We start from the raw sequence: 43,667 nt of genomic DNA, 5'->3' as shown, positions 1-43,667 counted from the left end.
CCCGCCCCCCACGGCGCCGGCCCGCCGTCACGCGCCCGGGCCCCCTCGCCCCGTTCGACGCGCGATGCGCGACGCACGCGCGCCACCGCTCGGCCCATACCACCAGTCGAGATGATCGAGATGCCGCAGCAGTCTCGCCCGGCGCCATTCGCGCCAATGGTGCATGACTGCCATCGGCAGCGCGAGCGCGAAACCGCCTATCGCGAAGCCCATCCATGATTCGCCCATGTCTCCCCCGAAATGTGAGGCAATGGCGCTGCATTCGCATCGCGATGGCAAGGGAACCGCAGGTCCGGCCACGCCGTTTCCGGCGCCAACGTGCGCCGGAGAGCGAAGCCCGATCGACATTCCCGCCATGCGTGGCGCGTGCAGCCGACGCATGAAACAGCGTGAGCGCATGCCCGGACGTCACGTTCGACGCCCGGGCCGCGATGCGTTACTGCATGTGCTGGCCACCGTTGATGGCGATGTTGGAGCCGGTCACGAAACCCGCCTCTTCCGAGCACAGATAGGCGACGAGTGCCGCCACTTCCTCGGGCCGGCCGAGGCGGCCAGCCGGAATCTGCGGCAGGATCTTCGTGTCGAGGATCTCCTGCGGAATGGCCGTCACCATCTTCGTCGCGAGATAGCCCGGCGAAATCGTGTTCACCGTCACGCCCTTGCGAGCCACCTCCAGCGCGAGCGACTTGGTGAAGCCGTGCATGCCGGCCTTGGCCGCCGCGTAGTTGGTCTGCCCGATCGAGCCCTTCGAGCCGTTGACGGACGAGATGTTGATGATTCGCCCCCAGCCGCGTTCGGCCATGCCCTCGCACACCGGCTTCGTCATGTTGAAGACGGAATCCAGGTTGGTGCGGATGACCGCATCCCAGTTGACCTTGTCGAGTTTCTTGAGCGTCAGGTCGCGCGTGATGCCGGCGTTGTTCACCAGAATGTCGACCGGCCCGACTTCACGCACGATCGTCGACACGCATTGCTGGCACGAGTCATAGTCGGCGACGTCGACCGGATAGGCGCGAAATGCCTTGCCCGCGGCGTCCATCGCGGCGAGCCATGCGTCGACGCCGCTGTTGTTCGGCGAGTGGGTGACGACCACCTTGTAGCCCGCTTCGTGTAGCTTGACGCTGATGGCCTCGCCGAGGCCGCCCATTCCACCGGTAACGACTGCAATTCTGTTAGTCATCCTGTTTATCACCCTGAATCTGCATGATGATTGAAGATGCGACGCGGCTGCCTGGCACTGGCCGCCGCGTGCACTGTCGCGATGTGCGATCGCGCCGGGCCGGCCGCGATGAACGCATCGGTGAAATCGCGCGCATTGTTGTAAGCGACTTGTAGTGCGCGAATGGAAGGCGCCGCATCCATCGGGATGGCTCGCGCCGTGCACCTGGACGACGTTGCACGACGTCCGGGGGCAATGCGCGAGCAGCCGACGAACACGCCGCTCCGTGTCGTGCCGCACCACGGCACGACACGGGGTTATGCGGTTTCTTCGGGTACCGCCGGTTCGCGGCGCGTGTTGCCGGCCCGCGGCGCCGCCGTCCCGGCCGGAGCCGACGCGGCAACGGCGCCGAGGCTGTGTTGCGCCGACTCGATCACGCGCCCGGTGACGGCGTGCACCGTTTCGGCCGCCGCAGCAGCCGTGGACAACGCCGAATTCACCACGGCGACGACCGCGGCCGAGCCGGCCGGCGCGTTCTTCGTCAGTTGGCCCAGCGTGTCCTTCACGCGTTTGTCGGTCTGCGCGTGTTGCGCTTGCGCGACCTTCATCCACTCGGCCTGCGTGGCGGCAGCGATGTCGAACAACTGACGCCCGTACGACGCCGCCTTGCCGGCGACCTGCTGCGACGCGCCCAGTTGTCGGGTCAGATACTCGCCCGGATTGCCGCCGCCGAATGCGCCCTTCAGGTTGTCTTCGCATTCCGCGAACGTCGCCCTGGCCGTCTGCACATTGAGATCGACCACTGCCTCGACACCCTTGAATGCGGGATTTGCCCACGCAAACCATGCGTCGACGCCGGACTTGAGATCGGCCATCAGTTGTTCTGCTGCGAAAACGGTCATCAGACAAGCTCCTTTGTCAGCAATGCGAAAAAAGTTCCAGATACCCGAAATGGAGGGGGATTGATCAGCGTCCCAATTTACCGCGTCAAAATTATTATGTTTCCAGAAATTAGGTAGCCTATTCTCCGGGCGGAAATTGTCAATTAAATGTCACCAATGCCTAGGAAAAACCCTGAGCGCGCAAATTTTAGATTCCGGCTCGATTAATCGTGAAATGTCGCACCGGTGTGACGCTCATGTGCCGCGGCGCGCGGCGTTCCGGCGCGGCACGCCACAGCGCGGCGCCGCACGGCAGAATAAGACAAGGCACGAATATCGTGATGCCGCTGGCCTCATGACGCCGGATGGCGGCTCACTACGGATCGACACATTAAAGTACCGCATCGCCTGGAAATAATTACTCGACAATGACTGCCAAGACAGCTACCGGTAAATTATTCGCACTGCCGGCCGGCATCGGAGATGCGCATCTCTTTAATACGCCCCCGACCATGAGCTTTTAGTCGTTAATACCGGAAACGGCAAGTATTTTTCGGACGATTGGCGTTTTATGATTATATTTATCCGGCCAATTCCTGGTGCAGCGCCCGAAACTCCTGCGCCAGCTTGTGCGCCGGCTCGAGGTGAATCACCGGCGTGGCCGCCTGATGCGATTCGCGGATCTTCACCGACGACGACAGCCGCGAAGCCAGCACCGGCAAGCCCTCGCCGATGAGTTCCTCGACGAGTTTCTGCGGCAGGCTCGCGCGCGGCTGGAACTGGTTGATGACGATCCCCTCCACCTCCAGCGCCGCGTTGTGATCCTGCTGGATCTCCTTGACGTTCTCCAGCAGCGTGTAAAGCGCGCGACGCGAGAAGTCGTCGCAGTCGAACGGGATCAGGCAGCGCTCGACCGCGATCAGCGCGGAGCGGGTGTAGAAGTTGAGCGCGGGCGGCGTGTCGATGTAGACGGCGTCATAGACGTCGGCAAGTTCGTTCAGCGCGTCGCGCAGCTTGTAGATCTTGTAGCGGGATTCGAGCTTGCCGTGCAGCGTGTCGAGATCCGGGTGCGCCGGCATCACGTCGAGGTTCTCGAACGGTGTCGGATGGATGAAGGACTGGACGTCGACCGGCCGGAAATTGAAGGTCAGCGCGGTCTCGAAGAAGTCGGCGACGGTGGGGCTGGCGTCGGCCGCGCGCGCGCCGAGCAGATACTGGCTGGAATTCGCCTGCGCGTCGAGATCGATCACGAGCGTGCGCAGCCCCTCGCTCGCGCTGATCGCCGCGAGGTTGCAGACGATCGTTGATTTGCCTACGCCACCCTTCTGATTGAATACGACGCGCCGCATGGTCCCCTCTCGCTCGAAGCCGGACGAAACGGCCATCATACCCGAGCCGGACGGCGATTCCCGTGAGTGCGCGGCAGGTCATTTTGACCGGGTCGGGCAGCCGGGGACTTCTTCAGCGTGAGAATGCCATCGTCCGCAGCGGCCTCGGACGGCCTGCCCGCTGCTTCACATCACGAAATCCTGACTCGATATGCTCCACCTCGCGTCAGGGGACGATCCGGAAGCGCGGTCGAGCGGCTTGGCGCGGATCGTTTCCGCTCTTGCCGACGATCGTCGGAATTTCCCTGAATACCTTGTGCGACAAGGCACTCGGGCAAACTGCCGGACTTCGCACGAAAAGTGCGAATGCCCGCCGCGACCATCATTACCCCTGTTTTTTGCAACTCTTATATAAGATATAAGATCTTTGACGTTGCATGATATTGAGACTAGAATCGCGATCGAAGCAATGCCCGGAACAGCCTCGGAGTGCCTGAAAAGCCTCCCCCTGAAACGTCATATCAGCAGGTCCCCCCATGCTTGAAAACTTTCGTGCTCACGTGGCCGCCCGCGCCGCGCTCGGTATTCCTCCCCTGCCGCTGACGGCTCAGCAAACCGCCGAACTGGTGGAACTGCTGACGAACCCGCCCGCCGGCGAAGAGCAGACCCTGCTCGACCTGATCACCCACCGTGTGCCCGCCGGCGTCGACGAAGCCGCCCGCGTGAAGGCTGGCTTCCTGGCCGCCGTGGCCAAAGGCCAGACCGCCTGCGCGCTGATCTCGCGCGAGCGCGCCACCGAACTGCTCGGCACGATGCTGGGCGGCTACAACATCCAGCCGCTGATCGAGCTGCTGTCCGACGAAGCCGTGGCCGCCGTAGCCGCCAACGCGCTGAAGAAGACCCTCCTGATGTTCGACCAGTTCCATGACGTCCAGGAACTGGCCGAGAAGGGCAACGTTCACGCCAAGGCCGTGCTGCAAAGCTGGGCCGACGCCGAATGGTTCACCAGCCGTCCGGAAGTGCCGCAAAGCCTGACCATCACCGTCTTCAAGGTGACGGGCGAAACCAACACCGACGACCTGTCGCCGGCCCCGGACGCCACCACCCGCCCGGACATCCCGATGCACGCGCTGGCGATGCTGAAGAACGCCCGTCCCGGCATCACCCCGGAAGAAGACGGCAAGCGCGGCCCGGTCAAGTTCATCGAGTCGCTGAAGGAAAAGGGTCACCTGGTCGCGTACGTGGGCGACGTGGTCGGCACCGGCTCCTCGCGCAAGTCGGCCACCAACTCGGTGCTGTGGTTCACGGGTGAAGACATCCCGTTCGTCCCGAACAAGCGCTTCGGCGGCGTGTGCCTGGGCGGCAAGATCGCCCCGATCTTCTACAACACGATGGAAGACGCCGGCGCACTGCCGATCGAACTCGACGTGTCGCAGATGGAAATGGGCGACGTGGTCGAACTGCGCCCGTACGAAGGCAAGGCCCTGAAGAACGGCCAGGTGATCGCCGAGTTCCAGGTCAAGTCCGACGTGCTGTTCGACGAAGTGCGCGCCGGCGGCCGCATTCCGCTGATCATCGGCCGCGGCCTGACCGCCAAGGCGCGCGAAGCGCTGGGCCTGGCCCCGTCGACCCAGTTCCGCCACCCGCATCAGCCGGTCGACACCGGCAAGGGCTTCTCGCTGGCCCAGAAGATGGTCGGCCGCGCGTGCGGCCTGCCGGCAGGCCAGGGCATCCGCCCGGGCACGTACTGCGAACCGAAGATGACCTCGGTGGGCTCGCAGGACACCACGGGCCCGATGACCCGCGACGAACTGAAGGACCTGGCGTGCCTGGGCTTCTCGGCCGACCTCGTGATGCAGTCGTTCTGCCACACCGCCGCTTATCCGAAGCCGGTGGACGTGAAGACGCACCACACGCTGCCGAACTTCATCAGCACCCGTGGCGGCATCGCGCTGCGCCCGGGCGACGGCGTGATCCACTCGTGGCTGAACCGCATGCTGCTGCCCGACACCGTGGGCACCGGCGGCGACTCGCACACCCGCTTCCCGATCGGCATCAGCTTCCCGGCCGGTTCGGGCCTGGTCGCCTTTGCCGCTGCCACCGGCACGATGCCGCTGGACATGCCGGAATCGGTGCTGGTCCGCTTCAAGGGCAAGATGCAGCCGGGCGTGACCCTGCGTGACCTGGTCAACGCGATTCCGCTGTACGCGATCAAGCAGGGCATGCTGACGGTTGCCAAGCAAGGCAAGAAGAACATCTTCTCGGGCCGCATTCTCGAAATCGAAGGCCTGCCCGACCTGAAGGTCGAGCAAGCGTTCGAACTGTCGGATGCGTCCGCCGAGCGCTCGGCCGCCGGTTGCACGGTCCACCTGAACAAGGAACCGATCATCGAATACCTCAACAGCAACATCACGCTGCTGAAGTGGATGATCGCCGAGGGCTACCAGGACCCGCGCAGCCTGCAGCGCCGCATCAAGGCGATGGAGCAGTGGCTGGCCGACCCGCAACTGCTGTCGCCGGATGCAGACGCCGAATACGCGGCCGTCATCGAGATCGACCTGGCCGACGTCCACGAGCCGATCGTGGCATGCCCGAACGATCCGGACGACGTGAAGACGCTGTCCGACGTGGCCGGCGCCAAGATCGACGAAGTGTTCATCGGCTCGTGCATGACCAACATCGGTCACTTCCGTGCCGCGTCGAAGCTGCTGGAAGGCAAGCGCGACATCCCGGTCAAGCTGTGGGTGGCTCCGCCGACCAAGATGGACCAGAAGCAGCTGACCGAGGAAGGCCACTACGGCGTCTTCGGCACGGCCGGTGCCCGCACCGAAATGCCGGGCTGCTCGCTGTGCATGGGCAACCAGGCACAGGTGCGCGAAGGCGCGACGGTCATGTCGACGTCGACCCGTAACTTCCCGAACCGCCTGGGCAAGAACACGAACGTGTACCTCGGCTCGGCGGAACTGGCGGCGATCTGCTCGCGTCTGGGCAAGATCCCGACCAAGGACGAGTACATGGCCGACATCGGCGTGATCAACGCCAACGGCGACCAGATCTACAAGTACATGAACTTCGACCAGATCGAAGACTTCAAGGAAGTCGCCGACACCGTGAAGATCTAAACGTGCTGTCGGGCTACGGCGGGTTGTTTTCGTCGTAGCGCCACGGAATGGCGCCTCGGGCTTATCGCCCGCGGCGCCATTTTTTTTGCGTTGCCGCCGGAAACCTGGCGCGGGCAGGAGTCGCACCGGGATGCCACGCATCCCGGATAGATATAAAAAACCCCGCCGGAAGGCGGGGTTCATTGTTACGGCTTGCGGTTGCGGGACCTCAGAACGGAATATCGTCGTCCATTTCATCGAACCCGCCGCCTGCCGGCGCGCTCGGACGGCTCTGCGCTGCGCCGCCGCCACGGGCCGCGCCGCCTGCACGGCCACCGCCGCCACGCTCCATCTGCTCGCCACGGCCGCCACCGCCGCCATAGCCACCGCCGTAACCGCCTTCATCACCGCCACCGCCGCCGCCGCCCGAACCACCACGGCCGCCGAGCATCTGCATCTGGTCGGCGACGATTTCCGTCGAGTACCGGTCCTGCCCGTCCTGGCCTTGCCACTTGCGGGTACGGATACGGCCTTCGATATAGACCGACGAGCCTTTCTTCAGGTACTCGTTGACGATCTCCGCGAGGCGGCCGAAGAACGCCACGCGGTGCCACTCGGTCATTTCCTTGAATTCGCCGCTCGCCTTGTCCTTGTAGCGATCGGTCGTCGCGAGACGGATGTTCGCGACCGCGTCCCCGCTCGGCAGGTAGCGCACTTCGGGATCGGCGCCGAGATTGCCGACGAGAATGACCTTGTTGACGGATGCCATGTGTTTCTCCAAAAAATTCGATGCCGAGCGGCACGCAGGGCCGCTCGCGGGTTCCGTCGGCCGGCTCTCCGGGGAACGCGCCGCCGGCGCCGGCTCGGGTCAGGTGTCAGGCCTTGCGCGGCGGCGGCTTCATGCCGGCCGCGATTATAAGCCACGCGGCAACGAGCCCCGAGCACGTCAGGAACACGGTGTCCGCGCCGCCGTGCTTCAGCAGCCAGCCGCCCGCCACGCCGCCGAGCGCGAGCCCGATCGACTGCGTCGTGTTGTACACGCCGGTGGCCGCGCCCTTGCGCGAGCCGGGCGCGAGCTTCGACACCAGCGAAGGCTGCGACGCCTCCAGGATGTTGAAGCCGAGGAAGTAGACGAACAGGATCGCCGCGATAATCAGAATGGTATGCGGCGCCGTGCCCAACAACAATTGGCCGATCAGGATAGCCGCGATGCCGCCGAGCAGCACCGGCTTCATCTTGCCCCTTTTCTCGGCGACGATGATCGCGGGCACCATCATCACGAACGACAGCCCCATCACCGGCAGGTAGATCTTCCAGTGCGTCGCGACCGGCAGCCCCGCGTCGACGAGCAGGCGCGGCACGACGAGAAACAGCGCGGTCTGCGTCGCGTGCAGCGCGAGCACGCCGAAGTTCAGGCGCAGCAGCTCGACGTTGTGCAGCACTTCCGCGAACGGCGCGGGCACGTGCACCGGCTTCTGCGCGTTCGGCACCACCCACAGCACGACGCCGATCGCGAGCACCGACAGCACGCCGACGAGCGTGAACAGCCCGCTCATGCCGACCCAGTGGAACACGATCGGCGCGCCGACGATCGCGACCGCGAACGACACGCCGATGCTGCCGCCCACCATCGCCATCGCCTTCGTGCGGTTCTGCTCGGAGGTCAGGTCGGCGATGTACGCGAGCACCGCGGACGATACGGCCCCCATCCCCTGAATGACCCGGCCGACGATGATCCACGTGATGTCGTGCGCGAACGCGGCGACGAAGCTGCCGATCGCGAAGATGAGCAGGCCCGTCGCGATCACCGGCTTGCGGCCGAACTTGTCGGACGCCCAGCCGTAGAAGATGTACAGCAGCGATTGCGTGACGCCGTATGCGCCGAGCGCGATGCCGACGAGCAGCACGTTGTCGCCGCCCGGGATGGTTTTCGCGTAAACGGAGAACACCGGCATGATCATGAACAGGCCGAGCATGCGCAGCGCGAAAATCGCCGCGAGCGACGCGGTCGCGCGCAGCTCGGGCGCAGTCATTCGGGAAGACGTGGCGGACGGATTGGACATCGGGATTGCGTTTCGATGGGTCGAAATGCCGGCGGCTGCGGGCGGCTGAAGATTCGGACCGTTGGCAGGGCCGTCGGTCCGGCCCCGTCGAGCGGCCGCCTGGCGACGGTATGCCCCGCGCGAAGCCGGTCTGGCGCGGCCGATCGCGGACGCGCTCACCGCCCTGCAGACAGCTGCTGCCAAGGCCGGGAGCCCCCAACGACGGTCTCGAAAAGCCGTTATAGTAGCAGGTTTGGTTTCCTCCTCTTTCGCCAGGTTCATGGAACAAATCCGTATCCGTGGGGCACGCACCCACAACCTGAAGAACGTCAATCTCGACCTGCCGCGCCACAAGCTGGTCGTGATTACCGGCCTGTCCGGATCGGGCAAGTCGTCGCTCGCTTTCGATACCCTCTATGCAGAAGGCCAGCGCCGCTACGTCGAGAGCCTGTCGGCGTACGCGCGCCAGTTCCTGCAATTGATGGAAAAGCCGGACGTCGACCTGATCGAGGGCCTGTCGCCCGCGATCTCGATCGAGCAGAAGGCGACGTCCCACAACCCGCGCTCGACGGTCGGCACGGTCACGGAAATCCACGACTACCTGCGGCTCCTGTACGCGCGGGTCGGCACGCCGTACTGCCCGGACCACGAAACCCCGCTCGAGGCGCAAAGCGTGTCGCAAATGGTCGACGCCGCGCTCGCGCTGCCGGAGGAAACCAGGCTGATGATCCTCGCGCCCGTCGTCGCGAACCGCAAGGGCGAGCACGCCGAGCTGTTCGAGGACATGCAGGCGCAGGGCTTCGTGCGTTTTCGGGTGCGCTCGGGCGGCGGCACCGCGAATGAAGGCGTCGCGAAGATCTACGAGGTGGATTCGCTGCCGAAGCTCAAGAAGAACGACAAGCACACGATCGACGTCGTCGTCGACCGCCTGAAGGTGCGCCCGGACATGAAGCAGCGCCTCGCCGAGTCGTTCGAGACCGCGCTGCGCCTCGCCGACGGCCGCGCGATCGCGCTCGAGATGGATACGGACAAGGAATACCTGTTCAGCTCGAAGTTCGCGTGCCCGGTCTGCTCGTATTCGCTGCAGGAGCTGGAGCCGCGGCTGTTCTCGTTCAACAACCCGATGGGCGCGTGCCCGGAATGCGACGGCCTCGGCCAGATCACGTTCTTCGATCCGAAGCGGGTCGTCGCGCATCCGTCGCTGTCGCTCGCGGCAGGCGCGGTGAAGGGCTGGGACCGGCGCAACCAGTTCTACTTCCAGATGCTGCAGAGCCTCGCGGCGTTCTACGACTTCGACATCGACACTGCATTCGAGGACCTGCCCGAGAAGATCAGGAAGGTGCTGCTGTCCGGCTCCGGCAAGCAGACGATCCCGTTCTCGTACATCAACGAGCGCGGCCGCACGACGGTCCGCGAGCATGTATTCGAAGGGATCATCCCGAACCTCGAACGCCGCTACCGCGAGACCGATTCGGTCGCGGTGCGCGAAGAGCTGTCGAAATACCAGAACAACCAGCCGTGCCCGTCGTGCGACGGCACCCGCCTGCGCCGCGAGGCGCGCTACGTGCGGCTCGGCGCGGGCGACTACGCGCGCGGGATCTACGAAGTGAGCAGCTGGCCGCTGCGCGACGCGCTCGGCTACTTCGACGGCCTCACGCTCGACGGCGCAAAGCGCGAGATCGCCGACAAGGTGATCAAGGAAATCGTCGCGCGGTTGACGTTCCTCAACAATGTCGGCCTCGATTACCTGTCGCTGGAGCGCAGCGCCGAAACGCTGTCGGGCGGCGAGGCGCAGCGCATCCGGCTCGCGTCGCAGATCGGCTCCGGCCTGACCGGCGTGATGTACGTGCTCGACGAGCCGTCGATCGGCCTGCACCAGCGCGACAACGACCGGCTGATCGCGACGCTCAAGCACCTGCGCGACCTCGGCAACTCGGTGATCGTCGTCGAGCACGACGAGGACATGATCCGCACCGCCGACTACGTCGTCGACATGGGTCCGGGCGCGGGCGAGCACGGCGGCCAGGTGGTCGCCGAAGGCACGCCGAAGCAGGTGCAGGCCGACCCGGCGTCGCTGACGGGCCAATACCTGTCCGGCAAGCGCACGATCGACTTCCCCGACGAGCGGATCGCGCCCGATCCCGCGCGGATGCTGCGCATCGTCGACGCGCACGGCAACAACCTGAAGCACGTCACGCTCGAGCTGCCGGTCGGCCTGCTGGCCTGCATCACCGGCGTGTCGGGCTCCGGCAAGTCGACGCTGATCAACGACACGCTGTACCACGCGGTCGCGCGCCACCTGTACGGCTCGTCGGCCGAGCCGGCGCCGCACGAGGCGATCGAGGGCCTCGAGCACTTCGACAAGGTGATCAACGTCGACCAGTCGCCGATCGGCCGCACGCCGCGCTCGAATCCGGCCACGTATACCGGCGTGTTCACGCCGATCCGCGAGCTGTTCTCGGGCGTGCCGACCTCGAAGGAGCGCGGCTACGATCCGGGCCGCTTCTCGTTCAACGTGAAGGGCGGCCGCTGCGAGGCGTGCCAGGGCGACGGCGTGCTGAAGGTCGAGATGCACTTCCTGCCGGACGTCTACGTGCCGTGCGACGTCTGCCACGGCAAGCGCTACAACCGCGAGACGCTCGAAGTCCAGTACAAGGGCAAGAACATCAGCGAGGTGCTCGACATGACGGTCGAGCACGCGTATGAATTCTTCAACGCGGTGCCCGTCGTCGCGCGCAAGCTGAAGACGCTGCTCGACGTCGGCCTCGGCTACATCCGCCTCGGCCAGTCGGCGACGACGCTGTCGGGCGGCGAGGCGCAGCGCGTGAAGCTGTCGCTCGAGCTCTCCAAGCGCGACACCGGCCGCACGCTGTACATCCTCGACGAGCCGACGACCGGCCTGCATTTCCACGACATCGCACTGCTGCTCGAAGTGATCCACCGGCTGCGCGACCAGGGCAACACGGTCGTGATCATCGAGCACAATCTCGACGTGATCAAGACGGCCGACTGGGTGATCGATCTCGGCCCGGAAGGCGGCGCGGGCGGCGGACAGATCATCGCGCAAGGCACGCCGGAACAGGTCGCGAAGACCAAGGCGAGCTTCACCGGCAGGTACCTCGCGCCGCTGCTCAAGCGCAGCGGCAAGTAGGCGGCGGGGCGCCTCCCGTCCATCGCGCGCGGCCGCCCCGGCCGCGCGCCGGTTTCTCCCTCGCTCCGCCGCCTGTCCGGCGCGCCGCGCCGCGTGCCCCTGTGTTTACACCACGCGCGAAACACAGTATTCCGGACCATAATGGACGCTATACTTTACGGTCGTAAGGTTTGTCCGCCGGCCTTTTTCATCCGCGCGGCAAGCGCCGCCCCGCCGGACGTCGCGCCGTCTCGGCCACGACCCGGCCCCGGCCGCCACCAGGAATGAATGATGGAGAAGCAACAAGAGCCGCAGCACGAATCGCAGGCCCGGGAGCCGCATCTGCGCAGCGTCAGGCTGACGAGCGATTTCAGCCTGCCGAAGCTGTCCGCGATCGAGATCGTCAGTTACATCGTGGCACTCGTCTCGATGTGGCTCGTCCTCGAGCTGAAGCTGCTGGGCGGCCTCCTGGCCGGCCTGCTCGTCTATCAGCTCGTTCACACGATCGCCCCGGTGATCGAGCGTCACACGTCGAGCCAGCGCGCCCGCTGGGTCGCCGTCGTGCTGTTGTCCGCGACCATCGTCGGCTCGCTCGCCGGTCTCACGGTCGGCATCATCGAGCACTTCGAGCATACGGTGCCGAACCTGCAGAGCCTGCTCGGCCAGCTGATGCAGATCGTCGAGCAGACCCGCGCCCGCACCCCTGCGTGGATCGCGAACCTGCTGCCGGTCGACGTCGAGCAGATGAAGGTGAAGGCGGCCGTGCTGATGAACACGCACATGGACCAGCTCCAGCAAAGCGGCAAGACGCTCGCGCGCGGGTTCGGCCACGTGCTGTTCGGGATGATCATCGGCGCGCTGATCGCGATCGGCGTCGAGCACAACAAGCAGCGCATGCCGCTGTCGACCGCGCTCGTCACGCGCATCTCGCGCTTCGCGGAAGCGTTCCGCCGGATCGTCTTCGCGCAGATCAAGATCTCGGCGATCAACGCGTTCTTCACCGGCGTCTACCTGCTCATCGCGCTGCCGGTGTTCCACGAGCACCTGCCGCTGTCGAAGACGCTCGTGCTCGTCACGTTCATCACCGGCCTGTTGCCTGTGATCGGCAACCTGATCTCGAACACGCTGATCGTCGCCGTGTCGCTGTCGGTGAGCATGGGCACCGCGATCGCGTCGCTCGCGTTCCTGATCGTGATCCACAAGTTCGAGTATTTCCTGAACGCGAGGATCGTCGGCGGGCAGATCGAGTCCCGCGCGTGGGAACTGCTGCTAGCGATGCTGGTAATGGAAGCGGCATTCGGGCTGCCGGGCGTGATCTCCGCACCGATCTTCTACGCGTACCTGAAGCGCGAGCTGCACGCGTTGCGGCTCGTCTGAGCGCGCCGCCCGGCCGCTCGATGCAAAACGCCGCGCCCGTTGCCGGGCGCGGCGTTGTCACATGCGGCGGCCGATCGCGGCTTAGCGGAACACGACCGTCTTGGTCCCGTTCAGCACGATGCGGTGCTCGACGTGCCACTTCACCGCGCGCGCGAGCGTCACGCACTCGACGTCGCGGCCGATCGCGGTCAGCTGGTCGGGCGTCATGCTGTGGTCGACGCGCTCGACTTCCTGCTCGATGATCGGGCCTTCGTCCAGGTCGGTCGTCACGTAGTGCGCAGTCGCGCCGATCAGCTTCACGCCGCGGTCGAACGCCTGGTAGTACGGCTTCGCGCCCTTGAAGCTCGGCAGGAACGAATGGTGGATGTTGATCGCGCGGCCGGCGAGCCGCTCGCACATGTTCTGCGACAGGATCTGCATGTAGCGCGCGAGCACGACGAGATCCGCCTGGTGCTCGTCGATCACCTCCAGCACCCGTGCCTCCTGCGCGGCCTTCGCGTCGTCGGACGAGCCACCCACCAGCGGGAAATGATGGAACGGGATGTCATAGCTCGCGGCGAGCTGGTAGAAATCCTTGTGGTTCGACACGATCGCCGGAATCTCGATCGGCAGCTGGCCGGTGCGATAGCGGAACAGCAGGTCGTTCAGGCAGTGACCAATCTTCGACACCATCAGCACGACGCGCGGCTTCACCGATGCATCGTGCAGCTCCCAGCGCATCGAGAACTGCCCGGCGAGCGGCGCGAACTGTTCGCGCAGCGCGTCGAGCGCCGTCGCGGCGTCCGCGCCGCTGCCGTTCTGGTCGAAATGCACGCGCATGAAGAACTCGCCGGTGTGGCTGTCGCCGAACTGCGCCGAATCGAGGATGTTGCTGCCGCGCTCCAGCAGGAAGCCCGAGACAGCGTGGACAATGCCGCGCCGGTCGGGGCACGACAGTTTCAAGATAAAGCTGTGATCGGTCGGCATGACCGCTACTCCCTTGCGTTTTCCAAGTTTCCGTATCCGCCCGACACCGGTGCCGCGTCAGGCGGCCGGCACGAACAGCGCGTCGATGCCCGCGGCGTCGCCGGCGGCAATCCAGCGGTGACGCAGCAGCGTGTCGAGCATCGCGAGGCTCGCGTCCATCGTCGCCCTGCCCTCGCGCAGCCACCCGATTACTTCGGGCACGCCGGCCAGCAGATGCTCGGCCACCTCGCCGTCCTGGTTGAGCGGCGCGAAGTCGCGCGGCAGCGGCAGATCGTAGACGAAGATCAGTTCCGACTGCGTTCCCTCCGGCAGCGAGCACAGCACCTGCACCGCGCGGCCCGCGATCGCGCGCGCCGCCAGCCCGGCCGGAATGCCGGCTTCCTCGCGGCACTCCTTCGCGAGCGTCTCGACAATGCCCAGCCCCCAGCCGATGCCGCCCGCGACGACGTTGTCGAGCATGCCCGGGTCGGTCGCCTTGGTGTCGCTGCGGCGGCCGAGCCACATCTGCGGCACGGCGGGGCCGCCGTCGGCCGCAGCCGTATATTCTACGATGCCGTTCAGATGCACCGCATAGGTCTGCGTGCCGAAGAAGCGCGACGCGGCCCGCTCGATGTACGCGAGCGGCGGATCGTCGAAGCGGTTGCGGATCGCGTAGATCTCGTCGCGCCAGCCGGGAATCGCGCCTTCGGCCGCGAGCGCGCCGATCGCGCTGGCGAGCGCCATGCTGCGCGAGTCGACCGAGTCGTAACGGTCGGACAGCGTCACGCGGTCGACGTTCAGCTCGAACACGTCGGGCCAGCGCGCAAGGCGCGGCGCGTCATGACGGCGCACCCAGCCGACCGGCACGCCGGCGATGTAGAAACGCAGATGCGCGGCCGGATCGAAGCGGCGCGCCGCGGCAATGCAGGGAAATGTCATCGCCTGCTCCATCAATCGTTGAGTGCGACGCGGATGCCGATCGCGACGAACGTCGCGCCGGCCAGCCGGTCGAGCCACACGCCCGCGCGCGGGCGGCGCTTCAGCCATGTGCCGATCGTGCCGGCGCACATGCCGAACAGCGAGAAGATCACGGCCGTCTGCAGCATGAACAGCGCGCCCAGCTCGAACATCTGCAGCGTCACGCGCTGCGTGCCGTGTGGATCGACGAACTGCGGCAGGAACACGACGAAAAACAGCGTGACCTTCGGATTCAGCATGTTGCCGATCACGCTCTGCCGGAAGATCGTCGCGAGCGGCTGCGGCGCGCGCGCGTGCGCGGTCGCGAGCCCGTCGCTGCGGAGCGCCTTGATGCCGATCCAGATCAGGTACGCGGCGCCCGCGAGCTTCAGCAGGTGGAACGCGACCGGCGAGCCGCGCAGCACGGCGGCGACGCCGAGCGCCGCGAGCGTCGTGTGGAAGGTCACGCCGGCGGCAAACCCGAGCGCCGCGACGAGGCCGGCCGCGCGGCCCTGCGAGATGCCGCGCGCGAGCACCTGCAGGTTGTCCGGGCCGGGCGCGAGCGTGATCGCGATCGACGTGGCGAGAAACAGCATGAAGTCGGGCATCGTGGGCTCGGGTCCGGACGGGGCGCTCAGTGGCCGGAGAACTCGGTCACGGTATAGACCGGCAGGCCCGCGCCGCGCAGCAGCGCCGAGCCGCCGAGATCAGGCAGGTCGATGATCGCCGCGCCCTCGACGACGACGGCGCCGAGCCGCTGCAGCAGGTTGCGGCCCGCCATCATCGTGCCGCCGGTGGCGATCAGGTCGTCGACGATGATCACCCGGTCGCCCGGCCGGCACGCGTCCTCGTGGATCTCGACCGTCGCGCGGCCGTACTCCAGTTCGTAAGACTCCGACTGGGTCTTGTACGGCAGCTTGCCGACCTTGCGGATCGGCACGAAGCCGACGTTCAGCTCGTACGCGACGATCGGCGCGATGATGAAGCCGCGCGCGTCGAGCCCCGCGACGTAGTCGAGCTTCGCGTCGACATAGCGCTCGACGAACAGGTCGACGAGCACCCTGAGCGCCTTCGGGCTCTGCAGCAGCGGCGTGATGTCGCGGAACTGCACGCCCGGCTGCGGCCAGTCGGGCACGGTGCGGATCTGGCTATGGAGGAATGCGACGGGATCGAGCGGTGCGCCCGACGGCGAATGCGGCATGAAACTCTCCGAAAAAAACGGTGCGCGACGCATCGGGCACCGTTCGAACAATACGGGTCAGACAAGGTCGGCGTCAGGCGGCCGGAACCGGCCCCTCCCGCCGATGGCGAGACAGGCGCTCCTCCGCGAGCGCGAGCGCCTCGGGCAGCCCGCGCAGCACGACGATGTCGCTCGCGCGCAGCTTGGTCTGCGGGTCCGGCGCCACGCCGCGGATGCCGTGCCGGCGGATCGCTGTGACTTCCAGCCCGAGCGAGAACAGCCCGAGCTCCTCCAGCGAGCGCCCGACTGCATCGGCGTGCGCGTCGACCGGCACCGATTGTAGCCGCACCTGCTCGTGGTCGTCGTCTTCCGCATCGTCGGCGCCGCGGAAATAGCCGCGCAGCAGGCTGTAGCGCTCGTCGCGCATCTCCTCGACGCGCCGCACCACGCGCCGCATCGGCACGCCCACCAGCACGAGCGTGTGCGACGCGAGCATCAGGCTGCCCTCGACGATTTCCGGAATCACCTCGGTCGCGCCGGCGGCCAGCAGCTTGTCGAGATCGGCATCGTCGACGGTGCGCACGATCGCCGGCAGCGTCGGCTCCAGCTCATGGACGTTGTGCAGCACGCGCAGCGCGGACGGCGTGTTCGCATACGTGACCGCGACCGCGGCCGCGCGATGGATGCCGGCCGCGAGCAGCGACTCGCGGCGCGCGGCGTCGCCGAACACCACCGATTCGCCGGCCGCCGCGGCCGCGCTGACGCGGTCGGGATCGAGGTCGAGCGCGACGTACGCGATGCCCTCCTGCTCGAGCATCCGCGCCAGGTTCTGCCCGGCGCGGCCGTAGCCGCAGATGATCACGTGGCCGCGCTGCTTGAGGCTTTGCGTCGCGATCCGGGTCATCTGCAGCGATTGCTGCATCCATTCGGTCGACGACAGCCGCATCACGATCCGGTCGGCGTTCTGGATCAGGAACGGCGCGGCGAGCATCGACAGCAGCATCGACGCGAGGATCGCCTGCAGCAGCGTCGGGTCGACCAGGTGCCGGTCGAGGATCAGGTTCAGCAGCACGAAGCCGAATTCGCCCGCCTGCGCGAGGCCGAGGCCGGTGCGCATCGATACGCCGGGCGACGCGCCGAACAGCCGCGCGAGCCCCGTGATCGTCGTGCTCTTGAACAGCACCTGGCCGACGAAGAAGCCGATCACGAGGAACGGATGCCGCCAGATCACGCTCGGATCGAGCAGCATCCCGGTCGTCACGAAGAACAGGCCGAGCAGCACGTCGCGAAACGGCTTGATGTCCTCCTCGACCTGATGCCGGTACGGCGTCTCGGAAATCAGCATCCCGGCGATGAACGCGCCGAGCGCGAGCGACAGGCCGAACCTGTCGGTGATGAACGCCGCGCCGAGCGTGACGAGCAGCAGGTTCAGCACGAACAGCTCCTGCGAGCGGCGCCGCGCGACGACGTTGAGCCAGCGCGTCATGAAGCGCTGGCCGACGAACAGCAGCAGCGACAGCGCGATGACGATCTTGACGGCCGCGAGGCCGAGCGACATCGCGAGATCCTTCGACGACTCGCCGCCGAACGCAGAGATCACGATCAGGAGCGGCACGACGGCGAGGTCCTGGAACAGCAGCACGCCGAAGATGTTGCGGCCGTGCTCGGTCTCGATCTCGAGCCGCTCGGCGAGCATCTTCGAGACGATCGCGGTCGACGACATCGCGAGCGCGCCGCCGAGCGCGATGCTGCCCTGCCAGGTGATGTGCACCCACCGCTCGAACAGCGCGCCGAGCAGCAGCGCGAGCGCAAGCGTCGCGAGCACCTGCATCAGCCCGAGGCCGAACACGAGCCGCCGCATCGCGCGCAGCTTGGCGAGCGAGAATTCGAGGCCGATCGAGAACATCAGGAACACCACGCCGAATTCCGCGAGGTGCTCGGCCCGCTCGAGATCCGCCGCGACGCCGAACGCGTGCGGGCCGACCACGATGCCGACGGTCAGGTAGCCGAGCATCGGCGGCAGGTTCAGCGAACGGAACACGACGACGCCCACCACCGAGGACAGCAACAGCAGGAGCGTCATTTCGAGCGGGGAAATCACGGGCGAAGCGTCCTCGTTCGTCAGCGCCGCGGCAAACGCGGGCGCGGGATTGGGCCGGGAATGGGCAACGGCAGGGCGACAGCGGGCAAGCCCTGCCGGGCCGGCGCGGCGAACAAACGCCTTTGCTATACTCCGCGCATGATAGCGAAAATCAATGACGATCGGGCGCTTGCGCTCGCCCGCAACGTGCTCGACATCGAGGCCGATGCCGTGCGTGCGCTGCGCGACCAGCTCAACGGCGATTTCGTCGCGGCCGTCGCGCTGCTGCTCAACTGCCGCGGCCGCGTCGTGGTGTCCGGAATCGGCAAATCGGGGCACATCGCGCGCAAGATCGCGGCCACGCTCGCGAGCACCGGCACGCCGGCGTTCTTCGTCCATCCGGCCGAGGCGAGCCACGGCGACCTCGGGATGGTGACGCAGGACGACGTCTTCATCGGCATTTCGCATTCCGGCGAATCGGAAGAGCTCGTCGCGATCCTGCCGCTCGTCAAGCGACTCGGCGCGAAGCTGATCGCGATGACGGGCCGGCCCGAGTCGAGCCTCGGCAAGCTCGCCGACGTCAACCTGAACGCCGCGGTCGCGAAGGAAGCGTGCCCGCTCAACCTCGCGCCCACCGCCAGCACGACCGCCGCGCTCGCGCTCGGCGACGCGCTCGCGGTCGCCGTGCTCGACGCGCGCGGCTTCGGCTCGGAGGACTTCGCCCGTTCGCATCCGGGCGGCGCACTCGGCCGGCGCCTGCTCACCTACGTGCGCGACGTGATGCGTACCGGCGACGAAGTGCCGGCGGTCACGCTCGACGCGACGCTGTCGGACGCCCTCTTCCAGATCACCGCGAAACGCATGGGCATGACGGCCGTGCTCGGCCCGGACCAGCAGGTCGCCGGCATCTTCACCGACGGCGACCTGCGCCGCGTGCTGGAGCGCGACGGCGACTTCCGCAAGCTGCCGATCACCGACGTGATGACGCGCCACCCGCGCACGATCGGGCCGGACCAGCTCGCGGTCGAGGCGGTGGAGCTGATGGAGCGCCACCGGATCAACCAGATGCTGGTGGTCGACGCCGCGGGCGCGCTGATCGGCGCGCTCAACATGCACGACCTGTTCTCGAAGAAGGTGATCTGATGACGGCTGCGCTGACTGCCGACGAACGCGCGAGCCGCGTGAAGCTGATGATTTTCGACGTCGACGGCGTGCTGACCGATGGCGGCCTGCTGTTTACCGCGGCGGGCGACACGATGAAGTCGTTCAACTCGCTCGACGGCCACGGCGTGAAGCTGCTCGGCGAGGCAGGCATCGCGACGGCGATCATCACCGGGCGCCGCTCGGAGATCGTCACCGCGCGCGCAAAGGAAATGCGGATCGCGCATCTGTTCCAGGGCGTCGAGAACAAGCGCGTCACGTTCGACGAACTGCTCGGCACGCTCGGCATCGCGCCCGATGCATGCGGCTACATGGGCGACGACTGGCCCGACCTGCCGGTGATGCTGCGCTGCGGCTTCGCGACGGCGCCGGCGAACGCGCACCCCGAGGTGATCGCCCGCGCGCACTGGGTCGCGCGCAGCCCGGGCGGCCAGGGCGCGGTGCGCGAGGTCTGCGACACGATCCTGCGCGCCCAGCGCCGTTACGACGCGCTGCTCGCCGCGGCCTGCGGAGCCTGACGGATGAACAACCGGTTCCGCTTGACCCAGCTGATCCCGCTCGTCGCCGTCGCGGCGCTCGCCGGCATCACCTGGTGGCTGCTGCAGGCGACGCTGCCGCCGCCCGGCGGCGACGCCGCGCGGCCGAAAACCCACACGCCCGACTATTTCGCCGACAACTTCTCGGTCTCCGAGCTCGACCAGTCCGGCCAGACCCAGTACCGGCTGACCGCGGTGAAGCTGCTCCACTACGAGGACAACGAGACGAGCGACCTGACCCGTCCCGCGATGCGCGCGTTCCAGCCGGACAAGCCGGTCGTGACGACCACCTCGAAGCGCGGCACCGTCAACGGCGACGTGTCGATCGTCGACCTGTACGACGATGCGCGGATCCTGCGCGCGGCGGGCGGCACCGATCCACAGATGCAGGCGGATTCCGAGCACTTCCGGATCTTCGTCAATGACGATGTGATCCAGACCGAAAAGCCGGTTAAACTTCAGCGCGGCCTGTCGGTCATGAATGCCACCGACGGCATGAAGTACAACAACGTCACCCGGGTCATCGAGCTTTACGGCAACGTTCGCGGCACGATCGCCGCGTCCGGTACGTCCGGCAGCTCAAGAAGCCAACCCAAGTAACCCATCCCACGCGTGACCGCATGAACGAACCGTTCCCGAGTCTGATTCCCGGCGGCGCCAGGCGCGCTGCCCGCGCCGCGTTCGCCGCGGCGCTCGTGACGCTCCCGCTGGCCGGGCTGGCGCCCGCCGCCCACGCCGAAAAGGCCGACCAGGGCAAGCCGATCAACGTCGAGGCGGACAACCTGACCTATGACGACCTGAAGCAGGTCACCGTCGCGACCGGCAACGTCGTCATTACGAAGGGCACGATCATCATCAAGGGCGACCGTGTCGAAATCCGCCAGGACCCGGAAGGCTACCAGTACGCGACCTCCTACGGCAGCGGCAAGAAGCACGCGTCGTTCCGCCAGAAGCGCGAAGGGCTCGACGAGTACATCGACGGCGACGGCGAGCGCATCGACTACGACGGCAAGCAGGACCTGACGACGCTGACGACCGCCGCGACCGTGCGCCGCCTGCAGGGCCTGTCGACGATCGCCGACACCGTGCACGGCAGCGTGATCACTTACGACGGCCAGCGCGACTTCTACACCGCGCGGGGCGGCAAGGACGTCGCCGCGCCGGGCAACCCGACCGGCCGCGTGCGCGCGATGCTGTCGCCGAAGAACGGCGGCCCCGCGCCGCTGTCCGGCCCCGGCACGAAACTCGCGCCGTCGACGACCATCCAGGGAGTGCCGGGCGAATGAACGCGCTACCGAACCGTCAGCCGGCCGGCACCACCAGCTCGCTCGTCGTCCGCAACCTGAAGAAGCGCTACGGCTCGCGCACCGTCGTCAAGGACGTGTCGCTCGACGTCACGAGCGGCGAAGTCGTCGGCCTGCTCGGCCCGAACGGCGCGGGCAAGACCACGTCGTTCTACATGATCGTCGGGCTCGTGCCGCTCGACGCGGGCGAAATCTCGCTGAACGGCAGCTCGATCAGCCTGTTGCCGATCCACAAGCGCGCGTCGCTCGGCCTGTCGTACCTGCCGCAGGAAGCGTCGGTGTTCCGCAAGCTGACCGTCGAGGAAAACATCCGCGCGGTGCTCGAACTGCAGCACGGCGACAACGGCAAGCGGCTGTCGAAGGACGAGATCGCGTCGCGCACCGAAGCGTTGCTCGACGAGCTGCAGATCGGCCACCTGCGCGAGAACCCGGCGCTGTCGCTGTCCGGCGGCGAGCGCCGCCGCGTCGAGATCGCGCGCGCGCTGGCGAGCAGCCCGAGCTTCATCCTGCTCGATGAGCCGTTCGCGGGGGTCGACCCGATCGCCGTGCTCGAGATCCAGAAGATCGTCAAGTTCCTGAAGCAGCGCAACATCGGCGTGCTCATCACGGACCACAACGTTCGGGAAACGCTCGGCATCTGCGACCACGCGTACATCATCAGCGACGGCACCGTGCTGGCAGCCGGCGCGCCCAGCGAGATCATCGAGAACGAGAGCGTGCGCCGCGTCTATCTCGGCGAGCACTTCCGCATGTGACACGCACCGCGGGGCGGCCCGGTGGCGGCCATGCCGCGCGGGGCCGTTCCCCGTTTCATGGCCGGCCGCCCCGCCGCGCGTAATCGCGAATGGCTCAATGTGGCTGGGTCATGGCAAACTTCGGGTATGACCTCCTACTTGCCATGAAAGCCAGCCTCCAACTCCGCCTGTCGCAACATCTCGCGCTGACACCGCAGCTCCAGCAGTCCATCCGGCTGCTTCAGCTGTCGACGCTCGAATTGCAGCAGGAAGTGGCGATGGCCATCGCCCAGAATCCGCTGCTCGAGAACGACGATGAATGGATCGCCAGCCCGCTGCGCGTCGCGGCCGACGGCTCGCTGATCGCGCAAACGCCCGGCTCGCCCCAGGCCGAGCCGGTGCCGGGCGCGAACAGCGGCACCCAGACGGGCGAGCGCGACGAGCCCGCCGGCGCCGACGAATACGACAGCTACGCCTCCGGCGACAACGCCGATTCCAGCCAGTGGAACCTCGAGGAATTCGGCCGCGCGAGCGGCGCGTCGGATGACGACGACCTCCCGCCGCTGCAGATCCAGGAAGCCTCCACGTCGCTGCGCGACCACCTGTCCTCGCAGTTGCGCGTCACGCAGGCGAGCCCGCGCGACCGCGCGCTCGTGATGTTCCTGATCGAGTCGCTCGACGACGACGGCTACCTCCCCGCATCGCTCGACGAGGTGCTCACCGATCTTCCGGCCGAGCTCGAAGTCGACATCGACGAACTGAACGCCGCGCTCGCGTTGCTGCACAGCTTCGATCCAGCCGGGGTCGGGGCCCGCTCGGCATCCGAATGCCTGAAGCTGCAGCTGCTGCGGCTCGATCCGTCCCCGACGCGCACGCTCGCGCTCGAGATCGTGTCGCAATACCTGGAGCTGCTCGCGGCGCGCGACTTCACACGGTTGCGCAAGCACCTGAAGACGAACGACGACGAGCTGCGCGACGCGCACGCGCTGATCCGCTCGCTGGAGCCGTTCCCCGGCGCCGCGTACGGCAAGGCCGAGGCGGACTACGTCGTGCCCGACATCATCGTGAAGAAGGTCGGCCAGGGCTGGCTGGCCGAACTGAACCCGGAGGTCATGCCGCGCCTGCGGATCAACAACCTCTACGCGAACATCCTGCGCAACAGCCGCGGCGATCCGGCCGCGGGCTCGCTCAAGCAGCAGCTGCAGGAAGCACGCTGGCTGATCAAGAATATCCAGCAGCGCTTCGAGACGATCCTGCGCGTCGCACAAGCCATTGTCGAACGTCAGAAGAATTTCTTTGCGCACGGCGAAATCGCGATGCGCCCCTTGGTTTTGCGGGAAATAGCTGATACGCTGGGCCTACACGAGTCGACTGTCTCCCGTGTGACAACCGGCAAGTACATGCTCACCCCGTTCGGGACGCTGGAATTTAAGTACTTCTTCGGATCACACGTGTCGACCGATACCGGAGGCGCCGCCTCATCGACGGCCATCCGCGCACTCATCAAGCAACTGATAGGAGCCGAAGACACCAAATCGCCTCTTTCGGACAGCCGAATCGCCGAGCTGCTGGCAGAACAAGGTTTCGTGGTCGCGCGCCGCACCGTCGCGAAGTATCGCGAAGCCCTCAAGATCCCGGCAGTGAATCTGCGAAAGTCTCTTTAGCCTGTTGCCCACGTCGGCGGCAGGCATGTTCCGGCCACCGTGCTGTTGACGGACAGGCCGGCCGATCTGTCCGCAATCTCGGCCGCATCAGGCGGCGAAGGCAAGTCGACCGGCGCATCCGCATCGAAGCGGTCAGGTGGCCATTAGCTTGGAGAAGCACTATGAACCTGAAGATCAGTGGACACCATCTCGAAGTCACGCCTGCAATTCGCGATTACGTGATCACCAAGCTGGACAGGGTGCTACGACATAGCGATCAGGTCATCGATGGCACTGTGATCCTCTCGGTCGACAACCACACGGAAAAGGACACGCAGCAGCGCGCGGAAATCAATCTGCATCTGAAGGGCAAGGACATCTTCGTCGAAAGCGCGAACGGCAACCTGTACGCGGCGATCGACCTCCTGATCGACAAGCTCGACCGGCAAGTCGTCAAGCACATGGAGCGCCTGCAGACGCACGCGCACGACCCGATCAAGCTTCAACCCGCTGTTGAGCAGATCGAAGTGCCACCGCAGTGATGCGTTCACGCCAAGCCACGCCGCCCGGTTCACCGGGCGGTTTTTTTATGCGCCGGCAAAGCCCGCCGGGCAGCGCAACGGCAGCCGCCGCGCCGCCGTTTGCGGCCCCGGGCCGCGGCGCGCCACGCGCGCGGCTGTGTTCTATAATGCTCCGGTTATTGCCGGGGGGCGTTGGGCACGGGTCGCCGTGCCTTGCAGGTCTCCATCGCCTAACGCCTTGATATCGCCATACATGGAAAATCAGTCTGCCGCCGCGAGGAGACCCCAGGCCGCCCATTCGCCTGCCAACATGAATCGCCTAGCCAAAATCCTGCCCCTAGAGAACGTCGTCATCGACCTCTCCGTCACCAGCAAGAAACGCGTCTTCGAACAAGCCGGGCTGATGTTCGAGAATCAGAACGGCGTCGCCCGCAGCACCGTCACCGACAACCTGTTCGCGCGTGAACGTCTCGGCTCGACCGGGCTGGGCGAAGGCGTCGCGATTCCGCACGGGCGCATCAAGGGCCTCAAGCATCCGCTCGCCGCGTTCGTGCGGCTCGCCGAGCCGATTCCGTTCGAAGCGCCCGACGGCCAGCCGGTTTCCCTCCTGATTTTTCTGCTCGTGCCCGAGCAAGCCACCCAGCAGCATCTCGAAATCCTGTCGGAAATCGCGCAGCTGCTGTCCGACCGCGATGCACGCGAGCGTTTGCATACCGAAACGGATCGCACCGAGTTGCATCGCCTGCTCACTCAGTGGCAACCTTGAGTTGATCCGGGCGGTTAATTTCCCCGAGCGGGGCGGCAGGGGCCGCCTGCCGGCGCCGCCCGCCGCCGGGGCCGCGCGGCGACGACCGTCGCGGCGCGCGTGCACCGGCTCTTTGGAGTGACGGACTCATGGATACCTCCAGCATCAACGCCCAGAGCATCTTCGACGACAACGCCGCCACGCTGAAGCTCAGCTGGCTGACGGGGCATGAAGGCTGGGAACGCGGCTTCTCCGCGGACACCGTCGCCAACGCGACGTCGAGCGCCGACCTCGTCGGCCACCTCAACCTCATTCACCCGAACCGCATCCAGGTGCTGGGCGAAGCCGAGATCGACTATTACCAGCGGCAGACCGACGAAGACCGCTCGCGCCACATGGCCGAGCTGATCGCGCTCGAACCGCCGTTCCTGGTGGTCGCCGGCGGCGCCGCCGCGCCGCCCGAGCTGGTGCTGCGCTGCACGCGTTCGTCGACCCCGCTGTTTACGACGCCGATGTCCGCCGCCGCGGTGATCGACAGCCTGCGCCTCTACATGTCGCGGATCCTCGCGCCGCGCGCGACGCTGCACGGCGTGTTCCTCGACATCCTCGGGATGGGCGTGCTGCTGACGGGCGACTCCGGCCTCGGCAAGAGCGAACTGGGCCTCGAGCTGATCAGCCGCGGCCACGGCCTCGTCGCCGACGACGCGGTCGATTTCGTCCGCCTCGGGCCCGATTTCGTCGAAGGCCGCTGCCCGCCGCTGCTGCAGAACCTGCTCGAAGTGCGCGGCCTCGGCCTGCTCGACATCAAGACGATCTTCGGTGAAACCGCGGTGCGCCGGAAAATGAAGCTGAAGCTGATCGTGCAGCTGGTGCGGCGCCCCGACGGCGAGTTCCAGCGGCTGCCGCTGGAAAGCCAGACGGTCGACGTGCTGGGCCTGCCGATCAGCAAGGTCACGATCCAGGTCGCGGCCGGCCGCAACCTGGCGGTGCTCGTCGAGGCGGCCGTTCGCAACACGATCCTGCAGCTGCGCGGCATCGACACGCTGCGCGACTTCATGGACCGCCAGCGGCTCGCGATGCAGGATCCCGACAGCCAGTTTCCCGGCAAGCTCGTATAGGGGGCCCGGGCCCCTGACCCGCGCCGGCCGATCGCGCAGCCCGGGCGCGGCGTGCCGGTGCTATGATGAAACGTCCGGATTCTCTGCTCCCCATGCGCATTGTTCTCATCACCGGCATTTCCGGCTCCGGCAAGTCCGTTGCGTTGAACGCCCTGGAGGACGCAGGCTATTACTGCGTCGACAACCTGCCGCCGCACGTGCTGCCCGAGCTGACCCGCTACCTGGCCGAGGAAGGCCAGCGCCGGCTCGCGGTCGCGATCGACGCGCGCTCGAGCGCGTCGCTCGACGAAATGCCCGGCCTGATCCGCACGCTGTCGGTCGAGCACGACGTGCGCGTGCTGTTCCTCAATGCGAGCACGCAGTCGCTGATCCAGCGCTTTTCCGAAACGCGCCGCCGCCATCCTCTGTCCGGCTCGCCGTCGCACGACGCCGACGTCGGCCTGCTGTCGTCGCTCGAGGAAGCGATCGAGCGCGAGCGCGACCTGGTCGCGCCACTCGCCGAGTTCGGCCATCAGATCGACACGAGCGACCTGCGCGCGAACGTGTTGCGCAACTGGGTCAAACGCTTCATCGAGCAGAAGAACGACGACCTGATACTGATGTTCGAATCGTTCGGCTTCAAGCGCGGCGTGCCGCTCGACTCGGATTTCATGTTCGACGTCCGCGCGCTGCCGAATCCGTACTACGACCACGAATTGCGCCCGCTCACCGGGCTCGACCAGCCGGTCATCGCGTTTCTCGACGCACTGCCGATCGTCCACCAGATGATCGACGACATCCATGCGTTTCTGTTGAAATGGCTGCCGCACTTCCGCGAAGACAACCGCAGTTACCTGACCGTCGCAATCGGCTGCACCGGCGGCCAGCATCGCTCGGTCTTCATCGCGGAAACACTCGCCACGCGCCTTGCGCGGCAGGCGAACGTGATCGTACGGCATCGTGATGCGCCGGTGGATGTCGGCGCGTCGTCGCGGCTCGTGACATAGGGTGAACAGCCCCTAGCGATTCCGCCTTCCGTCAGCGTGCGCCATGTCCTCTCTCTCGACTACCCTGCTCGACCTGCCGCTGTTTCCGCTGCATACGGTGTTGTTTCCAGGCGGCCTGCTGCCGCTCAAGGTGTTCGAAGCCCGCTATCTCGACATGGCGCGCGCGTGCCTGCGCGACGACGCGCCGTTCGGCGTATGTCTACTGAAAAGCGGGCCGGAGGTCGCGCAGGAAGGCGCCGTGTCGGTGCCGGAGACGATCGGCTGCATGGCGCGCATCGTCGAATGCGACACCGGCGAATTCGGGATGCTCTTCGTGCAGGCGATCGGCACCCAGCGCTTCGAGCTGCTGTCGCACCGCGTCGAGGCGAACGGGCTGCTCGTCGGCATCGCCGAGCCGCTGCCCGAAGACATCCCGCTCGAAGGCGAACAGTCGCTCGCGCAATTCGGCGCGTGCGCCGAGGTGCTCGAGCGCATCATCGAAGCGCTGCGCAAGACCGAGGACGGCACGCTGCCGTTCGCCGAGCCGTTCAGGCTCGACGATCCTTCCTGGGTGTCGAACCGTCTGTCCGAAGTGCTGCCGCTCGACCTGCGCGCCCGGCAGAAACTGATGGAGTTTCCCGACGTCGACGCGCGGATCGACGCCGTGCACCACGTGCTGAACCGGCACGGCTGGCTCTGAGCGCCACGGCTCGCACCGCTTGTCCACGCGCGCCGGAACGGGCGCGTCACAGCAGCGGGCCGCTCAATCGATCGAGCAGCTTGCGCACCGGCGCGGGCACGCCGTAGGCGTCCAGACTGCTCAGCGGCACCCACGCGGTCTGCGCGTCATGCGCTTGCCCGTCGCCGCGCGCGCCCACCTCGCCCACCTCGCTCAGCCGCGGCTCGATCTCTAGCTTGAAATGCGTGAACGTATGCGTAAACGGCGCGAGCGGCACCGGGCCGCCGCCGCCGAGACCGCGCGCGCGCTCGGCGAGCGCGGCATCGCCATCGGCTTCCGGCAGGCTCCAGAGACCGCCCCAGATGCCCGCGGGCGGCCGCCGTTCGAGCAGCACCGCATCGCCGTCGCGCAGCACGAGCATCCACGTCTTCTTCGTCGGCACCGCCTTCTTCGGCCGCGCGGCCGGCAATTCGCGCTGGCGGCCCGTCGATTGCGCGACGCAGTCGCCCGCGAACGGGCAGCGCGCGCAATCGGGCTTGCCGCGCACGCACAGCGTCGCGCCGAGATCCATCAGCCCCTGCGTGTACGCGCTCACATCGGCCGCATCGGCGGCGACGGGCAACAGCGACTCGGCGAGCGCCCACATGTCGTTCTCGACGCGCTTCTCGCCCGGAAAGCCCTCGACGCCGAACACGCGCGCGAGCACGCGCTTCACGTTGCCGTCGAGAATCGTCGCGCGCGCGGCGAACGCAAACGACGCGATCGCCGCCGCGGTCGAGCGACCGATGCCGGGCAGTTCCGCAAGCGCTTCCGGGGTATCCGGGAACACGCCGCCGTACTCGGCCGCCACCACCTGAGCGCAGCGGTGCAGGTTGCGCGCGCGCGAGTAGTAGCCGAGACCGGCCCACAGCGCCATCACGTCGTCGATCGGCGCGGCCGCAAGCGCGGCGACGTCCGGATAGCGCTCGAGAAAGCGCGTGTAGTACGGCACGACGGTCGACACCTGGGTCTGCTGCAGCATGATTTCGGACAGCCAGATACGATACGGGTCGTGCGTGTTCTGCCAGGGCAGGTCATGACGCCCGTGCGTGCGCTGCCACGCGATCAGGCGCGTGGCGAAGGTGCGGTGCAGCGGCGTGACGGGAAACGGGGCGGGGGCAATACGAGGCGGCTTCAAGATTTCAACGCTGGCAGGTCGGACAATAGTAGGTGGAGCGCTGGCCCTGCACGATCTGTCGGATCGGCGTGCCGCATACGCGGCAAGGCACGCCCGCGCGATCGTAGACGAAATACTCCTGCTGGAAATAGCCGCTTTCGCCGTTGCTGCCGACGAAATCGCGCAACGTGCTGCCGCCCTTGTCGATCGCGGCCGCAAGCGTTGCGCGCACCGCGTCGGCGAGCCGCTCGTAACGCGGCAGCGACACTTTTCCGGCGGCCGTGGTCGGGCGGATGCCCGCGCGAAACAGGCACTCGGACGCATAGATGTTGCCGACGCCGACGACGATGTCGCCGGCGAGCAGCGCCTGCTTCACCGAGACCGAGCGCCCGCGCGTGCGCGCATGCAGGAGCGCGCCGGTAAACGCCGGCGAGAACGGCTCGACGCCGAGGCCCGCGAGCAGCGGATGCGCGTAGACGTCGCCGGCCTCGCGCGGGTGCCACAGCACCGCGCCGAAGCGGCGCGGATCACGAAAGCGCAGCACGAACGCGTCGAAGATCCAGTCGATGTGGTCGTGCTTCGCGGCGGCGGGCGGCGGGCCGTCGGTCGGCAGTACGCGCAGCGTGCCCGTCATGCCGAGATGCACGATGAACCAGCCCGCGTCGGTCTCGAACAGCAGGTACTTGCCGCGCCGCTCGACGCGCAGCACCTCGCGCTCGCGCAACTGCTCGCCGAGCCCCGCGGGCACAGGCCAGCGCAGCATGGCGGTACGCACGTCGACGCGCGCGACGCGGCGCCCGGCGACAAAGGGCTCGATGCCCCGGCGCGTAACCTCGACTTCCGGCAACTCTGGCATTTTTTGCGGGTCTCAGACTGGATGATGACGATCGTGCGTGTATTGTAGCGAGCGCGTTACAATCGGCTGAAACATCGAACGGATTTCCATGACCCTGCCCTCGAAGCTGCTTCAGAAGCGCCCCGCCGCCCAGACGCGCGGCCTGCGCGCTGCCCCGGTCCGCCGCGCGCTTGGCGCCGCGTTGATCGCCGCATGGACTTTCACCGCCCTTCCCGCGCACGCACAGGATCCGTCCCCGGACGGCGCGTCGCAGAGCGCGTTCGAGCCCACGCTTCCCGAAGAGAAAAAGGATCTCCCGAACCTGCCGCTGACGAGTCAAATCGTCTACCAGGTGCTCGCCGCCGAAGTCGCGCTGCAGCGCAACCAGCCCGCGCCGGCCTACCAGACCTATCTTGCGCTCGCGCGCGACACGCACGATCCGCGCATGGCGCAACGCGCGACCGAGATCGCGCTCGCCGCGCAAAGCCCGGCCGATGCGCTGTCCGCGGCGAATCTGTGGCGCCAGTACGCGCCGGCTTCGAACCGCGCGTCGCAAGTGGACGCCGCGCTGCTCGTGCTCTCCGGCAAGCCGGCCGACGCGCAGCCGATGCTCGCGCGCGAACTGGCCCGTTCCCCAAGCGATGCACGCGGCGCGGCGATCCTCGCGCTGCAGGCGCTGATGGCGCGCAGCCCGGATCGCGTCGGCAGTCTCGCGGTGCTGCAGGATCTGCTGAAGAACGACATGAACCGCCCGGAAGCGCGGCTCGCGATCGCGCGCCAGCAACTTGCGATCGACGACAAGGCCGGCGCCGCGCAGTCGCTCAGGCAGGCGCTGCAGATCCGCCCGGATTATCTGCCGGCCGCGCTGATGCTGTCGCAGATGGGTCCCGAGGAGCGCGCGGCGGGCATCGTGTCGTTCGAGAAATACGTGCGCCAGAATCCGAAGTCGCGCGACGCGCGGCTCGCGCTGTCGCAGCTGTACCTCGCCGACGACCGCCTCGACGACGCGCAAAAGCAGTTCGAGACGATGCGCAAGCTCGACGCGAAGGATCCGACGCCGCTGATGGCGCTCGCGCTGATCAAGGTCCAGCAGAAGAAGCTCGACGAAGCGACTGGCTACCTGAAACAGTACGTGCAGGTCGGCGAGAAGAATTCGGCCACCGACGTTGGCCAGGGCTACGTCTATCTCGCGCAGATCGCGATCGAGCAGGGCAACGACGCGCTCGCGGCGCAGTGGCTCGACAAGATCGACCAGACGAGCCAGCACTACCTGCCCGCGCAGGTCACGCGCGCGCAGTTGCTGCAGAAGCAGGGCAAGACCGACGAGGCACGCAAGGTGCTCGACAATCTGCAGGTCTCCGATCCGCGCGACGCGGCGGTCATCGCGCGCACCGACGCGTCGATCCTGTTCACCGCGAAGCGCTACAAGGAGGCGGAAACGCGCCTGTCGCGGGCGGTCGACGATTTCCCCGACGATCCCGACCTGCGCTATGACTACGCGATGGCGGCCGAGAGAAACGCCCATTACGTGACGATGGAAAAGCAGTTGCGCGAGCTGATCCGCACGCAGCCCGACAACCCGCAGGCCTACAACGCGCTCGGCTATTCGCTGGCCGATCGCAACCAGCGCCTGCCCGAAGCGAGCAAGCTGATCGAGAAGGCGAGCACGCTCGCGCCGAACGACGCGTTCATCATGGACAGCCTCGGCTGGGTGAAATACCGGATGGGCGATACCGCTGCCGCGACGCAGATCCTGCGGCGCGCGTACGACCTGCAGCCGAACGCCGAAATCGGCGCGCACCTCGGCGAAGTGCTGTGGAAGAGCGGTGCGCAGGACGAAGCGCGCTCCGCGTGGCGGGCGGCGCAAAAGCTCGAGCCGGACAACGACACGCTCGTGCAGACGCTCAAGCGCTTCCAGGTGAACGGCCTCTGATGCGGATGTTCCACACGCTCCACCTGAGCTCGCGCACGGCGCGCGGCATCGCGGCCACTGCCGCGGCGCTGGCGCTCGCCGGCTGCGCGAGCACGCCGCAGCCCGACGCGACGACCGCGTCGAGCGGCGTGCTTCAGACCGGCACGATGCACGCGTATCACGGCCGCTTCGCGGTACAGTACAGCGACCAGCTCGGCAACCCGCGCAACGTGTACGGCAACTTCGACTGGCAGGAGCGCGGCGGCGACGTGTCGCTCGAACTGCGCAGCCCGCTCGGCCAGACGCTTGCCGTGGTCAAATCGTCGCCGCACGAAGCGTCGCTCGAACTGCCGAACCGCCAGCCGCAATTCGCCGAGGACGTCGGCGAGCTGATGCAGAACACGCTCGGCTTCGCACTGCCGCTCGACGGGCTGCGCTACTGGCTTCAGCCGACGCCTGCCCCCGCGACGCCCGCGACGACGGTGCGCGATCCCGACGATGCGACGCGCATCAAGCAGATCCGTCAGGACGGCTGGACGATCGATTACGTCTCCTACGCCGACGCGCCGGCCACCGGGGTCAAGCGCGTCAATCTGGCGCGTTCGACCCCGCCGCTCGACATCAAGCTCGTGCTCGACCAGTAAGCACGCGCGATTTGCCCGACACTCACCACCAGCATGACCGACACGACCCGCTCGCTGCGCAACTGCCTTGCGCCCGCGAAACTGAATCTGTTCCTGCACATCACCGGCCGCCGCGCGGACGGCTATCACAACCTGCAAAGCGTCTTCCAGTTGCTGAACTGGGGCGACACGCTGCACTTCACGCTGCGCGACGACGACCGGATCGTGCGCGTGACCGATGTGCCCGGCGTGCCAGAAGACAGTGATCTCGTCGTGCGCGCGGCGAAGCTGCTGAAAGCGCACACGAGTAGCGCCGCAGGCGTCGACATCGAGGTGGAAAAGCGCCTGCCGATGGGCGCCGGCCTCGGCGGCGGCAGCTCGGACGCGGCGACGACGCTGCTCGCGCTGAACCGCCTCTGGCAACTCGACCTGCCGCGCACGGAGTTGCAGGCGCTCGCCGTGAAACTCGGCGCGGACGTGCCTTTCTTTGTTTTTGGAAAAAATGCGTTCGCAGAGGGTATCGGAGAAGAATTAGTTGGAGTAGAATTGCCGACTCGCTGGTTCTTGGTTGTGACGCCGCAGGTTCATGTCCCGACTGCTGAAATTTTTTCAGATAAGTTGTTGACAAGAGATTCGGAACCGATCACAATTATGGACTTTCTTGCACTGCGTAGCTGCGAAGCAGGATGGCCAGACAGTTTCGGCCGGAATGACATGCAGCAAGTTGTAGCAAGTAAGTACGCGGAAGTTGCAAAGGTGATTAAATGGTTGTATGATTTAGCACCCGCGAGGATGACCGGCTCCGGAGCAAGCGTGTTTGCAGCGTTTCGCAGCAAACAGGAGGCGGAAGCGGCGCAAGCCAAAATGCCTACCGGTTGGAACAGCGCAGTTACCGAGAGTTTGAACGAGCATCCGCTCTTCGCTTTCGCGTCATAAGTTTTACTTTGTCGGATGACCTACCATCCGGCGAAGTTCAAAGTTAAGTGTAGGGGAGTCGCCAAGTTGGTCAAGGCACCGGATTTTGATTCCGGCATGCGAGGGTTCGAGTCCTTCCTCCCCTGCCAAAAATTTTCCCGCATTTTCCCGCCCAAGCCCGAAGCAGGTGCATGATGAGCAGCCACGCCCATGACGGCCTGATGGTCTTTACTGGTAACGCGAATCCCGCGCTTGCACAGGAAGTCGTCAGTATTCTTGGTATTCCCCTCGGCAAGGCAATGGTCAGCCGTTTCTCCGACGGCGAAATCCAGGTCGAGATCCAGGAAAACGTGCGCGGCAAGGACGTCTTCGTCCTGCAATCGACGTGCGCGCCGACCAATGACAACCTGATGGAACTGATGATCATGGTCGATGCGCTCAAGCGCGCATCCGCCGGCCGGATCACCGCCGCCATCCCCTACTTCGGCTACGCCCGTCAGGATCGCCGCCCGCGTTCGGCGCGCGTCGCGATCTCGGCGAAGGTCATCGCGAACATGCTGGAAATCGCCGGCGTCGAGCGGATCATCACGATGGATCTGCACGCCGACCAGATTCAGGGCTTCTTCGACATTCCCGTCGACAACATCTACGCAACGCCGATCCTGCTGAACGACCTGCGCAAGCAGAACTACTCGGATCTGCTCGTCGTGTCGCCGGACGTTGGCGGCGTGGTGCGCGCCCGTGCGCTCGCGAAGCAGCTCAACTGCGATCTCGCGATCATCGACAAGCGTCGTCCGAAGGCGAACATCGCCGAAGTGATGAACATCATCGGTGAAGTCGAAGGCCGCACCTGCGTGATCATGGACGACATGGTCGACACCGCCGGCACGCTGTGCAAGGCTGCGCAAGTGCTGAAGGATCGCGGCGCGAAGCAGGTGTTCGCCTACGCGACGCACCCGGTGCTGTCTGGCGGCGCGGCCGAGCGCATCGCTGCGTCGGCACTCGACGAACTCGTCGTCACCGACACGATTCCGCTGTCCGGCGAATCGCGCGCGTGCTCGAAGATCCGCGCGCTGACGAGCGCGAGCCTGCTCGCCGAGACGTTCTCGCGGATTCGCCGCGGCGATTCCGTGATGTCGCTGTTCGCGGAATGACGTCGCTGTCCGCGGCATCCCGCGGACAATCGATACCGAACTGCATGCGTGAAAAGCGAAGCGTCCCTGCTTCGCTTTTTGCACAATCGGCCGGGACTTACGAAACCCCGGCCGTTTCATCGGGGGCCGACGCATCGCCGGCCCCGTTTCACTGCCTGGTCGTGGGCAGCCAATGGAGAAACACATGAAGATCGTCGCTTTCGAGCGCCAACTGCAAGGTACGGGTGCGAGCCGCCGCCTGCGCAACGCCGGTAAGACCACGGGTATCGTGTACGGCGGTGAAGCAGCGCCGCAAATGATCGAACTCGATCACAACGCACTGTGGCACGCGCTGAAGAAGGAAGCTTTCCACTCGTCGATCCTCGACCTCGAAGTGGCCGGCCAGTCGCAACGCGTTCTGCTGCGTGACGTGCAGTACCACCCGTTCCGTCAGCTCGTGCTGCACGTGGACTTCCAGCGCGTCGACGCGAAGAAGAAGCTGCACACCAAGGTGCCGCTGCACTTCCTGAACGCTGAAACGAGCCCGGCCGTGAAGCTGTCGAGCGCGATCATCTCGCACGTTGCGACGGAAATCGAAGTCGAGTGCCTGCCGGCCGACCTGCCGGAATTCGTCGAAATCGACCTGTCGAAGATCGAAGCGGGCCAATCGCTGCACGCGAAGGACATCGCACTGCCGAACGGCGTCGCGCTGGTCGCGCACGTCGACGCTGAAAACCCGGTGATCGCTTCGGCAGCACTGCCGGCTGGCGCCGTGTCGGACGCGGCAGAAGGCGAAACGCCGGCTGCGTAAGCCTCCTCTCGATCCGTTCACGAAACGGTCGAAGCAACCCGCCGCGGCTTGCCCGGCGGGTTTTTTCTTTTTTGCGCCCGGGCCCGCCCGGATCGCCATCGAAACGTCATGATCAAACTGATCGTCGGCCTCGGCAATCCCGGGGCGGAATACACCGCGACCCGTCACAACGCCGGCTTCTGGCTCATCGACCAGCTCGCCCGCGAAGCGGGCACGACGCTGCGCGACGAGCGCCGCTTTCACGGCTTCCATGCGAAGGCCCGCCTGTTCGGCGAGGAAGTGCATCTGCTCGAACCGCAGACCTACATGAACCGCTCCGGCCAGTCGGTCGTCGCGCTCGCGCAATTCTTCAAGATCCTGCCGGACCAGATTCTCGTCGCACACGACGAGCTCGACCTGCCGCCCGGCGCCGTCAAGCTGAAGCTCGGCGGCGGCAGCGGCGGCCACAACGGGCTCAAGGACATCTCCGCGCATCTGTCGTCGCAGCAATACTGGCGGCTGCGGATCGGCATCGGTCATCCGCGCGACCTGATCCCCGAAAGCGCACGCGCCGGCGCAAAGCCCGACGTCGCGAACTTCGTGCTGAAGCCGCCGCGCAAGGAAGAGCAGGACGTGATCGACGCGGCGATCGAGCGCGCGCTCGCGGTGATGCCGCATGTCGTCAAGGGCGAGCTGGACCGCGCGACGATGCAACTGCACCGCAACGGCGGGTGAATGCGGGGCGTGGCGCCGCACGTCACGCACATACACTCGGCGCGATACGCAAGCATGCGCATCCGCGTCGCCGTCGACGCACGACGCCGCGCAATGCGCGGCCCGCTTGAGGTAAAGTCGTTCTTTTATCGGTCAGGAGCCAAGCGGTGAGCCGTTACTGGAGCGACGTCGTTCAGCAACTCGTGCCTTACGTGCCGGGCGAGCAGCCCGCGCTCGCGCACCCGGTCAAGCTGAACACCAACGAGAATCCCTATCCGCCGTCGCCGCGCGTTGTCGCGGCGATCGCGCGCGAGCTGGGCGAGGCGGGCGAAACGCTGCGCCGCTACCCCGATCCGCTCGCGCGCACGCTGCGCGAGACGGTCGCCGCCCATCACGGGCTCAAGCCCGAGCAGGTCTTCGCGGGCAACGGCTCCGACGAAGTGCTCGCGCATGCGTTCCACGCGCTGCTCAAGCACGAGCGGCCGCTGCGCTTTCCCGACATCACCTACAGCTTCTACCCGACCTACGCGCGCCTGTACGACGTGCAGTACGAGGTCATGCCGCTCGCCGACGATTTCTCGATCCGCGTGGACGACTACCTCGACGACGCGGGCGGCGTGCTGTTCCCGAATCCGAACGCGCCGACCGGGCGCGCGCTGCCGCTTGCCGATGTCGAGCGGATCGTCGCGGCCAATCCGTCATCGGTCGTGGTGATCGACGAAGCGTACGTGGATTTCGGCGCGCAGTCGGCGATCTCGTTGATCGATCGCTACCCGAACCTGCTCGTCGTCCACACGACGTCGAAGGCGCGCGCGCTCGCAGGAATGCGTGTCGGCTTCGCGTTCGGCCATGCCGACCTGATCGAAGCGCTGAACCGCGTGAAGGACAGCTTCAACTCGTACCCGCTCGACCGTCTCGCGCAGGTGGCCGCGCAGGCGGCCTACGAGGACGTGGCCTACTTCGACGCGACCTGCAAGCAGGTGATCGCGAGCCGCGAGCGGCTCACGGCCTCGCTGCAGGCAATGGGATTCGAGGTGGTGCCGTCAGCCGCGAACTTCATTTTCGCGCGCCATCCGGCGCACGACGCGGCCACGCTCTCGGCACGGCTGAAGGAGCAGGAGATTTTCGTGCGGCACTTCAAGCTGCCGCGGATCGACCAGCATCTGCGCATCACCGTCGGCACCGACGCCGAGTGCGACACGTTCGTCGCGGCGCTGCGCGGCCTGCTGGGCTGAAAACGGCGCGGGCGGCGCATCGCCGCCCCGCCCGTCACGCGTTGCCGCCCTTGGCGGCGGTCAGCACAAGGTACTTCTCCATCAACTGCTCGTGGGTCTCCGCGTGCTGTGGATCGCGGGGGATGCACTCGACCGGGCAGACCTGCTGACACTGCGGCTCGTCGAAATGCCCGACGCATTCGGTGCATTTCTTCGGGTCGATCACATAGATTTCCGGGCCCATCGAAATCGCGCTGTTCGGGCATTCGAGCTCGCACACGTCGCAATTGATGCACTCGTCAGTAATCATCAAAGCCATACTGCCACCAACTTTCCTAGAAAAAACAATACATTATAGCTTTTCAGCCTTCCGTACGGTCACGCAAAATTCCCCGAAATCCATGTTTGCAAGTTTGTCTCGCGGGACGCACCTGGCGCATAACGTTTTGTGTGATTTGTCCGTTTGATCCGAAAGCCTGACGTTTTGGAATGTGTTTCTGCTGCTAACCTAGGCATCAGGCAACCGAATTCCGTTGCGTTCCAGCATGAGCCATACGGCGCGTCGAGCGGCACGATGTCCGTCGAGTCACTCAGCCCATAACAAGGAGCAAGCACATGGAACAGACGTTCGATTTCGACCGGCAGCTGGACACGCGGCCTGGCATTGCCGTGTATTCCTCCTCCGTCCTGAGGCTCTACGACGCATGGGTGCTGGGGATGTCAAACCGATTGGCCTGGCGGTGTGCCACCAAACGGGTGCTGCTCCCGTTTTACCGGCATCATGTGGGCGAGCGCCATCTCGAGGTTGGGGTCGGGTCTGGCTTCTATCCGGCCCATGCAGACTTCCGCGCCGACCATCAGGTCACCTTGCTCGATCTCAACGAGCACAGCCTCGCGGCGGCAGCGCGCCGACTCGGCCATACCCAGGTCACGCCGTTGGTGGGCGACATCATGCAGCCGCTGACGATGCTTGAGGGGCGCCGCTTCGACTCGATCGCGCTGTTCTACCTGCTGCACTGCCTGCCGGGCACGATGAGCGAGAAGGCACGCGTATTCGCGCACCTGAAGGCCCACCTCGCGCCAAATGGCGTGCTGTTCGGTGCGACGGTGCTCGGCAACGCGGCGGGCCACAACGCCCTCGGGCGCACACTGAAGCATATCTACAACCGCAAGGGCATCTTCGACAACCGGCACGACACGCGGGAATCGCTGCGTGCCGCACTCGCTTGCCATTTCGCCAGGGTTTCGGTCGAGCAAGAGGGGGCAGTGGCGCTGTTCGTTGCACGCGCACCATTGCAATGCGCAACGGAGGTCAGTCAGGCTTGCTCGGTCATCGAGCTATAGCCGCCATGCGTGCCGGCCTTGCGCTGACTGAATGTGGCCAAGTTTCTGCCCTTGCGTTGCAGTTGAGTTGAAAACATGATCTCAGGCCCGCGGCCGGCACCGGGACGGCGCCGGCCGGCATCGCGTCACGCGGCAGGCCCGTGGCCCATCGAGGCCACTTTTTCCGTCAGCCACTTCTCGACCGACGGGAACACGAATTTACTGACATCTCCACCCAACTGGGCGATTTCGCGCACGATCGTCCCCGAAATGAACTGATACTGGTCGGACGGCGTCATGAACATCGTCTCGACGTCCGGCAGCAGATAGCGGTTCATCCCTGCCATCTGGAACTCATATTCGAAGTCGGAGACCGCGCGCAGGCCGCGCACGATGACCCGCGCGTTGTTGGTGCGCACGAAATCCTTCAGGAGACCGGTAAAGCCCATCACCTTCACGTTCGGGTAATGGCCGAGCACCTCGTTCGCAATCTTCAGACGCTCCTCGAGCGAGAAGAACGGCTTTTTCGCGCGGCTGTCGGCGACACCGACGACCAGCGTGTCAAAAATGCTCGACGCGCGCCGCACGAGATCCTCGTGGCCACGCGTCAGCGGATCGAACGTACCCGGATACACGGCGACTACCATGTCGCTCCTCCTGTCATCACACTCAATGTGGGTGCGGCCATGACGTGCGACACGCACGCCACCGCCGGGACGGGCGCGCGTCGCCTGGGCGCGGCGCCTCGATTGGAACGCGCATTATTCATCATTTTCGCGCTGCAGCAAATGATAGTGCACGGCGCCCGCCTTGCCCGCCTTGACGACGTGCCAGCCGGCCAGCGCATCGTGCGTGGCCGGGTCGAGCGCCGCGCCGGCTTCGACGTACAGCGCGCCGCCCGGCGCGACCAGCGGCGCGGCGAGCGCGAGCGCACGCGCGAGCACGGCCGTGTCGCCGAACGGCGGGTCGAGAAACACGACGTCGAACGTGCCCGGCGCAAGGCCGGCCGCGAGCCGCAGCGCGTCGGCCTCCGCCACCTCGACCGTGCGCGCGGCGAGCTTGTCCTTGATCGCGCGCAATTGCTGCGCCGCACGCGGATGGCGTTCGACCATCAGCACGGCCGCCGCGCCGCGCGACGCGGCTTCGAAGCCGAGCGCGCCGGTGCCGGCGAACAGGTCGAGACAGCGCCGGCCGTCGAGATCCTGGCCGAGCCAGTTGAAAACGGTTTCGCGGACGCGGTCGGGCGTCGGACGCAAGCCGTCGAGATCGAGCACCGCGAGCGGCGTGCGTTTCCAGTCACCGCCGATGATGCGGATCGTGTGCGGCTTGCCTCGGCCGGCGGGGGCCGCGGAACGGCCTGAAGGGGAACGGGACATACGGAATAATGGCTACGGAAGATCGGGCGCGAACGGTGCGCGCCGCCAGACAGGCGCACGTTACCACAGCAGCGCGACGCGCAGCCGCGGACCAGGCGGGCTGCCTGATAAAATGCGGGGTTTCGGTCGCCTCGCGCGGCGCCTGCACGGGCGCGCGCGGCAGACCGCATGCACGGTCCGCGCCGTTCGCGGCAACGACTCGCCCTCTTCCCGAAGTCAGACCATGTTCAGTTTCTTCAAACGATTCAAGAAAACGTCGGAGCCGACGCCCGCAGAATCGCCGTCGGCCGTCACGCCGCACCCGGAGGCGCCGCCCGCCGCCCCGGCCCGACCGGCGCCCGCCGTGCGCGAGGCCGAGCCTCCCGTTCCCGCTCCCGCCGCCGTGCCGGCGGTCGTCATGACCGTCACGCCGGCGGCGACCGGCCGCGACGAAGTCGTCGAGACGGTCGAGATCGTCCCGCCACCGCTGCTGGAGCCCGCCGCGAAGAAGTCGTGGCTCGCGCGCCTGAAGTCGGGGCTCGCGAAGACGAGCTCGAGCATCACGAACGTGTTCGTCAGCACGAAGATCGACGAGGATCTCTACGAGGAGCTCGAAACCGCGCTGCTGATGTCCGACGCGGGCGTCGACGCGACCGAATACCTGCTCGCCGCGCTGCGCGAGAAGGTGCGCGTCGGCCGCCTCACCGATCCGCAGCAGGTCAAGAGCGCGCTGCGCGACCTGCTCGTCGACCTGCTCCAGCCGCTCGAGAAATCGCTGATGCTCGGCCGTGCGCAACCGCTCGTGATGATGATCGCGGGCGTCAACGGCGCGGGCAAGACGACGAGCATCGGCAAGCTAGCGAAGCATCTGCAGAGCTTCGACCAGTCGGTGCTGCTCGCCGCCGGCGACACGTTCCGCGCGGCCGCGCGCGAGCAGCTGATGATCTGGGGCGAGCGCAACAACGTGACGGTCGTGCAGCAGGAGAGCGGCGATCCGGCCGCGGTGATCTTCGACGCGGTCAGCGCCGCGCGCGCGCGCAACATCGACGTGATGATGGCCGACACCGCCGGCCGCCTGCCGACCCAGCTGCACCTGATGGAAGAGCTGAAGAAGGTGAAGCGCGTGATCGGCAAGGCGCACGACGGCGCGCCGCACGAAGTGCTGCTCGTGATCGACGCGAACACCGGCCAGAATGCGCTCGCGCAGGTGAAGGCGTTCGACGACGCGCTCGGCCTGACCGGCCTCATCGTCACGAAGCTCGACGGCACCGCGAAGGGCGGCATCCTCGCCGCGATCGCGCGGCAGCGCCCGGTGCCGGTCTATTTCATCGGCGTCGGCGAGAAGGTCGAGGATCTGCAGCCGTTCGTTGCCGAGGAATTCGCCGACGCGCTGCTCGGCTGAACGCCGCGCGGCATGCCGCATCGAGGGCGCCCGCTGCCGGACCGCCCCCGGGAAGCCGGACACCGGTCCGGCCCGTGGGGCGCAGTTCACTGCAGCGGGCGCCCTTTTTCGTTGGCGGGCCGCGTCGCCCGGTGAGCTTACTCCGCGTCGGGCTGCACGGCGGGTGCGGCGGCCTTGAACGCATCGAGCGACGTCGCGTGGTCGAAGATCCGCTGGATCGTCGGGTAGCACTGCGTGTCGATCGAGAAGCGGTGCGCGTTGAAGACCTGCGGCACGAGGCAGATGTCGGCGAGCGTCGGCGTATCGCCGAAGCACAGCCTGCCCACCCGCGGATCGCTCGCGAGCCGCGTCTCGAGCGACGCGAAGCCTGACTCGATCCAGTGACGGTACCAGTCGTTCTTCGCCTCTTCCGGCACCTGAAGCATGTGCTTCAGGTACTTCAGCACGCGCAGGTTGTTGAGCGGGTGGATCTCGCATGCGATTTGCAGCGCGATTGCCCGCACGTACGCGCGGTCGGCCGGCGCCTTCGGCAACAGCGGCGGCTCCGGATGCGTCTCCTCCAGATATTCGATGATCGCAAGCGACTGCTGCAGCGTCGCATCGTCGTCGATCAGCGTCGGCACCAGCGCGTCCGGGCTCAGCGCGCGGTACGTGTCCTGCAGTTGCTGGCCGCCGTCGCGCACCAGATGCACCGGCACGTACTCGAACGGCAGTTGCTTCAGGTTCAGGGCGATCCGCACGCGATAGGCAGCGGAACTGCGGAAATAGCTGTAGAGCTTCATCGGTTGTCTCTCGTTGTCGTCGTTGGCGGGTGGCGCGGCCGCGAAGCCGGCGCGCAGGGCGCTTGCGCCGCAACGGCGCGCCGTTCGCGGCTCGCGCCCGGCCGGCATGCATCGTCACGGCCAAGAGTGTAGCGCGGCGGCGCGCGTCGCAATGTCCGTCTCGGCAGCGCGCGCCGCCCGCGCCCGCGCTTGCCAGAACCGCGCAAATGCGGTACTCAGAGGGTTCCCGCATACCACACCGTGCGGACCGGCCGCCGATGCGACGCCGGCCGCCGCCCTGGGCTCCCGATGACCGACTCCCACGACCCCGCCGTCCATACGGCCGAATCCTTCCACTGCGCGCGCTTCATCAAGGAAATCGGGCGCGGCCCGCACGGCGCGCGCGCGCTGTCCTCCGACGACACGTTCGGCCTGTACCGCGCGATGCTCGACGGACGCGTGTCCGACCTCGAACTCGGCGCGATCCTGCTCGCGTACCGCATCAAGGGCGAGACCTCCGACGAGCTGGCGGCGATGCTCGCTGCCGCGCATGCGTCGTTCGAGCCGGTACGCGTGCAGGCCGGTGCGTTTCGCGCGGTGTCGATCCCGAGCTACAACGGCGCGCGCAAGCAGCCGAACCTCGTGCCGCTGCTCGCGCTGCTGCTCGCGCGCGAGGGCGTGCCGGTGCTCGTGCATGGCGTCACGCGCGACCCGGGGCGCGTGACGAGCGCGGAGATCTTCGCCGCGCTGTCGATCGCGCCGTCACCGTCGCACGACGCGATCGAGCAGGCGCTCGCCGAGCGCCGCGTCGCGTTCGCGCCGATCGACACGCTCGCGCCGCGGCTCGCCCGCCTGCTGTCGATGCGCGGCGTGCTCGGCGTGCGCAATTCGACGCACACGCTGGTCAAGATCCTGCAGCCGTTCGCGCCCGCCGGGCTACGGCTCGTCAACTACACGCACCCGCCATATCGCGACAGTCTCGCGCAGCTGTTTCTCGACCACCCGGACGCGGCGGCAGGCGGCGCGCTGCTCGCGCGCGGCACCGAGGGCGAAGCGGTCGCGGACACACGGCGCCAGGTGCAGGTCGACTGGCTGCACGACGGCGCATGCGACACGCTGATCGAGGCCGAGCGCTCGACGCCCGATGCGCCGCCCGTGCCGCTGCCGGAATCGCGCGACGCGCAGACCACCGCCGCATGGACCGGCGCCGTGCTGCGCGGCGAGATTCCCGTGCCGGAAACGGTCGCGCGGCAGGTCGACGCGATCGTGCGCATCGCCCGTATCGCCGAATGACCGTGCGAACGCATGGCGGCGCATGCAATGGTCGGCAGATTTGACACGAGCGTGCGTCCTGGCATAGAGTTGTCGCCATGCGTTCCTTTTCGAACACCCTCCGAATTACCTCCGGCCGCCTAGCGCGGTCGCTATCGCTACGACTAGCGTAAAGCTGTCGTAGCGCCGTGCTATCCGCACGGTCCCTCCTCTGCAGTTCCTCGCAGTACCTTCTCGCAGTTTTTTACAACCCGAAGTCGTCAGCTTTCGTCCGTCTATCCGTCGGTCGAATCGCGAAGATCATCCGCACCCGAACCGCCATCCGGCGCGACGGTGCGAGGCAGCGCCAACCCGCTCATGCCGACCGTCTTCGCTCGCGACTTGTGCCCCGAGGCCAGCAAGATGAAGCGCAACCCGCAAGAGAAATACCGACCGTTCGAACCCGTCCGCATCAACGGGCGCAAGTGGCCCACCCGCACGATCGAGCATGCGCCGGTCTGGATGAGCACCGATCTGCGCGACGGCAACCAGTCGCTGATCGAGCCGATGACCATCGAGCAGAAGCTCGAGTTCTTCGAGATGCTCGTCGCGATCGGCTTCAAGGAGATCGAAGTCGGCTTTCCGTCGGCGTCGCAAACCGACTTCGATTTCGTGCGCAGGCTGATCGACGAAAAGC

At 66.5% G+C, this 43,667-nt stretch carries 41 protein-coding genes and 1 tRNA gene (1 of these 42 running past the window's edge); 26 read left to right on the top strand and 16 right to left on the bottom strand.

The annotated features are described in order from the left end of the window. Positions 1 to 436 precede the first annotated feature (436 nt). From phbB to LIG30_RS10415, 3 genes are all read right to left on the bottom strand, one after another. Positions 437 to 1,180: an acetoacetyl-CoA reductase gene (phbB, locus tag LIG30_RS10425; RefSeq protein ID WP_038711867.1), complete on the bottom strand. Its 744-nt coding sequence runs from the start codon at positions 1,178 to 1,180 to the stop codon at positions 437 to 439. Positions 1,181 to 1,476: 296 nt separating this feature from the next. Next, entirely contained in the window at positions 1,477 to 2,061 is a 585-nt protein-coding gene (locus LIG30_RS10420) for a phasin family protein (protein WP_038711866.1), read from the bottom strand. Between the two features lie 560 nt (positions 2,062 to 2,621). Continuing rightward, positions 2,622 to 3,389 (bottom strand): ParA family protein, encoded by a 768-nt coding sequence (locus LIG30_RS10415; RefSeq protein ID WP_038711864.1) that lies wholly within the window; start codon positions 3,387 to 3,389, stop codon positions 2,622 to 2,624. Between the two features lie 515 nt (positions 3,390 to 3,904). Between LIG30_RS10415 and acnB the strand changes: the two genes are divergently transcribed. Continuing rightward, positions 3,905 to 6,490 (top strand): bifunctional aconitate hydratase 2/2-methylisocitrate dehydratase, encoded by a 2,586-nt coding sequence (gene acnB / locus LIG30_RS10410; protein WP_038711863.1) that lies wholly within the window; start codon positions 3,905 to 3,907, stop codon positions 6,488 to 6,490. Between the two features lie 208 nt (positions 6,491 to 6,698). On the opposite strand, the gene LIG30_RS10405 is transcribed toward acnB, so the two are convergent. Together LIG30_RS10405 and LIG30_RS10400 are read right to left on the bottom strand one after the other, a co-directional pair. Continuing rightward, positions 6,699 to 7,238 carry a single-stranded DNA-binding protein gene (locus LIG30_RS10405; RefSeq protein WP_038711862.1) on the bottom strand — a complete coding sequence of 180 codons (540 nt, stop codon included), beginning with the start codon at positions 7,236 to 7,238 and terminating at the stop codon, positions 6,699 to 6,701. Positions 7,239 to 7,344: 106 nt separating this feature from the next. Further along, complete coding sequence (locus LIG30_RS10400; protein ID WP_038711860.1) at positions 7,345 to 8,532, bottom strand: MFS transporter; 1,188 nt, start codon at positions 8,530 to 8,532, stop codon at positions 7,345 to 7,347. 259 nt (positions 8,533 to 8,791) lie between these two features. Between LIG30_RS10400 and uvrA the strand changes: the two genes are divergently transcribed. After that, positions 8,792 to 11,662: an excinuclease ABC subunit UvrA gene (gene uvrA, locus LIG30_RS10395; protein ID WP_038711859.1), complete on the top strand. Its 2,871-nt coding sequence runs from the start codon at positions 8,792 to 8,794 to the stop codon at positions 11,660 to 11,662. Positions 11,663 to 11,932: 270 nt separating this feature from the next. Next, entirely contained in the window at positions 11,933 to 13,018 is a 1,086-nt protein-coding gene (locus LIG30_RS10390; protein ID WP_038711857.1) for an AI-2E family transporter, read from the top strand. 81 nt (positions 13,019 to 13,099) lie between these two features. On the opposite strand, the gene purU is transcribed toward LIG30_RS10390, so the two are convergent. The 5 genes from purU to LIG30_RS10365 all read right to left on the bottom strand — a co-directional run bounded on the left by purU (position 13,100) and on the right by LIG30_RS10365 (position 18,201). Further along, complete coding sequence (gene purU / locus LIG30_RS10385; RefSeq protein ID WP_038711856.1) at positions 13,100 to 13,984, bottom strand: formyltetrahydrofolate deformylase; 885 nt, start codon at positions 13,982 to 13,984, stop codon at positions 13,100 to 13,102. A 57-nt stretch (positions 13,985 to 14,041) separates the two neighbouring features. Next, the gene (locus tag LIG30_RS10380; protein WP_038711885.1) at positions 14,042 to 14,902 is read right to left on the bottom strand and encodes an NUDIX hydrolase; all 861 of its coding nucleotides are present in this window, start codon (positions 14,900 to 14,902) and stop codon (positions 14,042 to 14,044) included. Between the two features lie 11 nt (positions 14,903 to 14,913). After that, positions 14,914 to 15,528 carry a LysE family translocator gene (locus LIG30_RS10375; RefSeq protein WP_038711855.1) on the bottom strand — a complete coding sequence of 205 codons (615 nt, stop codon included), beginning with the start codon at positions 15,526 to 15,528 and terminating at the stop codon, positions 14,914 to 14,916. A 26-nt stretch (positions 15,529 to 15,554) separates the two neighbouring features. Beyond that, positions 15,555 to 16,121, bottom strand: coding sequence for an adenine phosphoribosyltransferase (locus tag LIG30_RS10370; protein WP_038711883.1), 567 nt, complete (start codon positions 16,119 to 16,121; stop codon positions 15,555 to 15,557). Positions 16,122 to 16,194: 73 nt separating this feature from the next. Next, a complete protein-coding gene (locus LIG30_RS10365) occupies positions 16,195 to 18,201 on the bottom strand; it encodes a monovalent cation:proton antiporter family protein (protein ID WP_038711853.1) in 2,007 nt (668 codons plus the stop codon). Between the two features lie 138 nt (positions 18,202 to 18,339). On the opposite strand from LIG30_RS10365, the gene kdsD reads away from it, so the two are divergent. From kdsD to LIG30_RS10310, 11 genes are all read left to right on the top strand, one after another. Next, positions 18,340 to 19,323 (top strand): arabinose 5-phosphate isomerase KdsD, encoded by a 984-nt coding sequence (gene kdsD / locus LIG30_RS10360; protein ID WP_038711852.1) that lies wholly within the window; start codon positions 18,340 to 18,342, stop codon positions 19,321 to 19,323. After that, entirely contained in the window at positions 19,323 to 19,859 is a 537-nt protein-coding gene (locus LIG30_RS10355) for a KdsC family phosphatase (RefSeq protein ID WP_038711851.1), read from the top strand. Before kdsD ends, LIG30_RS10355 begins: the two co-directional genes overlap by 1 nt. 3 nt (positions 19,860 to 19,862) lie before the next feature. Further along, a complete protein-coding gene (gene lptC, locus LIG30_RS10350) occupies positions 19,863 to 20,477 on the top strand; it encodes an LPS export ABC transporter periplasmic protein LptC (protein ID WP_038711849.1) in 615 nt (204 codons plus the stop codon). A 20-nt stretch (positions 20,478 to 20,497) separates the two neighbouring features. Beyond that, a complete protein-coding gene (gene lptA, locus LIG30_RS10345) occupies positions 20,498 to 21,163 on the top strand; it encodes a lipopolysaccharide transport periplasmic protein LptA (RefSeq protein WP_038711848.1) in 666 nt (221 codons plus the stop codon). Further along, positions 21,160 to 21,936 carry an LPS export ABC transporter ATP-binding protein gene (gene lptB, locus LIG30_RS10340; RefSeq protein WP_038711846.1) on the top strand — a complete coding sequence of 259 codons (777 nt, stop codon included), beginning with the start codon at positions 21,160 to 21,162 and terminating at the stop codon, positions 21,934 to 21,936. The genes lptA and lptB overlap by 4 nt, the downstream gene beginning before the upstream one ends. A gap of 143 nt (positions 21,937 to 22,079) precedes the next feature. Beyond that, complete coding sequence (locus tag LIG30_RS10335) at positions 22,080 to 23,579, top strand: RNA polymerase factor sigma-54 (RefSeq protein WP_038711844.1); 1,500 nt, start codon at positions 22,080 to 22,082, stop codon at positions 23,577 to 23,579. 161 nt (positions 23,580 to 23,740) lie between these two features. Continuing rightward, on the top strand, positions 23,741 to 24,100 hold the full coding sequence (gene hpf / locus LIG30_RS10330) for a ribosome hibernation-promoting factor, HPF/YfiA family (protein WP_038711843.1): 360 nt from the start codon (positions 23,741 to 23,743) through the stop codon (positions 24,098 to 24,100). 232 nt (positions 24,101 to 24,332) lie between these two features. Beyond that, complete coding sequence (locus tag LIG30_RS10325; RefSeq protein ID WP_038711842.1) at positions 24,333 to 24,845, top strand: PTS sugar transporter subunit IIA; 513 nt, start codon at positions 24,333 to 24,335, stop codon at positions 24,843 to 24,845. A gap of 128 nt (positions 24,846 to 24,973) precedes the next feature. Beyond that, a complete protein-coding gene (hprK, locus tag LIG30_RS10320; RefSeq protein ID WP_010090664.1) occupies positions 24,974 to 25,942 on the top strand; it encodes an HPr(Ser) kinase/phosphatase in 969 nt (322 codons plus the stop codon). A 92-nt stretch (positions 25,943 to 26,034) separates the two neighbouring features. Beyond that, positions 26,035 to 26,928, top strand: coding sequence for an RNase adapter RapZ (gene rapZ / locus LIG30_RS10315; protein ID WP_038711840.1), 894 nt, complete (start codon positions 26,035 to 26,037; stop codon positions 26,926 to 26,928). A gap of 43 nt (positions 26,929 to 26,971) precedes the next feature. Then, the gene (locus tag LIG30_RS10310; RefSeq protein WP_038711839.1) at positions 26,972 to 27,607 is read left to right on the top strand and encodes an LON peptidase substrate-binding domain-containing protein; all 636 of its coding nucleotides are present in this window, start codon (positions 26,972 to 26,974) and stop codon (positions 27,605 to 27,607) included. 46 nt (positions 27,608 to 27,653) lie between these two features. Here the strand turns inward: LIG30_RS10310 and mutY are convergent, their stop codons facing one another. Further along, a complete protein-coding gene (mutY, locus tag LIG30_RS10305; protein ID WP_038711838.1) occupies positions 27,654 to 28,763 on the bottom strand; it encodes an A/G-specific adenine glycosylase in 1,110 nt (369 codons plus the stop codon). Positions 28,764 to 28,767: 4 nt separating this feature from the next. Beyond that, on the bottom strand, positions 28,768 to 29,598 hold the full coding sequence (gene mutM, locus LIG30_RS10300) for a bifunctional DNA-formamidopyrimidine glycosylase/DNA-(apurinic or apyrimidinic site) lyase (RefSeq protein WP_038711836.1): 831 nt from the start codon (positions 29,596 to 29,598) through the stop codon (positions 28,768 to 28,770). A gap of 88 nt (positions 29,599 to 29,686) precedes the next feature. Here mutM and LIG30_RS10295 point away from each other — a divergent pair, with 88 nt between their 5' ends. From LIG30_RS10295 to hisC, 8 genes are all read left to right on the top strand, one after another. Continuing rightward, positions 29,687 to 31,510: a tetratricopeptide repeat protein gene (locus LIG30_RS10295; RefSeq protein ID WP_038711834.1), complete on the top strand. Its 1,824-nt coding sequence runs from the start codon at positions 29,687 to 29,689 to the stop codon at positions 31,508 to 31,510. After that, positions 31,510 to 32,133 carry a lipoprotein insertase outer membrane protein LolB gene (lolB, locus tag LIG30_RS10290; protein WP_038711832.1) on the top strand — a complete coding sequence of 208 codons (624 nt, stop codon included), beginning with the start codon at positions 31,510 to 31,512 and terminating at the stop codon, positions 32,131 to 32,133. Before LIG30_RS10295 ends, lolB begins: the two co-directional genes overlap by 1 nt. 33 nt (positions 32,134 to 32,166) lie before the next feature. Then, positions 32,167 to 33,048, top strand: a complete 882-nt coding sequence (ispE, locus tag LIG30_RS10285) for a 4-(cytidine 5'-diphospho)-2-C-methyl-D-erythritol kinase (RefSeq protein ID WP_038711830.1) — start codon at positions 32,167 to 32,169, stop codon at positions 33,046 to 33,048. Positions 33,049 to 33,099: 51 nt separating this feature from the next. Then, a tRNA-Gln gene (locus LIG30_RS10280) sits at positions 33,100 to 33,176 on the top strand. A gap of 45 nt (positions 33,177 to 33,221) precedes the next feature. Next, positions 33,222 to 34,181: a ribose-phosphate pyrophosphokinase gene (locus LIG30_RS10275; RefSeq protein WP_038711882.1), complete on the top strand. Its 960-nt coding sequence runs from the start codon at positions 33,222 to 33,224 to the stop codon at positions 34,179 to 34,181. 184 nt (positions 34,182 to 34,365) lie between these two features. After that, entirely contained in the window at positions 34,366 to 34,971 is a 606-nt protein-coding gene (locus LIG30_RS10270; RefSeq protein WP_038711881.1) for a 50S ribosomal protein L25/general stress protein Ctc, read from the top strand. A gap of 108 nt (positions 34,972 to 35,079) precedes the next feature. After that, the gene (gene pth / locus LIG30_RS10265) at positions 35,080 to 35,685 is read left to right on the top strand and encodes an aminoacyl-tRNA hydrolase (RefSeq protein WP_038711829.1); all 606 of its coding nucleotides are present in this window, start codon (positions 35,080 to 35,082) and stop codon (positions 35,683 to 35,685) included. Between the two features lie 146 nt (positions 35,686 to 35,831). Continuing rightward, positions 35,832 to 36,899 (top strand): histidinol-phosphate transaminase, encoded by a 1,068-nt coding sequence (gene hisC, locus LIG30_RS10260; RefSeq protein ID WP_038711828.1) that lies wholly within the window; start codon positions 35,832 to 35,834, stop codon positions 36,897 to 36,899. Between the two features lie 34 nt (positions 36,900 to 36,933). Here hisC and LIG30_RS10255 read toward each other — a convergent pair whose 3' ends face one another. After that, complete coding sequence (locus LIG30_RS10255; RefSeq protein ID WP_038711826.1) at positions 36,934 to 37,197, bottom strand: YfhL family 4Fe-4S dicluster ferredoxin; 264 nt, start codon at positions 37,195 to 37,197, stop codon at positions 36,934 to 36,936. A gap of 296 nt (positions 37,198 to 37,493) precedes the next feature. Here LIG30_RS10255 and LIG30_RS10250 point away from each other — a divergent pair, with 296 nt between their 5' ends. After that, the gene (locus LIG30_RS10250) at positions 37,494 to 38,222 is read left to right on the top strand and encodes a class I SAM-dependent methyltransferase (protein ID WP_051994954.1); all 729 of its coding nucleotides are present in this window, start codon (positions 37,494 to 37,496) and stop codon (positions 38,220 to 38,222) included. Between the two features lie 125 nt (positions 38,223 to 38,347). On the opposite strand, the gene coaD is transcribed toward LIG30_RS10250, so the two are convergent. Together coaD and rsmD are read right to left on the bottom strand one after the other, a co-directional pair. After that, positions 38,348 to 38,848: a pantetheine-phosphate adenylyltransferase gene (coaD, locus tag LIG30_RS10245; RefSeq protein WP_038711825.1), complete on the bottom strand. Its 501-nt coding sequence runs from the start codon at positions 38,846 to 38,848 to the stop codon at positions 38,348 to 38,350. Between the two features lie 114 nt (positions 38,849 to 38,962). Further along, positions 38,963 to 39,577, bottom strand: coding sequence for a 16S rRNA (guanine(966)-N(2))-methyltransferase RsmD (gene rsmD, locus LIG30_RS10240; protein WP_038711823.1), 615 nt, complete (start codon positions 39,575 to 39,577; stop codon positions 38,963 to 38,965). A gap of 223 nt (positions 39,578 to 39,800) precedes the next feature. On the opposite strand from rsmD, the gene ftsY reads away from it, so the two are divergent. After that, positions 39,801 to 40,958, top strand: a complete 1,158-nt coding sequence (gene ftsY / locus LIG30_RS10235) for a signal recognition particle-docking protein FtsY (protein ID WP_038711822.1) — start codon at positions 39,801 to 39,803, stop codon at positions 40,956 to 40,958. Between the two features lie 137 nt (positions 40,959 to 41,095). Here ftsY and maiA read toward each other — a convergent pair whose 3' ends face one another. Continuing rightward, entirely contained in the window at positions 41,096 to 41,740 is a 645-nt protein-coding gene (gene maiA, locus LIG30_RS10230) for a maleylacetoacetate isomerase (protein WP_038711877.1), read from the bottom strand. A gap of 288 nt (positions 41,741 to 42,028) precedes the next feature. On the opposite strand from maiA, the gene ybiB reads away from it, so the two are divergent. Together ybiB and leuA are read left to right on the top strand one after the other, a co-directional pair. After that, complete coding sequence (gene ybiB, locus LIG30_RS10225) at positions 42,029 to 43,012, top strand: DNA-binding protein YbiB (RefSeq protein WP_038711820.1); 984 nt, start codon at positions 42,029 to 42,031, stop codon at positions 43,010 to 43,012. A 381-nt stretch (positions 43,013 to 43,393) separates the two neighbouring features. Then, positions 43,394 to 43,667: the 5' portion of a 2-isopropylmalate synthase gene (leuA, locus tag LIG30_RS10220; RefSeq protein ID WP_038711819.1), read on the top strand. Its footprint extends 1,373 nt past the window's final position; only the first 274 of its 1,647 coding nucleotides appear in the window; it begins with the start codon at positions 43,394 to 43,396; its stop codon lies off the right edge, out of view.

Source organism: Burkholderia sp. lig30, assembly GCF_000687455.2.
In the GTDB taxonomy this organism is placed as follows: Bacteria; Pseudomonadota; Gammaproteobacteria; order Burkholderiales; family Burkholderiaceae; genus Burkholderia.
This window is presented reverse-complemented; position numbering and strand designations above follow the sequence as displayed.

Bases quoted from the DNA above. Each gene is read 5' to 3' on its own strand.
- phbB (WP_038711867.1), bottom strand. From the start codon at position 1,180: ATGACTAACAGAATTGCAGTCGTTACCGGTGGAATGGGCGGCCTCGGC.
- LIG30_RS10420 (WP_038711866.1), bottom strand. From the start codon at position 2,061: ATGACCGTTTTCGCAGCAGAACAACTGATGGCCGATCTCAAGTCCGGC.
- LIG30_RS10415 (WP_038711864.1), bottom strand. From the start codon at position 3,389: ATGCGGCGCGTCGTATTCAATCAGAAGGGTGGCGTAGGCAAATCAACG.
- acnB (WP_038711863.1), top strand. From the start codon at position 3,905: ATGCTTGAAAACTTTCGTGCTCACGTGGCCGCCCGCGCCGCGCTCGGT.
- LIG30_RS10405 (WP_038711862.1), bottom strand. From the start codon at position 7,238: ATGGCATCCGTCAACAAGGTCATTCTCGTCGGCAATCTCGGCGCCGAT.
- LIG30_RS10400 (WP_038711860.1), bottom strand. From the start codon at position 8,532: ATGTCCAATCCGTCCGCCACGTCTTCCCGAATGACTGCGCCCGAGCTG.
- uvrA (WP_038711859.1), top strand. From the start codon at position 8,792: ATGGAACAAATCCGTATCCGTGGGGCACGCACCCACAACCTGAAGAAC.
- LIG30_RS10390 (WP_038711857.1), top strand. From the start codon at position 11,933: ATGGAGAAGCAACAAGAGCCGCAGCACGAATCGCAGGCCCGGGAGCCG.
- purU (WP_038711856.1), bottom strand. From the start codon at position 13,984: ATGCCGACCGATCACAGCTTTATCTTGAAACTGTCGTGCCCCGACCGG.
- LIG30_RS10380 (WP_038711885.1), bottom strand. From the start codon at position 14,902: ATGACATTTCCCTGCATTGCCGCGGCGCGCCGCTTCGATCCGGCCGCG.
- LIG30_RS10375 (WP_038711855.1), bottom strand. From the start codon at position 15,528: ATGCCCGACTTCATGCTGTTTCTCGCCACGTCGATCGCGATCACGCTC.
- LIG30_RS10370 (WP_038711883.1), bottom strand. From the start codon at position 16,121: ATGCCGCATTCGCCGTCGGGCGCACCGCTCGATCCCGTCGCATTCCTC.
- kdsD (WP_038711852.1), top strand. From the start codon at position 18,340: ATGATAGCGAAAATCAATGACGATCGGGCGCTTGCGCTCGCCCGCAAC.
- LIG30_RS10355 (WP_038711851.1), top strand. From the start codon at position 19,323: ATGACGGCTGCGCTGACTGCCGACGAACGCGCGAGCCGCGTGAAGCTG.
- lptC (WP_038711849.1), top strand. From the start codon at position 19,863: ATGAACAACCGGTTCCGCTTGACCCAGCTGATCCCGCTCGTCGCCGTC.
- lptA (WP_038711848.1), top strand. From the start codon at position 20,498: ATGAACGAACCGTTCCCGAGTCTGATTCCCGGCGGCGCCAGGCGCGCT.
- lptB (WP_038711846.1), top strand. From the start codon at position 21,160: ATGAACGCGCTACCGAACCGTCAGCCGGCCGGCACCACCAGCTCGCTC.
- LIG30_RS10335 (WP_038711844.1), top strand. From the start codon at position 22,080: ATGAAAGCCAGCCTCCAACTCCGCCTGTCGCAACATCTCGCGCTGACA.
- hpf (WP_038711843.1), top strand. From the start codon at position 23,741: ATGAACCTGAAGATCAGTGGACACCATCTCGAAGTCACGCCTGCAATT.
- LIG30_RS10325 (WP_038711842.1), top strand. From the start codon at position 24,333: ATGGAAAATCAGTCTGCCGCCGCGAGGAGACCCCAGGCCGCCCATTCG.
- hprK (WP_010090664.1), top strand. From the start codon at position 24,974: ATGGATACCTCCAGCATCAACGCCCAGAGCATCTTCGACGACAACGCC.
- rapZ (WP_038711840.1), top strand. From the start codon at position 26,035: ATGCGCATTGTTCTCATCACCGGCATTTCCGGCTCCGGCAAGTCCGTT.
- LIG30_RS10310 (WP_038711839.1), top strand. From the start codon at position 26,972: ATGTCCTCTCTCTCGACTACCCTGCTCGACCTGCCGCTGTTTCCGCTG.
- mutM (WP_038711836.1), bottom strand. From the start codon at position 29,598: ATGCCAGAGTTGCCGGAAGTCGAGGTTACGCGCCGGGGCATCGAGCCC.
- LIG30_RS10295 (WP_038711834.1), top strand. From the start codon at position 29,687: ATGACCCTGCCCTCGAAGCTGCTTCAGAAGCGCCCCGCCGCCCAGACG.
- lolB (WP_038711832.1), top strand. From the start codon at position 31,510: ATGCGGATGTTCCACACGCTCCACCTGAGCTCGCGCACGGCGCGCGGC.
- ispE (WP_038711830.1), top strand. From the start codon at position 32,167: ATGACCGACACGACCCGCTCGCTGCGCAACTGCCTTGCGCCCGCGAAA.
- LIG30_RS10275 (WP_038711882.1), top strand. From the start codon at position 33,222: ATGAGCAGCCACGCCCATGACGGCCTGATGGTCTTTACTGGTAACGCG.
- LIG30_RS10270 (WP_038711881.1), top strand. From the start codon at position 34,366: ATGAAGATCGTCGCTTTCGAGCGCCAACTGCAAGGTACGGGTGCGAGC.
- pth (WP_038711829.1), top strand. From the start codon at position 35,080: ATGATCAAACTGATCGTCGGCCTCGGCAATCCCGGGGCGGAATACACC.
- LIG30_RS10255 (WP_038711826.1), bottom strand. From the start codon at position 37,197: ATGGCTTTGATGATTACTGACGAGTGCATCAATTGCGACGTGTGCGAG.
- LIG30_RS10250 (WP_051994954.1), top strand. From the start codon at position 37,494: ATGGAACAGACGTTCGATTTCGACCGGCAGCTGGACACGCGGCCTGGC.
- coaD (WP_038711825.1), bottom strand. From the start codon at position 38,848: ATGGTAGTCGCCGTGTATCCGGGTACGTTCGATCCGCTGACGCGTGGC.
- rsmD (WP_038711823.1), bottom strand. From the start codon at position 39,577: ATGTCCCGTTCCCCTTCAGGCCGTTCCGCGGCCCCCGCCGGCCGAGGC.
- ftsY (WP_038711822.1), top strand. From the start codon at position 39,801: ATGTTCAGTTTCTTCAAACGATTCAAGAAAACGTCGGAGCCGACGCCC.
- maiA (WP_038711877.1), bottom strand. From the start codon at position 41,740: ATGAAGCTCTACAGCTATTTCCGCAGTTCCGCTGCCTATCGCGTGCGG.
- ybiB (WP_038711820.1), top strand. From the start codon at position 42,029: ATGACCGACTCCCACGACCCCGCCGTCCATACGGCCGAATCCTTCCAC.